The organism is Campylobacter gastrosuis (genome assembly GCF_030249845.1).
GTDB classification, from domain to species: Bacteria; Campylobacterota; Campylobacteria; order Campylobacterales; family Campylobacteraceae; genus Campylobacter_A; species Campylobacter_A gastrosuis.
On the sequence record NZ_JANURM010000009.1, the window covers coordinates 1 to 55,479 of the forward strand.

Sequence of the window (55,479 nt, forward strand, 5' to 3'; positions counted from 1 at the left end):
CTAGTGAGCCTTTACCGCAAGACCTTAAAGCTATTGTCCAAAATAATGTAAGTAGCGTAAATGTTGAAGTTAATCTCTCTGAGCTTGGCGGACTTGCTAAGACAGACCCACAACTAGCAAAAGAATATCTAGAAATTATCAGAGCAAACCAGGCTCATATCCAAAAAATGGATACCGAGCTGATTGCTATTGAGAAAAAAGAGCAAGAACGACGCTTCATTAGTGACCCAAAAGACAGGGCATACAACAACAGGGGGCAGATTTTTGGTTTTATTGTTATGATGTTTGCTTTATGTATTGTCGGTTTTTCTATTTACAGCCACGAAACAGGGTTTGCCATAACTTCGGTTGTAGGTGTGCTTTTGCTGTCGCTTTATCATATTAGTGGCAAAAAAGAACAAACAGCCATAACTTGGCAAAACGATAAAAAGTCAGACACTCCAAAAAATACAAAGAAATAATACATTGGCACGCTTTTGTGCCTTTAAACTCACAAGGATAAACTATGGATGAAAACAAGCGAAGCGACGGCGTAGCCGATGTTTCTAAGGGAAGCGAAGCGACCGAGCAAAATATCATTAAAAAAGTATGTAAAGAGTTAAATTTAACGTATAAGCAATTAGGCGAGGCGATAGGGTATAGTGAAGCGGCTATTAAGGCGGCGATTGCTAAAAATGAAATTAGCGAACCGATGAGGCGTGCTATTGAGCTTTATAAAGAAACGCTAAATTTAAAAGAACAAAATAAGGAGTTTGAGGTATTTAAAGCATTTTTTAAAAACATACTTAAAGATTGATAGGATATTAAATATCCTATTTTTTACTACAAAAATATACAAAACATTCTAAAACTATTGACAAAAGATTATTATTTAGCTATAATGCTTCTATCAAAAGGATATTTAATAACCTTTTGAAATAAATAAAAGGAGCAACGATGTTAATATTCTTGCAAGTATTAGCGTTAATTTTGCAAATCCTTTACTGGATTTTGCGAATTATCGGGTGGATTTAACCGCCCACCCCGAAAGGGGCGTTAATAAATATTGCATCGTTGCCTTTTGAAATTATATCACAAGGAGCTTATATGTCAGCAGATGTTTTAGACGTCTTAATGGTCGTAGCTTTTATCGCTACTTGCATTTGGATTTACCGCACAAAGGGGCAAAAATGAAGCCCCAAAGCCCACAAAAAGCAAAATTCGCAAAGTATTTAGAGCTTTATAAAATAAGCCCAACCGACAGCGATGAAGTAGCAAGTTATAAAGTGCTTGATTGTGCGTTTGATTTGTTTTGTGCGTTAGACGCATTAGCAAAAAATCATAATGCAATGAGAGCTAAAATTTTAAACATATTAAACCCAAAAGGAGAATAGATGAATTTAGAAGTTTTTAGAAACGATGACTTTGAGATTAGAGTTGCGGTTGATGAAAAAGGCGAACCGCTTTTTTGTTTAGCTGATATTTGTAAAGTTTTAGAACTTGCAAATCCAACTCACGCCGTAAATGCGATAAAATCGGAGTTTGAGCTACCTACGTTAAATGTAGGTAGCTTTGACACTGGGTATGGCGTTAAAGAATTTACAATGATTACCGAACCCCAACTTTACTTCGTGTTAATGCGTAGCGATAAACCAAACGCAAAAGCGTTTCGTAAATGGGTAAATTGTGAAGTCCTGCCAAGCATTAGAAAAACTGGAAGCTATCATCAAAAACCGCTTAATCAGCTAGATTTTTTGCAAATGCAGTTAAACGTAATAAGACAGCACGATGAAAGAATAACGGCTATCGAGCAAAAGAGCCAAAAAGACGAAAGACGATTTAGAAATTTAGAAAATACGGCAAAAAGGGACGAGGGATTAAAAGAATACACGACGGCAGTCGGCTTTGGTATCTTAAAAGGGATTAGCTTAGATAAAAAACAATGTCAAAGACTAGGCACTAAGGCTTCTAAGTTAAGCAAAGAAGCCGGAGTGCTGATAGTAACTATCCCCGACCAAAAACACGGCAAAGTCGGCACTTATAGACACGATATTTTAGAAAAAGCGTTTAATGAGCTAAATTTTTAACATAGAAACAGGAGCATAAAATGAAATACTACAAAAAGTTTAAGATACTGCAAGAGTTAGAAGCAAAGGCGGGTAACGGAGCTATTTTTATCATTAACAACCCATACAAAGATTACGGCGTTTCGTTTATAGAGGGCGGATTTAAACACGGGCGAGATTACAAGGCGACCCTAAGCGTATCAATAGACCAAGGCAGCGTAAAACCTTTCGCAGTAGTGCATTTTACAAATAAAGGCGTTAAAAAGCTACTTAAAAAAAGCATTAAAGCACGTGCGAGAATTGATGAAATTTGGAAAGAGCATATCATTAATGCAGACAATTACTAAAAATAAAGATGTAGCCTAACCGCCCTTTAAATTATACACAACTAACCTTACGGCGGAATTAATCCGCCACTTCTTACAAAAATAAATTTTTAAAAGGATAAACAATGCAAATCACACAAAGAGAAAACGAAGCAAGAGCGATTATTAGCTCAAAAATGCCACAAATTAACACAATAGTAGCAAATGACAAGGCAAAAGCCTCAACCTTTGCAAGTGCTATCGTAAATATGGCAAACGACTATAATTTAAAAAATTGCAAGGTTGAAAGTATCGTAAATACCGCAATGCAAATTGTCCAAATCGGACTAAATCCGAATAAACTTTTTGGACAAGCTTACGTCGTGCCTTATAAAGACGCCGCCCAGCTACAAATCGGCTATAAAGGCTTAATTGCCTTAGGTATGCGTAACGGGTGGCGATTTAGAGCCGTAGCCGTTTATAAGTGCGATACGTTTAATTTAGAGTTTAACGGACTTGATGATAAAATCCACTTCGTGCCAAATTATGATGAGCGAAACGATGACGACGGAGCGTGGGTTTATAATAATCTAGTAGGCGTTATTGTTTATGCAAAAGATAGCACAGATAGCGTATTTAGCGACTTTGTAAGCAAGAAAAAGTTAGAAAAACTTCGCACCGCAAGTCCAAATCAAAAAGCAGGCGTTTTAAGTGGCGTATGGGCTACTTGGAGCGAAGAGATGTATAAAGCAAAAGCCCTTAAATATGTAGCGACAAGGCTACCGATAAATGATAGATTAACCGAAGCTGTAAGTATGGAGGACGAGCCATTTAGGCAAAACACGCAAGAGCTACAAATAAAAGAGCAGCCAAAGGATTTAAACCAAATTTTAAAAGAGCAAAAGAGCCAAAAAGAGCCTGAATTTTTAGATTACGATACGACAACGGGCGAAGTTATGACGCCTAACCCTTATGATTTGCTCCAAGATGAGCTTATAAAGCGTGGAGTGAGTGAAAATAATGCCGAAAATATCGTAACAAGATACACAAAAGAGCAGGTAAATGCGTTTTTAAATGACCCAAACAGCATTGATAGCTTAATAGAGAGCTAAAATAAAAAAATAGACTTGAAATATTAAAAAAAAAGGAGCAAAAATGCTAGAAAAACAACAAGAGAAATTTACAAATTATTTAGAAGCTAGCGGGATAAAGCTAGATGGTAGTGATGAAGCAGTAGCGCAGAAGTTGCTTAGTTGTGCTTTTGAGCTGTTTTGCGTGCTAGAAGCAACATTAAGCAACCATACCGCAATGAGAATTAAAATTTTAGACGTGCTATACCCAAAACCGCAAGAAACACCAAAAAAAGCAAAGGAGTAACAATGTTTAATAAAATAATCTTAGTTGGCAACCTAACCAAAGATATACAAATCGGCTACTCACAGCAAGGGACGGCATATGCAAAGTCAAGTATAGCCGTAACAAAAAAATACAGGACACAAAAAGGCGAATTAGCGGAGGATACTTGTTTTATTGATTTAGTATTTTTTGGTAAAACCGCCGAAGTAGCAAATCAATATCTAAACAAAGGCTCAAAAATTTTAATTGAAGGACGGCTAAAATTTGATACTTGGATTGATGATTACGGCAAAACAAAGTCAAAGCATAGCGTAGCGGTTGAGAGTTTAGAAATGCTAGGCACACCGCAAAAGCAAGATACGCAAGGAGCTTTTAACCAGTATTCACAAAACAATCAAAACATTTTTAAAAGCGAACCGCCAAAAGTAGAGATACCAAAGGCAGAAATGCCAAAAGAAGCGGTAATATACGACGAAAACGGCGACGAGATACCATTTTAAAGGATAAAAATGTCAAGTCCAGACAAAGAAAAAAGCGACAACGCATTAAAAGGGTTTTTCGCATTTTGTGAAAAGATAGACGAACACAACGAAAAAATAAGGTTAGTAGAAAGTATCACAAGACGGCTTTTTAAGCTTGACATTTCAGAGCTTAATTATATTTTAGACGCCGTAAAAGCATTAATAAAGGATAAAAAATGATAAATGACCCTATCACATCAAAAGAGGCGTGCAAACTGCTAAGTTGTGCTTATATCACGCTTTGGCGGTATGTCAAGGACGGCAAATTTAAAAAATACGCCATTACTCCAAAAACTATCCGCTACTCACGAAGCGAAATTTTAGCGTTTATAAGCTCCACAGCGGTTTAAATGATTAAGCCGTCTAAAAAGTCCGCCCACCACTGCATAAGCTCACGCATTTGGCTTAAATTTGTAGCCCTATTGTAGGCGGCGCGGACTTTGTCTTTGTCTTTATGGGCTAAGCAACGCTCAATTATATCTATACTTTGTTTATGCTCATCTCTCTTTTCATTTGCAATGGTTGAAAACATAGCCCTAAATCCGTGCGATACTATCTCGTCTTTGCTATACCCAAGTCGCCTTAACGCCGTATTTAGCGTGTTTTCGCTCATCGCTCTATCTTTACTCAATGCACTACAAAACAGATAACCACTATCATTTAAGCTTACTTGTCTATACTCTTTTAACATTCTTACTACGCTATCAGATAGCGGCAGCACAAACGCCTCTTTCATTTTCATTTTTAAAGCTTTTACACTCCAAATTTTAGCTTCTAAGTCAAACTCATCCCAACTTGCGTGGCGTATATTAAAAGGACGCATTGCTGTATAAATCGCTAGTTTTAGGGCTATTTTTGTTTTTAACTCGCCGTTATACTCATTTATTGCTATTAGTAAATTTCTTATCTCATTTTCATCTGTTATAGTCGGATAGTTTTTTACTTTTGCACTTTTAAAGGCATATTTGAAATTTATATCAGCGATTATGTTGTGAGCGGTTAGTTGGTAGGTTAGGGCGTATTTGTAAATCTGATTTAGTAGCATAAACACCCGCTTAATCGTTTCAAAATTTCCATTTTTCTCAATGATTTTTAGCATATCAATGATTTGCGTTGCTTTTATCTCATTTATTGGATAATTGCCTAAGTATGGGCTAACGTGCTTTTTAAAGGTTATGATTTGCTTTTTATAATAGCTTTGAACAATTGTTGCAGATTTTATTTCTAGCCACTTTAAAGCTACTTCATCAAGCGTGTTTTTATGGTTATTTTTGCTAATGATAGGGTCGTTGCCGTCAATAATTTCAGCCATTAGCTCTTGACGCTTAACTCTTGCGTTTGCAAGGCTTAAATCAGGATAGTTGCCTAAGGCGATACGCCTTATTTTGTTTGTTACTGGGCTTTTATACTCAAACGCAAAAAATTTACGTCCGCTTGGCTCTATAAAAATAAATAAATTTTTGCCGTCAGATTTTTTATAAACCTTGTCTTTTGGTTTTAATGCTTTAATTGCTGTATCGCTAAGTGGTGCGTTTATCTTTGGCATATCTTACCTTTTTACGGATATTTTTTAACGGATATTTTCCAGTCCGCTAAAATATCCGATAAAACTTGTGAAAAATGTTGTTAAACACTGAAAATAATTGTAATAAAAAGAGATAAATAAAAGGTAACAGGATAGCCTTTTTACCGCATTTTTTGAAAGATTTTGAAGTAAATTGAAATGCTTTGAAAAGCTAGAAGTGGTGGGTTCACCAGGACTCGAACCTGGGACCATCCGGTTATGAGCCGGATGCTCTAACCAACTGAGCTATGAACCCACTTGTCAAAAGAAGTTGAGATTATACAAAAATAAAGCTTATTTGTAACTAAAATTTTTAAATCCAGTGCCGTTTTTGTCAAAATTCTGCGAAAAACTGCCGAAATTTTGAGCCTTGCCACCGTGCATATCTATCTTTTGCTCACTTGCTTTTGCAAATAAAAACAAAACAAAAATTAAAGCCAAAATTCTCACATAAACTCCTAAAAAAGCCCCAAAAAAGGGGCAAAATTACTTGTAATTTTTAATTGCGTCTTCTAAAATTTTAGCCGCTTTATCCGCATCGCCAAAATCCTTAACCTTAACCCATTTATTTGGCTCTAAAATTTTATATGTTTCAAAGAAATTTTTAATGCGATTTAGCGTAGCCTCTGGCAAATCTTTGTAGCTTTTGATATTTTCATATCTTGGGTCAATCTTGCTTACTGGCACGGCTAAAAGCTTCTCATCCATTCCAGCTTCATCTTCCATTACCAAAACGCCTATTAAACGGCAAGGGATCACGCTACCAGCTTGAAGCGGATACTCATTTAGCACCAAAATATCGGCTGGGTCGCCATCAGCTGCTAGAGTATTTGGCACGAAGCCGTAGTTTGCAGGGTAAAACATTGCCGAGTAAAGCACACGATCAACCACGACAGCACCGCTATCTTTATCAATCTCGTATTTTATGTTTGAGCCGTATGGAATTTCAATCACAGCGTTGATTTTATCGGGGTTTGAGCCTACTTTTATTTTTGAGATATTCATCTTTTCTCCTTGTAAAAATTAAAAGGCGATATTATAAAATTTTTGCTTTTAAGCTGATAAAATTTTACCGATTTTTAAACCAAAATTCAATAAAATTGCTGATTTTATAATGAGAAAGGAGAGTTGCGGTTTGAAAATTTCAAACGTAAGACGACTAAAAATCTATGAGAAGTCATTACTGCACTGATTTAACGACTGCTGATATCGGCAAAGAGGTGACGCTTTGTGGCTGGGTAAATACATATAGAGATCACGGCGGAGTCATATTTTTAGACCTTCGCGACCGCACAGGGCTTATGCAGATAGTTTGCGACCCAGCAGATAGCAAGGACTCGCACGAGATCGCATCGCACGTAAGAGATGAGTATGTTTTAAGAGTAAAGGGCAAGGTTAGAGCTAGGGGCGAAGGACTTGTAAATCCACGCCTAAAAACTGGGCAGATAGAGGTTGTAGCAGATAAGATAATCCTTGAAAATCCGAGCGAGGCGTTGCCATTTATGATAGGCGATGAGAGCGTAAATGAGGATATTCGCTTAAAATATCGCTTTTTGGATTTAAGAAACGAGCGTTTGCAAAATATCTTTAAAATGCGCTCACGTGCGGCAATTGCTGCTAGAAACAGCCTTGAAAAAATGGGCTTTATAGAGTTTGAAACGCCGATTTTAACACGTGCCACACCAGAGGGCGCTAGGGATTATTTAGTGCCAAGTCGCGTCTATCCGGGGCAGTTTTATGCGTTGCCGCAAAGCCCGCAGCTTTTTAAACAGCTTTTGATGTGTTCTGGATTTGATAGGTATTTTCAGATAGCAAAGTGTTTTAGAGATGAGGATTTAAGGGCGGACAGACAGCCAGAATTTACGCAAATTGACGTTGAGATGAGCTTTATTGAGCAAGAAGATATTTTAAATATGGCTGAAAATATGCTAAAAGATATTTTTAGTGCTTGTGGATACGAGATAAAAACGCCATTTCGCCGTATGAGCTACAAAGAGGCGACTGAAACTTACGGCTCTGATAAACCTGATTTAAGATATGATCTTAAAATGGTTGATGTGATTGATATTTTTGAGCGTTCTACAAATGAAATTTTCTCATCAATCGCAAAAGATCCAAAGAAAAACCGCATAAAAGCCCTAAAAGTGCCAAACGGCGATAATATTTTCTCTAAACGTGAGATGAATAGATTTGAGGAATTTGTGCGAAAATTCGGCGCGCAAGGGCTTGGATATTTTCAGATGAAAGAGGACGGCTTAAAAGGTCCGCTTTGTAAATTTTTCTCTGATGATGATCTTGCTTTAATTGTTTCAAGGTGCGATTTAAAGGTCGGCGACGTCGTGTTTTTCGGAGCGGGTCGCAAAAAAATCGTGCTTGATTATATGGGGCGATTTAGAATTTTCTTAGCCGAGCAAATGGGCATAATTGACCAAGAAAAAATGGAATTTTTATGGGTGCTTGATTTCCCTATGTTTGAGCAAAACGATGACGGCTCGTATTCGGCTATGCACCACCCATTTACGTTGCCAAAAAACATTGATGAGCCAGACTTAGAAGATATCCTTTCAGTCGCTCACGACGTGGTTTTAAACGGCTTTGAGCTTGGTGGCGGTAGCGTGAGAATTCACAAAAATGAGATTCAGCAAAAGGTCTTTAAGCTTCTTGGCATTGATGAGGCTGAGCAGAGAGAGAAATTTGGCTTCTTGCTTGACGCCCTTAGCTTTGGTGCGCCACCACATGGCGGTATAGCGATCGGTTTTGATCGCCTTATAATGTTAGCGACTAAGTCAAGCTCGATTCGCGATGTCATCGCATTTCCAAAGACCCAACGCGCTCAATGTCCGCTCACAAAAGCGCCTAGCGAAGCAAATAGCGAGCAGTTGCGTGAGCTTGGGTTAAGACTTAGAGAGAAAGAGCAGAAGTAAAAGCGTTTTCGTGAGTATTTTTGAAAAACTACGAAATTTTCAAATCCATCTCACGATACTAGACATAAAAATTTAAAAGACTTTAAAAAGTCAAAACATAGAAATTAAAGGCGAAGTATTTTTCGCTTAGACAGGGCAAAATTTATTTTTTAAGCGTAGGCTAGACAAGATAGTCTGTCTGGCTTGAAAATAAATTTTAACGCAGTATAAGTAGAAAAAGACAAGCCAAAACAACGTTTTAAGATATAAATTAAGGCACAATATCGCAAAATCAGACTAGGCGATTTTAAAATTTGCAAAGGAGTTACCACTTAGGTAATGACCGAGCTAATTTTAAAATCAACGAAGTATGATGAAGCGAGATGAAGCCAAGAAGGACAAATTATGAAAAAGTTATTTTTAATCATCGGTGCTCCGGGCTCCGGCAAAACCACCGACGCAGACCTAATTGCAAAAGCAGACAGCACTTTTGCGCACTTCTCAACTGGCGACCTACTTCGCGCAGAAGTGGCAAGTGGCAGCGAGCTAGGCAAACTAATTGATAGCTTCATCTCAAAGGGCAACTTAGTCCCGCTTGAAGTGGTCGTAAATGCGATAATCTCAGCAATCAAAGGTTCAGATAAAGCAAATATCGTAATAGACGGCTATCCAAGAAGCGTAGAGCAGATGAGCGAGCTTGATAAGGTGCTTTCATCACAAAGCGAGATCGTGCTAAAAGGCGTGATTGAAGTTGATGTAAGCGAAGCTGTAGCACGAGAAAGAGTGCTTGGCCGTGCGCGTGGGGCTGATGATAACAACGAGGTCTTTAACAACAGAATGAAGGTCTATTTAGAGCCGATTAACGCCATACGTGAGTTTTACAAAGGCAAAAATTTGCTTCACGTCATAAACGGCGAACGTGCGATTGAGCCGATTGTGACTGATATGAAAGAGTTGATAAAATCTCTTTTATAGATAGTTTTGCCCCTAAATTTGGGGCAAAATCGCTTTAAAACTAAATTAATTAAATTTTATGTAAAATCACGGCTTATCTTAAAATTTTGGCTATTTAATGACATTTTTTTCGGTTGAATTTCTACTTATTTTTCTTGCATTTTTTGCGATTTATTGGGCATTTAGCAAGCATTACAAGGCACAAAATACGCTCATTTTAATATTTAACTACGCCCTGATTTTCTCATTTAGCCCATATTTTATGCTCGTTATTTTTTTACACACCTTTTTTGTGAGCTATTTTGGGCTTTTTATCGCCTATAAAGGCAGTAAAAATGCCATTTTTTCAGGCGTATTTTTTAGTATTTTATATCTTTGTTTTTTTAAGTATTATGATGTTATTCACGCCGATTTTAGGGCGGTTTTACTCTTTTTTAAGTTTGATTTTATCGCAAACAACCTTGACATTGCTCTGCCAATTGGCATCTCATTTTACACATTTTCATCGGTTACCTATTTAGTTAGCATTTACAAAAAAGAGCAAGCTCCTAGCGATTTTTTAAGCCTTGCTTGTTATCTTTCGTTTTTTGCCACGCTCATTGCTGGTCCGATTGCAAAAAGCACATTTATGCTGCCACAATTTAACACAAAAAGAGAGTTTAAAAATGGCGATTTAATCGTGGTTTTGTTGCTTTTTGGCGTGGTTAAAAAGGTCTTAATTGCAAACTATTTAAGCGGTTTTGTAACTGAAATTTTTAACGACCCAAAAAGCTTTAATCCGCTTGAAATTTTAACGGCGATTTACTGCTATGGGGTGTGGCTTTACTGCGATTTTAGCGGTTATGTTGATATTGTTAGCGCTCTTGCCTTATCTATTGGCTTTGCTTTACCACTAAATTTTAATATGCCCTATGTTGCTTTAAATTTACGTGATTTTTGGAGGCGTTGGCACATTAGTCTTTCAAATTTTATAAGAGATTATATCTATATCCCGCTTGGTGGTAATAAAGTTACATTTTTTCACACTCAGGTTAATATTTTAATTGCATTTAGCCTATCTGGCATTTGGCACGGAGTTGGACTAAACTTCGTTATTTGGGGCTTATTGCACGGATTTGGTATAGTTTTTTTAAATTTAATGGCTCTTTTTAAGATAAATTTTTCAAAGCATTTGCCACTCGTTTCAATGCTACTAACTTACACATTTGTAAGTTTTTCGTGGGTTTATTTTGCAAAAAGCGACCTTAATGAAGCAAATTTAATCATAAAAAGCCTTTTTTATAATGAAAATTTTATCAATTTATCACAAATAGTAACACTTTTTGCCCTGTTTTTACTCTTTGTAATCTATCCATTTTTTAAAGACTTAAAAGAGATTTTGGTTCAGTTTTTAAAAGCCACTCCATTGCTTTTAAAACCTCTTCTTTTATCAATCATTTTTACCTTTATTTTTGCGGTTTGTAAAGATGGAATTCCAGATTTTATATATGCGAGTTTTTGATGATTAGGTTTTTGTTTGTTATCGTTTTTACCGCTATTTTAACGGCATTTTTTATGCAAGAGCCTTTAAAAATTTACCTAGAAACAAAGCACCATATTGAGCTTAATTTACCACAAAATATCATCTTTAAAAAGGGCAGTGAATTTTATGAATTTTTAAAGCAAATTTTTAAAAATCAAGCTAAAAATGAGCCTGAAATTTTTATAGATGAAAATTTAAGTATTGATAGAAATATTACGATTTTACTCACAAAAGAGCTAGATAGTAATTTAACTCAAACTCACTCAAAAATCACGCTAAAAAGTGGCGATGAGGTATTATTTATTGGCGATTCAATTATGCAAAGCATTGCTATGAACGCTAGAAAGATATTTGCTAGACGTGGTGTCAAGGTTATTGATATGAGTAAGCATAGCACTGGCTTGATTAACAAAAAATATTACGACTGGCAAATCGCAAGCGAACGGACCTTAAAAAACCATAAAAATATTAAATTAGTCGTGGCACTTTTTGGTGCAAATGACTCGTGGGGGCGGACAATAGCTGGTAAATACAGGGAGTTAAACAGCACCGAGTGGGGCGAGTTTTACGAAAAAAGGGTTGATGAGATTTTTCAGATTGCAAAGCAAAATGGCGTTTGGCTCATTTGGCTTGGAACGCCGTGTATGAAAAATGCCGAATTTAGTGCAAAAATGGTGCGTTTAAACGAAATTTTTAAAACCACAAGCCAAAGACACAATCAAAATTTCATAGATTTAACCGAAGTCGTGTGCCAAAACGGCTACATAACGCACATAAATAATGAAAAAAACGAGAGCGTGAGAGTTCGTGCAAATGACGGCATTCATTTAAGCATTGAGGGTGGTAGAGAGGCGGTAATTAGGATGATTGATGAAATTAAGTTTGAAAATAACGGCTCTTTTTAGCCTAAATTTACTCTTTTTTGGCTGTGGTGGTGTTACGAATTTACCCACTTTAAATCCAAAAACTGCCCAAAATGAGATAAAAATCACGCAAAAAAATCCAGTAGCACTTAGCGAAAAAGAGATAGAAAGCAGGGTGCTAAATTACGGCGAAAATTTAGCGGTTTTAAAGCAAAAACTGGCAAAAAATTCTGCCCTTAGCGTGAAATTTTTTGGCGATTCACATATTGCAAGCGATGATATTTCAGCGACTTTTGCTAAGACGCTCTTTAAAAATGGTGTAAATAGCGTTGGTTTTGCCTTGCCACTTTTACCAAAATACCATAACAACAGCATTTTAGGCTATAAACAAAACGGATTTGAGCTAATTAGCTCACAGACAAAAAATTATGATGATTTTGCACTTTGTGGGGTCGTAGCAAGTGCAAAAAGTGGAGCAAATTTAGAGCTTTTTTTAAAGCAAAATCTTAAAAATCCACTCGTTTTTGAGATGCTTTTTAAAAGCGATGAGCTTGGCAAAATCGCAAAAATCACGGACGCAAAAAACGCTCAATTTTTCATCACAAACAGCAAAAAAAATCTCTGGCAAAGGGCTAGATTTGAGCTTAGTTTGCCCTTAAAAATGAGCGTGTTTAAGGGCATAAAGCTTGGTTGGTATATGATTTATGATAAAACTAGCCCAAAATTTAGCGATATTTGTGGGATAAATGGCGCATTTTCAAGCCTTTATTTAAAGTGGAGTGAGGCTTCGTTTTCTCGTGATTTAGCGGGGTTTAGATACGATTTAATCGCCATTGCTTACGGCACAAATGACGCTTTTGATGATAATTTAAACGAGCAAAAATTTTATGAAAATCTAAAAAAATTAATCCAAAAAATTAGAGAAAATCAGTCAAGTGTTACGATTTTACTCATTTCTCCGCCCACAGCCGATAAGAAAAATTTTAAAAACGTGCAAAAAATGATAAAAAAACTAGCCATTGATGAAAAAACTCTATTTTACGACACCGAGCTTTTTATGAATTTAAACGGCAAAAAGGAGGGTTGGATAGAGCTTGGGCTGTCAAAAACGGACGTTCATCTAACTCGTGAGGGCTATAAAAAAGTTGGTTTTGACTTGGCAAATGAGCTAAAAAAACTGCTTTTAAACGTTAAATAAAATAAATTTTTGTAATATTTGGGTTTAAAATTTACAAAATAGCAAGAAAAATGGATTACAAAAACATAAAATTAGTCGGACTTACGGCAAAAATTTCGCCCGAACTTGGTAAAAATTTCACGATTTTAAGCGAAATTTTAAGCACTTATGGGGTTGAAATTTTAGCTGAAAACAGCGTGGCAAAGGCACTAAATTTAAAGGGTTATGAGCTAAAAGATTTAGCCTTAAAGTGTGATTTTATCATCTCTCTTGGTGGCGATGGGACAATGATTTCGGTTTGTAGAAAATGTGCGAAATTTAGTCCATTTGTGCTTGGCATTCACGCTGGAACGCTCGGATTTTTAACAGATATCACAATGAGCGAAGCACCTAAATTTTTTAGCGAGTTTTTTAGCGGTAGATACGAGGTTGAAGAGCCGTTTATGCTTGATGTGATTTTAAGCAAAAAAGACGGCGAAATAACGCACAAAATCGCCTTTAATGACGCTACGATTATGCGGTTTAAACCAGCCTCAATCGCCATTGTTGATGCGTTTTTAAACGGCAAATTTTTTAACTCATATTTTGGCGATGGCATTATCATCTCAACGCCAGTTGGCTCAACCGCCTACAATATGAGTGCTGGCGGGTCAATCATCTATCCATTAAGCGAAGTATTCGCTCTTACGCCCATTTGCTCGCACTCGCTCACACAACGCCCAGTTGTTTTACCAAGGGGTTTTATGGTTGAGTTTAGGGCGTATAAAGATGAAATTTTAGTCCTTGATGGACAAGACACATTTAAAATGAGTAGCTACGAGAGCGTTAAAATCGGACTTAGCACGACAAAGGCACGACTAATTCGCCACGTTGGGCGTGATTATTTTCAAATTTTAAAAGAAAAACTACGTTGGGGACAGCAATGATTGAGAGAATTTTAATAAAAAATCACCTAAGTTTTAACGAGGTTGAGCTAAATTTCAAAAGGGGACTTAGCGTTTTTACCGGCGTTAGCGGTGCTGGTAAGTCCGTATTAATGGGTGCGATTATGAGCGTTTTTGGGCTTAGCGAGAGCGAGGCTAGGCTCATTGAAGCAGATGTTGATTTTTGCTTTGATATGGCTGAGTTTGGCATAGAAAACGAGAGTCCAAACAGCTTTAAAATGCTAAAACAAAACAGCACTCGCTACTTTATAAATTCTCAATCAATCTCAAAAAAAAGCCTAAGTTTAATCGCAAATGAGCACATAAAATATCTATCTGCAAAGCAGGTAAATGAGTTTGAAAACGAGCGATTTTTAGCCGTTTTAGACACGCTTGTTAATGATGAAAGTCACGCTAAAAATTTAGAAAATTTAGCCAAAATTCACGAGAATTTTAAAGAGATAAAACGTGAGCTTGATAAGATAAACGATGATGAAAAACGCATTGAAGAGCTTAAAGAATTTGCAAAATTTGAGATAGAAAAAATCCGTTCTGTCGCCCCAAAAGTAGGGGAGTTTGATGAACTTATGGCTGTTAAAAAACGCCTTAGCAAAAAAGACAAGATTGAACAAGCTTGGGCTAGGGCAGAGCGAATTTTTGAGCTTGAAGGCAGTGTGGTTGAGGCACTTCATATCAGCGAGATTGACGCTTCGTTTTTTGAAGACGCCCTAAATTCGCTAAGAATTGCAAGGGAGAGCCTAAATATGGACGAGCTTGAAGATGTTGATATTGAGGGCGTTCTTGATAGAATTGAGGCGATAAATTCCATTTTAAAGCGTTATGGCAGCGAAGAAGAGGCGCTTTTGGTGCTTAAAAATAGGGAGATTGAGCTTGAAAGGTATGAAAATATCAGCTTTGAAAAGCACGAATTAGAGCGAAAATTTAAGGAGATTAGCAAAACTCAAAGCGAAATTTCTAGCCAAATCACGGCAAAAAGAGAGAGCGTTTTAGGCGAGTTTGAGCGGATAATAAATGGCTATTTAAACGAGCTTTATATGCAAAAAATAGCCCTAAAAATCACGCCAAAAAGCATTGATAAGAGTGGTGGCGATGAGGTTAGTTTAAGCATAAACAACACCGCTTTAAACAAGCTTAGCTCGGGCGAGATAAATCGTTTAAGGTTGGCATTAATCGCAAGCAGTAGTGAAATAATGCAAAGTGGCAATGGAGTGATAATTTTAGATGAAATAGATGCAAATTTAAGCGGTAAAGAGGCGATGAGTATAGCAAATGTGCTGGTAAAAATCGCAAAATTCTACCAAATTTTCGCCATTTCTCATCAGCCACAGCTTAGCTCAAAGGCAAATTCACACTTTTTGGTTGAAAAAAATGGCGAAATTTCAAGCGTTAGAGAGCTAAAAGATGACGAAAGAGCCGATGAACTAGCACGTATGATAAGTGGCGAGCATATCAGCCGTGAGGCTATGGAGTTTGCAAAAGAGCTTTTAAAGTCGTAAAAAATTTAAATTTTTCGTTTAAGTTTTATAATAATTTTTTTTGATAAAATTAGGGGATTTAATATTAAGGTATTTTTTAAAATGGATAAAATTTTATTAGTTGATGATAACAAAGCACTCTCAAAACTGCTCGCAAAAAAGATGAATAAAGAGCTACCAGATATGCAAGTAGATGTCGCCCACAGCTTTGAAGAGGCGAAAATTTTAATGGCAAAAAACAAAAAAGATTACTTTTTAGCCGTGCTTGATTTAAACCTGCCAGACGCACCAAATGGCGAAATTGTAGATTATGCCCTTGCTGGCGGACTTGGAGTGATTGTTTTAACTGGTAGTTTAGATAAAAAAACAAAGGAATTTTTCACACAAAAAGAGATTATTGATTACGTTTATAAAGGCAATGTTGATGATGTAAATTATATTTTTTCAACCATAAATCGTTTAAGTAAAAATAGAAAATTTAAAGTAATGGTAGTTGATGATTCTTCTCAGTTTAGGAGCTATTTAAAAAAAGTTATGAAAAATTTGCAATTTCAAGTTTTTACAGCAGCTCACGGCGAGGAGGCAATGAATTATTTTAATGACAATCCAGATATTAAACTTGTCTTGACTGATTATAATATGCCTGTTAAAAATGGGCTTGAAGTTTTAAGGGAAATACGAGCAGAACACGGGAAAAACGATGTTGGTGTGATAGTTATGACTTCGCCAAATGAAGATGTTGGGGCACCAATTTTTATAAAACAGGGAGCAAATGATTTTATTGCAAAGCCGTTTGAAAAAGAGGAGCTGATTTGTCGTGTAAATAATACTATTGATATTATTGAAAATATAGAACAGATTGCAAATTTTGCAAATCATGATTTTTTAACTGGCATATACAATAGGCGATTTTTTTATGAAAATGTAGCTGAATATTCGCAAAAAGCACACGAGTGCCAGGAGTCATTTGCTATTGCTATGATTGATATTGATCATTTTAAATCTATAAATGATACTTTTGGGCACGATGGTGGCGATAGAGTTTTAAAATCACTTGCATCACAATTTACAAATGCCACAAAGGGCAGTGATATTGTTGCACGTTTTGGTGGTGAAGAATTTTGCATACTTTTAAAAAATGTTAAAAAAGAAGATGCGATTAAATTTTTTGTAAAATTAAGAGCTGATATTGCTGCGTCACAGATTGAAATAAAGGGTAGTTTTTTGAAATTTACAATCTCAATCGGACTTGCATTTTCTAATGAAGATTATACGCTTGATGAGCTTTTGGAGTTAGCTGACAATGCTCTTTATGTAGCAAAGGAGAGTGGGCGAAATAGGGTTGAGGTAGCAAATTATGATTATTGATACACACTGCCATTTAGATGATAATCGTTACAATGATGATCTTGATAGCGTGATAAAAAACGCTAGAAATTCAGGCATAAATGGCTTTATCATACCCGGTGCTGACATTAAAGATATAGAAAAAATCGTAAAAATTAGCGAAATTTACGATGATGTTTTCTTTGCCATTGGCGTTCATCCTTACGACAAAGATGGCTTTGATGAAGCCACGCTTTTAGCTTACGCAAAGCACCAAAAGTGCGTAGCTGTGGGCGAGTGTGGGCTTGATTATTTTCGTTTACCAAAAGATGAAAACGAAAAAATCGCTGAAAAATCGGCACAAAAGCGTGTTTTTCTAGCTCAACTAGAAATGGCAGTTAAGCTAGACAAACCCGTTATTTTGCACATTCGTGATGCTAACGAGGATTGTTTTAAAATTCTAAGCGACTACGCACCAAAACTTAAAAGTGGTGCGGTAATGCACTGCTACAATGCATCGCCACTACTTTTGGAGCTTAGTAAGTTTGGGAATTTTTACTTTGGTATCGGCGGGGTTTTAACATTTACAAACGCTAAAAATTTAGTAGAAATTTTGCCAAAAATACCAAAAGATAGACTGGTTTTAGAAACAGACTCGCCCTATCTAACGCCCACGCCACACAGAGGCGAGAGAAACGAGCCAGCCTTTACAAGATTTGTTGCCAAAAAGATGGCTGAAATTTTAAACCTTAGCGATGCCCAAGTCGCAGAGCTTACCACTGACAACGCAAAGCGTTTGTTTAAGTGTTTTTAAACTTAAATAAGGAGAAAAATGAAAGCAGTTTTAAAGATACTTTTTTTAGCAGTTTTGCTAACTTTAAGCACCTTTGCTAACACTCATTTAAACATATTAAAAGACCTTGACATTGATAAAAGTTTTATGCAAACTTCTTACTATCAGCAAATTAAACAAGGCATAAATGAAAGGCAAATAGCCGACTTCACACGCACCCTAAAAAACGGCTATAAGCACATTTACTCTATTAAAGATACTATTAAAATTTCTGGACTGCCAGAGATATTTTTATATCTGCCAATGATTGAGTCTGGCTTTGCAAATCACGCAGTTTCAGGCGTAAAAGCCACTGGTGTTTGGCAATTTATGGATGTTACTGCTAAAAATTATGGGCTAAAAATAGATAAATACATAGATGAACGCCGTGATATCGTAAAATCAACAAAGGCTGCCACTTCGTATTTAAAGGGCTTAAAATCGCAATTTGGCAAGTGGTATTTAGCACTTATGGCGTATAACTGCGGCGAAGGTCGCCTAAATAAGGCAATCACACAAGCTGGCACCGATGATTTAGCCACTTTGCTTGACCCAACAAAGGGCTATCTGCCAAGCGAAACTAGAAATTTCATCATTAAAATTTTAAAAGCGTCAATGATATCAAAAGACCCAAATTTCGCACTCTCAAAGGACGCAACTCTGCTAAATCAGCCAGTTTTAGCCACCTCAAAAGTGAGTGTGCCGGGCGGGACTAGTTTAAAGCAAATCAGCGACAGCATAGGTGTTAGTGTCAAAAGACTAAAAGATGACAACACGCACCTAAAATTCGCCTTTACGCCACCAAATACAAAGAGCTACCACGTCTATATCCCGCAAAATAAAAAGGATATATTTGCTAAAAATTTCAAGCCAGTTGTGGCAAACAACCGCTTTTATTCATACACCGTTAAAAGTGGCGACACGCTCTTTGCTATTGCCAAAAAATCTGGCGTGAGTCACAAGGCGATTAAGGAGTATAACGAGCTAAAAAACAGCCTTGTATCGGTTGATCAAAAGCTAATAATCCCACGCTCAGATCAGAATAAATTTCAAAGTTATGTCGTTCAAAACGGCGACACGCTTGAAATTTTATCAAAGAAATTTAACGTAAAAGTCAAAGATATAAAAGACGCAAATTCACTAGCAAGTAACGACAACTTGCAGGTTGGAGTAAAGATTGTCATACCTTAAAATTGCCATTTTTACCTGTTTTATCCTGCTATTTTCTGGCTGTTTCTCATCGCCGTTTGCACCAAGCAGTCCGACTGACGCTAGGATAAATAACTCAAAATCAGTCCAAAAAGCTACGATGAGGCCTTATACAATAAACGGCAAGACTTACTATCCCACTGTTGTTAGCGTTGGCGATACGGCAAGTGGCATTGCTAGCTGGTATGGTCCAAATTTTCACGGCAAAAAGACTTCAAATGGCGAAATTTACAATATGCACAATATGACCGCCGCTCATAAAACATTGCCGATGAATACGATTGTTAAGGTTACAAATTTAAAAAACAGCCGCCAAGTGATTGTTAGGATTAACGACAGAGGCCCGTTTGTAGGCGATAGGGTGATTGACCTTTCAAAGGCGGCAGCGACACAAATTGATATGCTTTCAACCGGCACAGCACCAGTAAAAATGGAGGTTGTTGGCTTTGAAAATAACGCCGTTGCAAGTGCTGGTGGCTATAAAACGCAGGATTTTAAAACCGCAAAATCATCTCAAATTTATGAAAATCAAAGCGTTGTTGGCGGAGAATTTATGGTTCAAATCGGAGCGTTTAAAAACATTGAGGGTGCAAACAGATACAAAAACGAACACCAAAATGTAATGGGCTATAAATCGGTAGTTAAGACTTTTAGCATTGATGGCGACACCTTTCACAGGGTGTTTTTGACCGGTTTTAGAAGCGAAGAAGAGGCTAGGGACTTCGCTAAGAGCGGACATTTTAGCGGTGCTTACATTGTAAGGGGTTAGTTTGAAAACTGAAATTTTAAGCCTAAATAGAGATACAAAAGAGACAAAAATCTCTGCTCAAATTTTACTTTACGGCACTGGCAAGTGCGAAATTTCAACAGGTATTGGCTTTTTTAATCATATGCTTGAAGCGTTTGCTAAGCACTCTTTGATTGATTTAAAATTAGATTGCAGGGGCGATTTAGAGGTTGATTTTCATCATAGCGTTGAGGACGTTGGCATTGTTATTGGCCTGCTTTTAAAAGAGGCACTTTATCCGCTTAGCGGAGTTGAGCGTTTTGCAAATAGCGTTGTGGCAATGGACGAGGCTGCTGTTAGCTGCGTAATTGACCTTGGCAACCGGGCGTTTTTAGTCTATGAAAATTTTAATGAGAGTGGCAAGGTCGGCGAGTTTGATGTGGAGCTTGTTGAGGAGTTTTTTAGGGCAGTTTGCTTTAACGCAAATATCACACTTCATCTTAAAAAAGAGCGTGGCAAGAACGCTCATCACGTCATTGAAGCGACATTTAAGGCATTTGCAGTCGCATTAAGAAGGGCTTTGACGCAAAATAGCCGTATTGCCACGCCTAGCACGAAGGGTGTTTTATGATAGAGATTATCTTTTTAGATGTTGATGGGTGCTTAACTAATGGCAAAATAACTTACAATGAAAGTGGCGAGTTGTTTAAGGCATTTGATGTAAAGGATGGCTATGCGATTGAGAGCTGGTTAAAGCTTGGCAAAAAGGTGGCAATTATCACTGGCAGAAGCTCGCAAATCGTTGAAAAAAGGGCAGAAGATCTAAAAATCACGCACGTTTATCAGGGCGTGAGCGACAAGCTTGAAGTGGCAAAAGAAATTTTAAAATTTGAGGGTTTAGAGCTATCAAATGCCGCTGCTATCGGAGATGATTATAATGACTTTAAGCTTTTAAATGCCGTTGCTTGGAGCTTTAAGCCAAAAGATGCGATTAAGGCGCTTGAAGTTAAAACCAAGCTTAAACACAAAGGTGGCAAGGGTGCTGTGCGTGAGATGATAGAGCTTATCATCAAAGAGCAGAATCTATTTGATGAGTGGTCTAAGCGTTGGTTGTAAAAATTTTCTACTTTGTCATTGCTATTTTTAGCGTGGCAATGGTCTTTTTAGCCTCATCGGACCCATATTATTCAGAGCAGTTTAAAAGGGATTTGTCGGTTGCAAATATGCAGGTGAATCAGATTGTTGATTATGAGATAAACGCTACAAAAATTTCTGGCAAATACGAAGCTGACAGGCTAAACAGGTATGCTAATAAAGATGAGTTTTTAAATTTTAAAGCGAGTGTATTAAGGCAAAATTTAGAGCATAATTTAAGCTCACAAACTGCCATTTATCAGGGCGATGAGATGAAATTCTTAAAAGATGTAAGGTATGAAAATAACGAGAGCTTAAAATTTAGCTCGGATGAGTTAATTTACAATCAAAAGGCAAAAATCGCAAGGACAACTAGCGATTTTGTAGCGACTAAAAATCACGACAAGGTCATCGGCAAAAGCCTAGAATACGATATAAACAACAAACAAACAAAAGCACAAGGGGTAAAGGCGTGGGTAGAGCAAAAACGATAATTTTTCTTATTTTTACACTTTTAACGGCAAATGCCGAGCAGGTTGAGATTACGGCTGATAGCTTTTTTGCCGATGAGAACAAGCAGGTTACGGAATTTAACGGCAATGTGCATATAAAAAAGGGCAAAACAGATGAGTTAAGGGCTAGTAAAGTGGTCGTTTATTTTGATAAAAATAGACAGCCTTTAAAATATGTAGCGACAAATAATGCGAATTTTAGGCTATTTATGAAGAATAAAAACTACGAGGGCAGGGGTGAAGTTTTGACCTATGAGCCAGTAAAGGACTTTTATACAATCACTGGCAAAGGGCATTTAAAAGAGATACAAACGGATAAAAATATTTACGGCGAAAAGATTACGATTGACCAAAAAAACGGCGTTTATAACGTCCAAAGCACCTCAAATGAGCCGGTGAAATTTATCTTTAATGTTGAGGATAAACAGAAGTGATAAGAGCCATTTGGGCAAAATTTCTAACATCATCGCCAAGCATAAAAGAAGCACCTGAATTTTCATCAAGTGAGATTGTATTTTTAGGGCGTTCAAACGTCGGCAAATCAAGCATAATCAACGCCCTAACAAATCACGCAAATCTTGCAAAAAGCTCATCAACGCCGGGCAAAACAAGGCTTATAAATTTCTTTGAAGTTGGCTTAGCCGATGATGATGCTAACGAAAAATTTAGCGTTATTTTTGTTGATTTGCCCGGTTTTGGCTACGCAAAAGTGGCAAAATCAATGCACGAAGAGTGGCAAAAAAACCTTGATGAGTTTTTGAAATTTCGCACAAATATCAGGCTATTTTTGCACTTAATTGACGCTAGGCATTTTGATTTAGAGATTGACAAAAGGGTAAATGATTATATTAAAGGCTTTTTAAGTGGCGACCAGCGACTTTTAAATTTATACACAAAGTCAGACAAGCTAAATCAAAGCCAAAAAAGTGCGATTTTAAAGCACGACAAGAGCGGAATTTTAGTTTCAAGCCTTAATAAAAGTGGCATTGAAAAATCGCTACAAATTATCATAAACAACGCACTAGGCAGACAATGAAAATAGAGCTTAAAAAACCACGATTAAATGATATAATCGCTATGCAAAATTTAGTCAAAAACGAGGTGGCTAATGGCATAATCTTGCCACGAAGCAACGATGAGGTAAGCACAAATATCCGCTCATATACAATAGCACTTGATGGCGAAAATATCGCTGGATACGCAGCACTTCACATTCACACGCCAGAGCTTGCCGAGGTTAGAAGCCTAATTGTAGGGCAAAATTTGCGTGGTAGCGGTGTTGGCTCATTAATTGTAAAAGAGCTTTTAAAAGAGGCTAAATTTTATGAGTTAAAACAGGTCTTTACACTTACGTATCGTAAGAGTTTTTTTGAAAAACTTGGCTTTAAAGAGATACCAAAAACTGCCCTGCCAGCTCAGAAAATTTGGGCTGATTGTGCAAAATGCAAGCACTTCCCAGTATGCGACGAAATAGCTCTGATCTACGATATTTAGGTTATGGTTTTGGCGTTTTATCTCTGTTTGCTTATGAGATAGCCACCTCTATTTACCTATTTTTACCGCCATTAATTGGGCTATTTTTTACCTATATGATTATTGAATATGCCAAAAAACAGCAAAAAAGCTATATGGAATTTGGCTTTGGTTGGCATTTAAGCATTGCATTTTTGCTTTTTGCCGAGCAAATTCACGGCTTTTATATGTTTTCAAGCCTGATAGCCTTTATCATTTTCTTTTATTTTATGGTTGATTGGCTTTTTAGCACGATGAAGTATAGAAATTTTTTGTTAATTATCTTTGTTTTTAGCGGATATTTGGGCGTTTATCTGGTTAGCAACGCCATAAATTATCTGCAAAACAAGCCATTTTTATACATTGATGCTTGGTATGGATTTTACATTTTTATTGAGTCCGTTTTTGCCATAGTTTTGTTTAAGGAAAAAGTCGTATGAGAATGCGAATTGTCTTTGCTATCGTGATTGCGTTTTGGATTATGCTTCTTACTAGGATTTATTATTTGGCTGTAAATTCTAACGCATATTACGAAGAAATAGCCGAGCAAAACGTCATAAAAACGCAGTATATACCGCCTGTTCGTGGGTTGATTTTTGATGCAAACGACAAGCCACTTGCCGTAAATCGGCTCGGTTTTTCGGTTGCTATTGCACCACATTTGACAAAAAAGGCTGAAATTTTAGATGGCGAAATTGCAAATTTAGTGAGTTATTTTAGCGATTTAAACGCCACCAAAATCAAAAAAGAGTATATAAAAAACGACTCACCATATAATCAAGACTACATAAATGTCGTGGAATTTATTGATTATGATAAATTTATCCCGCATTTTGCAAAGCTATCCTTGCGTGAAAATATCAGCATAAACCCATCATCAAAACGCCACTACCCACACAACGATTTGGCTTCTCACATAATCGGCTATGTCGGCAAGGCAAATCAGCAAGATGTGCAAAACGACCAGATTGCAAAGCTGACAAATCATATCGGCAGAAGCGGTGTTGAGCGGTTTTATAACTCCGTTTTACAGGGCGTTGAAGGGGTAAAACGCACAAAGGTAAATGCCCTAAATGAGGAGCTAGAACAGCTAAGCTACACTCCGCCAAGCTCAAAAAATATCAAGCTAACGATTGATTTAGAGCTTCAAGAATTTATAACCAAAGTCTTTGGCAATGACGCTGGTAGCGTGATTGTAATGGATTTAAAGGACGGAGCGATTGTGGCAGCTGGGAGCTTTCCTGAGTATAATCTTAATCCATTTGTAACTGGCATTACACAAGATGAGTGGGATAAGCTCATAAAGGACGTTGATCATCCATTTACAAACAAGCTCGTAAATGGTCTTTATCCACCCGGCTCTGTCGTAAAAATGGGTATGGCACTTGCGTTTTTAGATAATGGTATGAGCAAAAATGACGGCTACACCTGCACTGGCACGTATGAGCTTGGAGGGCGAAAATTTCGCTGTTGGAATTCATACGGACACGGCTTTGTAAATTTAAATAGCGCAATTAGGGAGAGTTGTGATGATTATTTTTATAAAAGTAGCCAAAAAATCGGTATTGATGCGATCGTGCCGATACTTGAACGCTTTGGCTTTGGAGTAAAAACTGGCGTGGATTTACCAAATGAATTCTTAGGCACCGTGCCTAGTCGTGAGTGGAAAATGCGAAAATACGGCAAATCGTGGTTTCAGGGCGAAACGCTAATTACATCAATCGGGCAGGGCAATTTTTTAGTAACGCCTATGCAGGTTGCAAGGCACACGGCAATGCTTGCTACTGGGCTAAATATCACGCCACATTTTTTAAAGAGCATTGATGGAGTTGATGTGGATTTCACGCCAAAAGATGATATTTTTTCAAAATTTGAAAAGTCGCAGCTGCCATATATTCGCCACGCAATGTATGAGGTGGCAAATCACCCAAAAGGCACGGCTAGGCGGTATTTTACCGATACAAATGTAAGCGTGGCAGCTAAGACCGGCACGGCTCAGGTTGTTGGAATTTCGCAAACCGAAAAGAAGCGTATGCGTGAGGAGGATATGCTTTATTTGCAACGCTCACACGCTTGGCTGACCACCTATGCGCCCTTTGAGGATCCGCAGTTTGTCATTACAATGATAATTGAGCACGGCGGACACGGAGGCAGTGCGGCTGGCCCAAAGGTGTCGCAAATTTACAATAAACTTTTAGAAATGGGATATATCGTTAAAAAGTCAAAAAAGTAGATAGTTTTGGGGGTTGAGCCGTATAAAACGGCTCGTTTTTTACTCGACTTCAGCGTCTATGACATCATCATCTTTTTTCTTATTCTCATCTTTGTTTTCATCTTTTTTATACATCGCTTCGGCTAGTTTGTGACTTGCGGTGCTTAAATTTTTAACCTTCGCCTCAATCTGCTCTTTGCTTGCATTTTCATCTTTTAGCACCTCTTTTAGCTCATTTAACGCCGCTTCAATGTTTGCTCTATCTTCTGCTGGGACTTTCTCGCCTAGCTCGTCCATTGATTTTTGCGTTTGATGAACGAGTGCGTCAGCTTGGTTTCTAGCCTCTACTGCCTCTTTGCGTTTTTTATCATCTTCTTTATGAAGCTCAGCCTCTTTTACCATTTTATTTATCTCATCATCGCTTAGACCTGACGAGCCAGAGATCGTGATATTTTGGGCTTTGCCAGTCGCTTTATCTTTTGCTGAAACCGTTAAAATTCCGTTTGCGTCAATGTCAAATTCAACTTCAATTTGAGGCACACCACGAGGAGCAGCTGGAATTCCTTCAAGGTTAAATTGTCCTAGCGATTTATTATCCCTTGCAAATTCACGCTCTCCTTGAATTACGTGGATTGTAACGGCACTTTGGTTATCCTCAGCGGTTGAGAAAACCTGATTTTTCTTAACTGGTATCGTCGTGCCTTTTTCAATTATCTTTGTCATCACGCCACCAAGCGTTTCAATGCCAAGGCTAAGCGGTGTAACGTCAAGCAACAACACGTCTTTAACATCGCCTTTTATAACCGCGCCTTGTATCGCAGCACCGATTGCGACGACTTCATCTGGATTTACGCTCTTATTTAGCTCTTTGCCAAACGCCTTTTTAACTTCATCTTGCACGAGTGGCACACGAGTTGAGCCACCAACCATCACAACCTCTTTTATATCGCTCTTGCTTAGCCCTGCGTCTTTTACAACCTCGTTGATTTTTGAGATAGTTTGAGCCACAAGAGCTTCTATCATACCCTCAAATTTCGCCCTTGTTAGCGTTTTTACAAGGTGTTTTGGACCTGTTGCGTCAGCTGTGATAAACGGCAGGTTTATGTTGCTCTCTTGTGCAGAGCTTAGCTCTTTTTTGGCATTTTCTGCTGCCTCTTTTAGGCGCTGTGAAGCCATTACATCTTTTTTAAGATCTATGCCAGTTTCAGCTTTAAACTCACTTGCAAGCCAGTCAATGATTAGGTTATCAAAGTCATCGCCGCCTAAAAATGCGTTACCGCCGGTTGCTAAAACCTCTACCACGTTATCGCCAGTTTCAAGCACGGTTACGTCAAATGTGCCGCCGCCAAGGTCATAAACTAAAATTTTCTCAGCCTCTTTTTTATCAAGACCATACGCAAGTGCGGCTGCTGTTGGCTCGTTTATGATACGAAGCACGTTTAATCCAGCAATAGTTCCAGCCTCTTTTGTCGCCTTTCTTTGGCTGTCGTTAAAATACGCAGGCACCGTTATGACCGCATCTACAACTTTTTCGCCTAAAAACGCTTCGGCGTCCTCTTTTAGCTTCATTAGCACCTTTGCTGAAATTTCTTGTGGGGTATAAACCTTGCCTGAAATTTCAATCGCACACGCACCATTTCTATCAACAACGTGATATGGCAGACGCTCTTTTGCTTCTTTTGCTGCCTCTTCGTTGCTCATTAAACCCATTATTCTTTTGATAGAGTATATCGTTTTTTCTGGGTTTGTAACCGCTTGACGTTTTGCCACGTCGCCTACTAAAACATCGCCCTTGTCGGTAAATGCCACGACTGATGGAGTGGTGTTTTTACCCTCTTTGTTTGGTATAACCTTACTCTCGCCGCGCTCATAAACGCTCACGCAAGAGTTTGTTGTGCCTAAGTCAATTCCTATAACTTTTGCCATTTTTTATCCTTTTTATTGATTTTATTTTTCAAATTTTAATTTGCAATGCTAACCATAGCTGGGCGTAAAACCCTGCCGTTTATGGTGTAGCCTCTTTGCATTACCTGCACGATTTGCCCACTTTGATGAGCGTCGCTATCAACACGCATAACGGCGTTATGGACATTTGGGTCAAACTCGCCACTCGTGTCAATCTCGCTTATGCCGTGTTTTTCAAAGCATTTTTTAAACTCATTTAGCGTTAAATCAATGCCCTCTTTTAGCTTGGCTGAAAACTCATCATCTGCCTTAAAATTCGCACCCATTAGCATTGCGTCAATCACTGGGAGCAAATCACGCGCAAATTTCTCATTTGCGTAACTTGCAATGTCAGCCTTTTCTTTCTCAACCCGTTTTCTTAGGTTCTCAAAGTCCGCATTTGCTCTGTAATACTTATCTGTTAGCTCATTTACCTGTGCTTCTAGCTCTAAAATTTTCGTATTTTCGCCGTTTAGGGCGTCAAAATTTATGCTCTCACTTTGAGCCTCTTGGCACTCGCCTTGCTCTTGTGCTAAGTCTTTTTCTTCGCTCACGCTGCCTCCCTTATCTCATTTAAAAATTTCACATAATTTGCATAAATACTGCCACCACAAATCATCACGGCTTCGTTGCCAAGATAATTTGCCCTTAATTTTAGCCCCATAAAACCATCGTTAAATAGCGGATAAAAGGCTATGTTTTCACTCATAAGGCTCTCAAAGCTCGGCTCAAAAATCAGCTTTACACGCTCATCTGAAAGCATTTTAAAGGCTAAAATTTCATTCTCTTGAAACTGAATTTTTGTCCTTTTTAGCTCTCTGATTTTGTTTTTTAGCTCATTTAAACCGACCTGAGAAGCGACAATTTCAAGCTTATTTAAGCTAACGCCAAGCAAATTTGATAAAAATTTCTCAACCCTAGCGTCAAATTTTAAAACTATCTCATCTTTTGAAAATTTCAGCACCAAAAATCTATCACTTAGATTTAAAATTTCATCTAAATTTTGATCATTTGAGCCAAAAATCATACAATAAAGATCGTATTTATAACAGATATTTTTTAGCACTCTATCATTATTAATGCTAATAATTTCATCAAAATCAGCAAAAATTTCGCTCCAATAGTTTTGCATAGCTATCTGTGTCGGCACTCGCCCACCGCTTATGTGAAGCTGGGTGATTTGCCCCTCATCTGATAGCTTTTTAAAATAAACTCTAATCGTAGAAGCTGGCATAAACACGCTCATACGAGAGCCAAGCTCGTTTGAGCCGATAGGTAAATTCTCATCAATATATGCACTTATGATAGAGTTTAGTATCAGATCTCTTTTGCTTATTTTACTCATTTTTAGCACTCTTTAATTTAAATTGCTAGGTGGATTATACAATATTGAGCATAATAATGTCAAGAGTAAAAGCTAAAAAAATTTATTTATTTAAATTTAGTCAATTAAACTAAACTTTTTTAAGTAAAATTTTTTAACTAAAATTTTAAAATTGCGATAAAATTTATAAAATATACGTAAAAACGTATAAAATTATAAAATAAACGATACTTTATACTTAAATTTTCTAATTTAATAAGATTTTTTTATTTTTTTATGAGTTTTAATTGATATTTAAAATACTATTTTGTATAATTCGCCGATGATTGAAACAAACGATATTTTTAACCTACTGCATAACGCTGTTGAGTCTAAGAATTTAGGCAGAAAGATTTCGCTAAATGATATGGCAACTCATCTTGGCGTTTCTATGCGGACTTATCAGGACTGGAAGCTTGGCAATTCAAAGCCACAAGCGGCTGTTGCTGTGTGTAGATTGCTTTGTGAGCTTGATGATGATGAGGTTTTGTTTGTTTTAAAAAAGATGAAAAAGCTATTTGGAGCATAAAATTGGATTGTCTGACTAAAAAAGAGCGTATGGAGCTTGAAGCGGTTTTTGCGGTGATTTATAGAAAAAAAGAGAGTAAATTTTTACGTTTTTACAAGGAATTTTATGCACTAACGCTTTTAAATTTTAAGAGTATTCGCAAAAAAATACGGCAAAAACGCCGTTAAAATTTTTATCTTACATTATAAATATAAAAAGGTGCTAAAAATAATGCACTCTGTTTAAATAAAGCCCTTGCGGTGGGGCTGGTATGCGTGTTAATGTGGCTTTGTTTTCTAGCTGATTTTTGATTAACTCATCGCCATTTTTACGTCCGAGTGCCTTTAAAAGCACGGCAATCATCAGACGGACTTGCCCCCTTAAAAAGCCGTTTGCCTTAAAAACGATGATGGTTTTGTTTTTGTATTCGTAGCAAAATGCCTTGTAAATTTCACGCACTGGGCTTTTTGTGCTGCTACCAGTTTTCATAAACTGGCTAAAATCGTGTCGCCCAATGAATAATGATAGAAGTTCGTTTGCTTTTTTGGTGTCAAATTTTGGCAAAAATAGCTCATAATCTGCCCTAAAAACGCTAAATTTATCGTGGCTGATGACATAGCGATAGCTTCTAGCCACAGCGTCAAAGCGAGGCTGAAAATCATCGCCAACTCGCCTTATAAATTTCACATTTATGTGCGGTCTTGCGTGGCGATTTATCAGGCTTTTTAAACGCTCTAAGTCGCTAAAATGCTCGCCACACTCAACACTTGCGCTTTGGTTGTTTGCGTGAACATCCTTATCAGTTCTGCTGCTTGAAGTGATTTTGTTAAAAATTCCAACGTGAGTTAGGGCTTTTGCTAGGGCATCCTCCACGCCGTTTTGGTGTGGCTGGGTTTGTGAGCCTTGAAATTTTGAGCCATCATAGCTAAAAATGAGCTGGATTTTCATTAGTATTTGTTTAAAATTTTGGTTTTAAAATACAAAGCACTAACGCCAAAAAATGCTAAAAATACCGCTGGTATCGCTATTGTCGGTTTTGCCCCAAGTAGCATAATTAGCGAAAAATAGCCAAAAAGCACGCCAAATGTGCCGACATAGACAATGCCCTTGTCGTAGCGGTAGGTTACGATACCAAAGCTAAATGCAAATAGTGTTGAGGCTAGGGGAAATAGGGCGACTAGGGCGTATGTGCTTAGGTCTTTTTTGCGTTTTTGATTTGTTTTTGCCTCTTGCCAGTAGGCTAAAATTCCGTTTGTTTGGCTGATTGTGCCCTCTTGTTCGGTGCGAATTTTCATTGATGAAAAGCTACCTTTATGATAAACGTTATCTTTTAAATCGTAAAATTTGCCGTCATTTAAGGCAAGTTCAATGACGCCATTTTCGTTTGAAATTTTAGCCGTGTTTGCTAGGATTAGGCGATTTGTGTTTGAGTTATACATTGTGATATCTTTGTAGGTTGTGCCGTTTTTGTCAGAAATTTCGCCGTTGATATAGACCATCCAGTCAGAGAATTTCTGCCCAAATTCTCCGCCTTTTAAATTTAGTTTTGCTATCGTTTTTTTATAGTCAATGAAATTTGTATTTAGTTGGGCTGCCTTTGGGATAAGCACGATGGCTACGACTAAAAGTAGGGCTGAAAGTAGGGCTGATAAAGCTAAAAAAAAGCGTGAAATGTGCGTTGGTGAAAGCCCCAAAGTAAAAATCACAATGCTCTCATTCTCCTTTGAAAGGCGAAAAAAGCTCATTGTAAGTGCGACAAAAAATGCTATCGGCACGACAAAAAGCAAGACGCGAGGCAGCATAAAAAGATAGAGCTTTATTAGCTCAAAAAATGTGATCTCAATGTATGAGGTAACGCGAGCAATTTGTATAAAAAAAACGATAGACATTATTAAAAAAAGTGTGCTAAACAGCGATGCAAATGTCGTTAAAAAATTTAAAAGGATGTATCTATTTACTTTACTCATATAAAAAGCTCAAAATTTTTAAAATTTCTGTGCTAAAAATGTAGCTTACAAGCAGTCCAAGGCTTAAAAACGGCACGAAAGCTAGCTCATACCCACGCTTTGCGACCACGGCATAAACTGGCAGGGTAAGCACAGCACCAATGTAAATGGCAATCACGCCAAGCTTAAAGCCAAGCACACCGCCAATCACGGCAGCGATAAAGATGTCGGCACTACCCATAGCCTCTCGTTTTAAAAAGTGGCTAACCAAAAAGCGAAGTAGCCAAAAGGCAAGGGCGAATGTGGCAGCGGCTAGGGCGTTGTGATAAAATGGCTCGTCGTTTGATAAATTTAGCGATACTCCATAAATTAATGAAAAGCAAACGCTAGCGTTTAAAAGTGCGTCTGGGACGGCTTTGTAACGAAAATCAATCACGCTAAGTGCTAAAAGCATAATAAAACAAAGTCCAAGCGAAACGATAGCTACGTAATCGCCTAAGTTAAGGCTGAAATTTCGCTCATAAAAAAAGTAGCTAACAAGCATCAAAACACCGCTAAAAAGCTCAACTATCGGATAAACTGGGCTGATTTTTTGTCCGCAAAATGCGCATTTGCCACCTAAAAATAGCCACGAAAAAATGGGTATGTTGTGGTAAAATTTCAAAGGCGTGTTGCAACTTGGGCAGTGTGAGGCTGGGTAGTTTATGCTCTCGTTTCGTGGTAGGCGGTAGATTAGGACATTTGAAAACGAACCGACACAAACGCCAAAAACAGCCAAAATGACAACGATATAAATATCTAAAATATCCAAAATAATCCTTTAATTTAAAGCGTAAATTTGCCAAAAAATTGATTATAGACTAATTAAAGTAAAATTAAAAGTATATATTTTTTTGTTTTTTATGGGTTTTGAAATTTAAAAATATGCGATTTTTGTTTTTTGATTAATAAAATTTGTTTTGTAAAATGGATTGATAAAATATAAATTTTAAAACCAAATAGCCACACCCTAAAAAAGGATGTGGCTGGTGCGTTATTTTAACGCTACCATTTTTCTACGCATATAGGCTATGCGACTTTGAAGCGGTAGGTGTTTTGGGCAGTTGTCTTCGCAAGCAAGCAAACTCATACAACCAAACACGCCGTCATCATCGCCGATAAGCTCGTAAAAGTCCTCGTCCGTTCTCTTATCAAGCGCGTCAATCTTAAATCTAGCGACCCTGTTTAAGCCAACGGCGCCGATGAAGTCCTTACGCATTATCGCCGTGCCGCACGCAGCCACGCAGATACCGCACTCAATGCATCTATCAAGCTCAAATACCTCTTGGGCTACTTCTGGCTCTACTTTTTCTTCAAGCTTAGCGATTTCTGGTTCGTGGTCGGTGTGTATCCAGCTCTCTACGCGTTTGCTCATCGCATTCATCCAGTTACCAGTATCTACGCTTAAATCTTTTAAAAGCTTAAACACCGGCAAAGGCATAAGCTCAATTACGCCGCTCTCAAAATCCTTCGTAAGCGTCCTGCACGCTAGGGTTGGTTTGCCATTTACAAGCATACCGCAACTACCGCAAATTCCAGCTCTACAAACAAAGTCAAAGCTAAGATCTGGATCAAACTTCTCTCTAATTACGTTAAGCGCGATAAATAGCGTCATACCGGGCGTTTCTTCAAGCTCGTAAGTCGCAAAATGCGGTTTTGAAATTTTGCTTAACGGATTATATTTAAATGCTCTAATTGTTATCTTTCTACTCATATCCTATACCTGCTCTTTCGTTTGGTGCTTTGTATTTTGCTTGAAGCTCGTAAGGCATTAGCGCGTTTTGGATCTCATATCTGCCCTTGCCCTCAGCCTCCATTTTAGCTCTAATCTCATCAACTTGCGCTTGACGCACGGCTGAATCTGGGTGCTCAATTATGTTGCCTTTTACGCCATAGCCCCTAAATGCCGGCGGGATCTCCATTTTCATTATATCAAGCGGTTCGTAGGTGATCGTAGGCATAGTTTCGCCCTCTTTCCAGCTTGCAAGCGTGCGTTTTAGCCAGTTTAGGTCATCTCTTTTTACGTAGTCCTCTCGGTAGTGAGCGCCCCTGCTTTCTGTTCTAAGCAATGCGCCATAAGCGATACAAAGCGCTAGTTTTAGCATTTTTGGCACTCTGTAAGCCTCTTCAAGCTCTGGGTTGCCAAATAAATTTTTATTGCCGACTTTGACGTCAAGAGATTTTTTATAAAGCTCTTCAAGCTCATTTACAGCCTTTTGCAAGCCCTCGCCGTTTCTAAAAATAGCGACGTGCTCCCACATTACCTCTTTCATTGCGTTTTTGATCTCAAATACGTTGTTTTTGCCCTCTTTATCAAGTAGGCTTTGTAGGTAGTCTTGCTCTTTTTTGACAAAATTTTCAATGTTTGCGGTGTTAATAGTTATCTCATTATTTTGGCAATACTGCGCGAAATAATCGCCCACAATCATACCAGCGACGACCGTTTCAGAAACTGAGTTACCGCCAAGGCGATTAAAGCCGTGCATATCCCAGCACGCCGCCTCACCAGCCGAGAAAAGTCCTGTTAACGTCGGGCTTTCGCCAGTTGGTTTAGTTTTTATGCCACCCATTGAGTAGTGTTGCATTGGTAAGATCGGCGCCCAACCCTTTGGACCCTCATCTGCTGGGTCAATGCCGTTAAAAATTTGGCAAATTTCTTGCACGTCGCGTAAATTTTTCTCAATATGCTCACGACCTAAAATTGAAATATCAAGCCAAACGTGGTCGCCATAAGGGCTTTTTACGCCTTTGCCGTTTCTAATATGCTCCATTATTCTACGGCTTACGACATCGCGGCTAGCTAGCTCTTTTTTCTCCGGCTCATAATCAGGCATAAAGCGGTAGCCATCTACATCTCGTAAAATTCCGCCGTCCCCACGACAACCCTCGGTTAGCAAAATTCCGCTTGGCACGATTGGGGTTGGGTGAAATTGCACCGCCTCCATATTGCCAAGTTGCGCTACGCCAGTTTCAAGAGCTATGGCAGCGCCGATACCTTCGCAAACGACAGCGTTTGTAGTGTGTTTATAAACCTTGCCGTAACCGCCGGTTGCGATTAATGTGCCTTTTGAAACGTAGGCTTTAACCTCGCCAGTAACCAAATCGCGAACGATAGCGCCATAACAGCGGTTATTTTCGTGGATTAAAGCTATGGCTTCTTTTCTGTCGTGAATTTCAACGTTGTGCTTTAACGCTTCGTTTGCAACGGCAAAAAGCATCGTATGACCGGTGGCGTCGGCTGTGTAACAGGTTCTCCATTTTTTTGTGCCGCCAAAGTCGCGTGAGTGGATAAGTCCGTGAACCTCTTCTTTTTCAACGATAGTCGTCTTTTGAGCGTTGATAATCGCACTTCGCTCACCCTTTGTAATCCTGGTCCAAGGCACGCCCCAAGCGGCTAATTCACGAATTGCTTTTGGTGCCGTTTGGCAAAACATTCTAGCGACGTTTTGATCGCAACCCCAGTCGCTACCCTTTACGGTGTCGGCAAAATGCACGTCTTCATTGTCGCCCTCGCTCATTTTTGAGTTGCCAAGGCTTGCTTGCATACCGCCTTGTGCGGCTGCTGAGTGGCTTCTTTTTACTGGGATTAGGCTTAAAACGATGGTGCTTAGTCCCTTTTCTCCCGCTGCTATTGCGGCTCTAAGACCAGCTAGACCGCCGCCGATAACTAACGCATCACAATATACAATATTCATTACATACCTACCTTATCACTTTTAATTATCAAGCTTGCGTGTGTCTTTGGAGGCACTGGTTTGCCGTCGTTTGCTAGACCTAATTTTGCGTAAGCAAGTAGGGTTATAAGTCCAAGTGCTAACCAAAATGCCGTTAAAGCCCATTTGACTTTCGCTAATTTTTTTCTGCTCTCTTTTGCGTTTTCTCCCTCAAACCAGCCCCACTTTACGCAAAGTCTGTATAGACCGATACCGCCGTGAAGCTCAACGGCAAGAAGCAGGATAATGTAAAAAATCCACATATTTTGGCTAACGACCCTGTAAGCTACGTGGAGCGCAGAAATTTCATCAGCCTTAAAAATCATCATTATAAGGTGAGCTGAGCCAAAAAAGAACATAATAAAACCGGTGGTGGCTTGGATATACCACATAGTCGTATCGCCGTGTTTTATAAGCCCCATATGCGTTTTATACGCCTGCCATTGTCTAAAATTTATAGGTAGCTTTCTCATACCAAGTAGGGCGTGTATGAAAAATATCGCAAAAACTAGCGTAACGATGACTGACGTAACGATAGGTTTTGGCTCAAAAAACATACTGCCTTCTAAGAAATCAACCACTTGGTTAAAGAATTTGTCGCTAACTAAAATAGTAGAAACAAATATCATATGACACCACATAAAAAGCCCCAAAAATAGCCCTGTGGCACTCTGTAAATAGTCTAGTTTGGCTGGCAAACGACTCTTTTTGCCCTCAACCGACTTACCTAAAAAACCCTCAATAAGCTCACTCATAAGCTCTCCTCGTAAGAAATATCTTAACAAAAACTTAATAAAAAAAATTAAGTGTTTTGACTAAATTAGAATTATACATAAAAATTACTTTATTCAAATTTAAACTTCTTTTTTAGCTTTAAATAGGTAAAAATTCCAGCTAAAAGCATTGCTAATGATAAAATATGACCCATTGATAAATTTAAAAATACAAAGCCTAAATTGTAGTCTGGCTCCCTAAAATACTCGCATATAAATCTAGCTATGGCGTATAAAATTGCATAGATTGCTATGAGTTCGCCATCAAATTTCTTAAATTTTCTATAAAAAAATAAAATAATAAAAATAGTTAAGCCTTCAAGCACGGCTTCGTAAATTTGTGATGGGTGTCTTAGCACTCCGCCGACCTTTATCGCCCAAGCTACATCGGTGGCTCTGCCAAAAAGCTCTTGGTTTAAGAAGTTGCCAATTCGTCCAAAAAAGTAGCCAATTGGTATAGAAACTGCACACAAATCAAGCAAAAGCCATAAATTTTGCCTATATTTTTTGCAAAACCAAATCGTAGCGATTAAAAATCCAACCACCGCTCCGTGATAGCTCATACCGCGAATTCCTACAAATTCGCCGTTGTGAAATGGGTTAAAAATTTGCAACGGATTTGTTAAATAAAACCACGCTTCGCCAGAATAAACAATAACCCAGCCCAGCCTTGCACCCAAAATCACGCCTATTTCAACCCAAAAAAAGTAGCTTTCAAGCGTGGAGTCTAGTATATTTATTTTATCTTTTTTTACGAAGTATTTTGCCGCAAAAAGTGCCGTAAAAAGGGCAAGGATATACATTATGCCATACCAGTGAATTTTAAAGCCAAAGAGCGAAAAAGCCACTGGGTCAAAGTGTAAGTAAATTTCGTTCCATTTATCCATTGTTTATCTTTTTAAAAATTTGTTTATTTTACAATGAAAAGACTTAAAAACTAATGCAAAATTTATAAAAAAATTGTAAAATTAGGCACATTTTATGAAAGGACAGAAGATGCAAGTAAATATCATTTACTGCAACTCTTGAAACTATCGTCCAGTAGCCTCCCGTGTGGAGGATGAAATTTTAGCGAATTTTGGCGATAGCGTGAGTGTTGCAAAAGTCGTAGGCAGTGGTGGCGATTTCATCGTTCAAGTTGATAAGGATGTGATCTTTTCAAAAAACGATCTCATCGGCACAAATGAGCCACGCTTTCCAAAAAGTGGCGAGATAACCGAGCTTATTAAAGCTCATAAAGCCTAAAATAGCCCCAAATTTTGGGGCTACATAGCGTTTAAAGCTGTTTCTTTGTAAGGCTAGAAAAAACAGCACCAAAGGCGACATAATCTGCTTCATTTCGCTTGGTATTTAGCTGTTATAATTTTTGGCTACATAGCGTTTTTAAGATTTTTTATATTTTCTTTGATACTAAATGGCTCGTAAATCGCTCTAACAATGGCGATATAATCAACATTTAAAGCCGAAATTTCGCTGATATTTTGGGCGTTTATGCCACCGATTGCACAGATTGGGATTTTTAGGGTTTGCTTTGCTTTTTTTAGCGTTTCTAGGCTTGTTTTTGTCGTGTTTGGCTTTGTAAGGCTAGAAAAAACAGCACCAAAGGCGACATAATCTGCCCCATTTTGCTGGGCGTTTAGTGCTAAATCAAGGCTGTCATAACAGCTAACGCCAATAAAAGCATCATCTCCAAGCAGGGCTCTTGCTTCTTTTAAACTAGCGTCATCTTCACCGATATGAACGCACTTTGCTCCGATTTTATGTGCTAGATAAATATCATCATTTACGATAAATTTTGCGTTAAAAGCGTTGCAAATTTTTAAAAGCTCACTTGCGATTTGCTCGTTTTTTTCTGTCTTTTTGCTTCGGTATTGATAAAATTTCACACCACTTTCTAAAATTTGCCTAGCGTGTTCTAAAATAAGCTCATCAGGGCTTAAAATATCATCGCTTAGTGCGTAAATTTCGCTCATTTTAGACTCCGTGATTTAGTAATCTAGTGCCAAATTTTGTCGTGATTGCGTGTTTTATGGCGTTTGTGATAAATTTTCTTGCGTTATTAATCGCCATTGATTTATCGGGGTTAAGTGCTAGATTACAAGCGATAGCGGTGCTAAAACTGCACCCAGCTCCGTGCATAATCTCTGGCTTTAAAAGTGGCTGTGAGAATTTTAAAATTTTGCCACTTTTTGTATAAAGCGTGTCTTCGCAAATCTCATCAACCTTTGTTCTTTTAAGCAAAATATCGCAAACTGGTGTGTCAAAATCAAGCCCTAAAATTTCAGCTTCGGCGGTGTTTGGCGTGGCGATTGTGGCGTATTTTAAAAGCTCTTTTAAGCCAAAAAGTGCCTCTTCTTGCATAAGTTTAGCGCCGCTTTTTGCCACGCAAACTGGGTCAATGACAATCGGCGTGTCTTTGAAATTTTCTAAAAAATCGCTCACGCACGAAATTAGGCTCTCGTTAAAGAGCATACCGATTTTTATGGCGTGAATTTCAAGCTCATCGGTTATCATTTTTAGTTGATTTTTTAGCATATTTTCACTAACTGCTAAAACATCAATCACGCCGTTTGTATTTTGCGCCGTAATCGCACTAATCGCCGTAGCAGCGTAGCATTTGTGTGCTACGCAAGTCTTAATATCAGCCTGTATCCCAGCTCCGCCAACGCTATCGCTACCTGCAATGATGAGAATGTTTTTCATATTTTGCCTTTAATAGAAAATTTCTATTTTAGGTCGTATTTTTTTAGTAAATTCTCAAATGTCCCGTCGCTTTTTAACTCTTTTAATGCCACGTTTATCTTAGCGATTAGCTCGGTGTTTTTGCCCTTATCAAAGGCGATTGAAAAGCCCTCGCTGCCGTCTGGCTCAATGTAAAATGGCTCTAAATCATCGTTTTGTTTTAGGTATCCATAGCCAAGTGAGCTATCAACGATGACTAAATCAACCTTGTTTGCTTTTAGTGCTAAAATCGCCGTTAGTGGGCTATCTGAGGGCACTGCTTTTGCGCCTTCTATTTTATTTGCGGTCGCTTCTTGCACCGTGCCTAGCTGAACGCCAATTGCCTTGCCAGATAGCTTAGTTTCGTTTATATCGGTGCCTTTTTTGCGTATAAATAAATTTTCAGTCGCATAATAAGGGTCGGTAAAATCAACTGAGGCTCTTCGCTCGGCTGTCGCACTCATTGAGCTCATAATCGCATCAATTTTACCAGCTTTAAGTGCTGGGATAAGTCCGTCAAAGCTGATGTTATGAAGCGTTACATCAATGCCTATTTTTTTGCTAATGGCATTAAATAGCTCAACGTCAAAGCCAGTTATGTTGTTGCTCTTATCCATAAACTCAAACGGCGGATAATCGGCACTTAGCCCAAGTCTAATAACTTGCTTTTGTTCAGCCTTTGTTTCTGTTTTGGTTTGCGAATTTTCGCTACCGCAACCTACAAAAAACAACACAAAAGCAAAAAATGCTAGAAATTTTTTCATCTTTTCTCCTTAAAATTAGTGATTTAAAACCTTGCTTAAAAACTCTTTTAAACGTGCGTGAGTTGGATTTTCAAAGATATTTTTTGGCGTGTCATCAACGGCGATTACGCCATTATCCATAAAGAAAATTCTATTTGCGACATTTCGTGCAAAGCCCATTTCGTGGGTGACTACAAGCATTGTTAGCCCCTTGCTTGCGACATCTTTCATAATATCAAGCACCTCGCCTATCATCTCAGGATCAAGTGCCGAGGTCGGCTCATCAAAAAGTATCACATCTGGACTCATTGCTAACGCCCTAGCAATGGCTATTCTTTGCTTTTGACCGCCTGAGAGTTTGTGTGGATAGCTGTTTGCTTTATCGCTTAATCCGACGCTTTTAAGTAGCTCAAACGCCTTGCTTAACGCCTCATCTTTTGTGGCAATGCCCGTTTTTATCGGTGCTAGGGTTAAATTTTCAATAACGCTTTTGTTTGCAAAAAGGTTAAAGTGCTGAAAGACCATACATACCTTTTGGCGAATTTTGTTTATGTTTGCGTTTTTATCTAAGATATCTTTGCCATCAATTAAAATGTGTCCGCTAGTTGGCTCTTCAAGGCGGTTTATACAGCGTAAAAACGTGCTTTTACCACCACCACTTGGGCCAATGATAGCGATGACTTCGCCCTGTTTTATGCTGACATTAATATCTTTTAAAACGCGTAAATCGCCGTAGCTTTTGTTTAAATTTTTAATCTCAATCATTTTTATTTAATCTCTCTTCTAGTTTTCTAGCCAAAATGGAGAAAAATTTTATGCTTACATAATAGACAATGCCAGTAAAAATAATCGGTTTTGGATTGTAAAGAATCGCTTGAAAACTCTTGCTTCTCATCGTGATATCCATAACGCTAATGTAGCCAACGACAGATGTTTCTTTAAAAAGCGAGATAAACTCATTAGCAAGTGCTGGTAGGATATTTTTTGTCGCTTGTGGAAATACGATTTCACGCATTGAAATGTAGTAGTTTAGCCCCATTGCGCGTGCTGCTTCCATTTGACCTTTATCCACGCTATTTATACCGCCACGCACGATTTCAGCGACATAGGCTGAGCTATTTAGCCCAAGTGCGATGAGTGCTACATAAAAGTTATCACTCCACGTAGCAAAAATCACAACTGAAAAGATAAGAAGTTGCAAGATTATCGGTGTGCCACGCAAGATATCAATGTATTCATCAATTATAAAATTTAAAACTCTAATGTTTAAAAATTTTAAAAATGCCAAAACAAAACCAAGTGCGATACCTATAATAATACCACCAAAGGCAAGTCCTAGCGTGGTGGCGTAGCTGTGTAGGTAGGCTAGTCTTTGAGCGTCGTTTAGCTCGGTCGGATAGGTGTAATACACGCCAAGCGTTACAATAACGACAAAAAAGAGTATTTTAAAAAATTTTTCGTTAAACAACCAAATTCCTTTAAAAAGTGTAAATAGCTTAAAATGATACGAAAAATTTCTTATTTTTTTGCTTAAATTTCTAAAATTTTAAACAAAATTATAATATCATCAAAATTTCAATTAATAAAAAAGGGTTAAATAGTGGATTTTAGTTCGTATCTTGCGATTTGTATATATTTTGGTGTGCTTTTGGTTATTGGCTGGTTTTCTTACAATAAAAGTGCAAATATGAGCGAATATCTGCTTGATAATCGCCGACTTGGCCCATTTGCGACCGCGCTTAGTGCTGGGGCGTCTGATATGAGTGGCTGGATGCTTCTTGGGGTGCCGGGTGCTTTTTATGCCAGTGGTTTGGCAAACATTTGGATGCTTGTTGGGCTTACGATTGGGGCGTATTGTAACTACCTATTTTTAGCAAAAAGGCTAAGGGTTTATACCGAAGTAGCAAGCGATAGCATAACAATACCAGATTTTTTAGAAAACCGCTTTAAAGACAGGACAAAGGTTTTAAGGATAGTTTCTGGAATTTTCATTTTGGTCTTTTTTACGCTTTATGTTTCAAGCGGGATTATAGCTGGTGGCAAGACATTTGAGAGTTTTTTTAACCTACCATTTTATATCGGTGCGATTTTTACGCTTTTTATCGTGGTGTTTTATACGTTTTTTGGCGGATTTAAGGCGGTTTGGATTACCGATGTTTTTCAAGGTTCGCTTATGTTTGTGGTTTTAATAGCAATACCAGTTGTTGCGTATTTAAATTTAGATTTAGGCGAGGGCAAAAGTCTGTTTGGCGAGATTATAAATTTAGACAAAGAGCATTTAAATGTGTTTAGAGATCAGAGCTTTTGGGGCGTTTTGGGGCTTATTTCGTGGGGGCTTGGCTACTTTGGACAGCCTCACATTATCGTTCGTTTTATGGCGATACGAAGCTCGGCTGAGCTAAAACAAGCAAGGCGAATTGGCATTGGCTGGATGGTGCTTGGGCTTGTTGGGGCGATGATGAGCGGATTTATTGGGTTTGTGTATTTTTCGCAACAAAATTTAGCCCTAAAAGACGCTGAAATTGTCTTTTTAAAGCTTGGCGAGACGCTATTTCACCCGTTTTTTGTTGGTGTGATTCTCTCAGCCGTGCTTTCAGCCATTATGAGTACCGTTTCAAGTCAGCTCTTAGTCAGTGCTAGTTCAATCACAAAGGACTTTATTCTAGCCTTTTATAAACGTGAAATTTCAAACAAAACGCAAGTTGTCATTGGTCGCTATGCTGTCGTTGTTGTAGCGGTTGTTGCGACGTTTTTTGCCTTTACTTCAAAAGACACCGTTTTAGGCGTGGTCGGTAACGCTTGGGCTGGGTTTGGTGCTAGTTTTGGGCCAGTTTTGCTTTTTAGCCTTTATTATAAAAAGATGAGTGCTTTTGGGGCGTTAGCTGGTATGATTACTGGCGGAGTTAGCGTGATTTTATGGATAATTTTTGGCTTAAATGAGTATGTTTATGAGCTTTTGCCGGGCTTTATTGCTTCAAGTATCGTTATTTTTGCCGTTAGCACTTGGGGCGATACGATTGGCAAGATGACACACGAACCGCACCAAAAAACGATAAAAGATGAATTTGAAAAGATGAAAGAGAGACTTTGATGTCACAGATGATAAAATGCCCAAAATGTGGCGAAATTCTAGATATTTCAGATAGTTTAAAAAGCGAAATTGAGCGTGAGCTTTTGGCAAAATTTAACGCCTCAAAGGCGGAATTTGAAAAAGAGGCGGCACTAAAAAGGGCTGAGTATAAAAAGCACCTTGATGAGCTTGAAAATAAAAGAGTTGAGTTTGAAAACAGCGTTAAAACGGCAGTTAGTGAGCGTTTAAAAAACGAAAAAATTGAGCTTGAAAGCACTTTAAAACAAAAAATTCAGGCTGAAAATTTAGAGATTTTAAACGCTCTAAAAAACGAGCTAAACCAAAAGAGTAAAGAGATAACAGAGCTTAATTTAAAGGGCATTGAGCTTGAAAAAATTAGGCGTGAAAAAGATGAGCTTGAAGCGAATTTAAGGGCAAAAGCAGAGGCTGAGCTAAATGAGAAAATTTTGGCTGAAAGGGAGAAAATTTCAAAAGAGCTTCAAGCACAAAATGAGCTAAAATTTCGCCAAAAAGATGATGCCTTAGAAATGATGAAACGCCAGATTGACGAGCTAAAACGAAAGGCGGAGCAGGGCAGCGAGCAGCTTCAAGGCGAGGTGCAAGAGGTGGCTATTGAGGAGTGGCTAAGGCTAAAATTCCCACTTGATGAGGTGGTTGAGATTAAAAAGGGTCAAAGTGGTGCGGACTGCGTTCAAATCGTGCATACAAGAGAATTTACAAATTGTGGCAAAATTTATTACGAGAGCAAAAGGACAAAGGATTTTAAAGAGGAGTGGATAGCAAAATTTAAAAACGATATGCGTAGCCAAAATGCTGATATTGGCATTTTAGTAACGCAAACAATGCCAAAAGATATGGAGCGAGTGGGGCTAAGGGACGGGGTTTGGGTCTGTTCGTTTGAGGAGTTTAAGGGGCTTTGCTTTGTGCTTCGTGAGAGCCTTGTGCGACTTATGAGTGCAAAAATAATGAGTGAAAACAGATCAGATAAGATGAGTCTGCTCTACTCATATTTAACCGGCAATGAATTTAGACTAAGCATTGAGCTTATCGTGGGTAGTTTTATGCAGATGAAAAGCGATTTAGAGAGCGAAAAAAGGTCGTTTGAGCGAATTTGGAAAAAGCGTGAAAAGCAGATAGAACAGGTCTTAACAAACACTACAAATATGTATGGAGCTCTGCAAGGTATCGCTGGTAACGCAATCGCTGACGTTGAAATTTTATCTATTGAAAATTTAGCAGGAGATGAGAGTGATTCATAAAACAAACGCCGCTAGGGTGCTTGATAGGCTAAAAATCGCCTATGATTTGGTTGAGTATGAGGTAGATGAGAGCGACCTATCAGCCACTCACGTAGCACATAGTGCTGGGCTTGATATAAGATTTGTTTATAAGACGATAGTTTGCGTTTGTGTGCCACAAAAATACGTTGTAGGCGTGATTAGAGGCGATGCTGAGCTTGATTTAAAGGCGCTTGCTGGTGCTTGTGGGGCAAAGAGAGCTGAGCTTATAAATTTGCGTGATTTAGAGAAGCTAACTGGCTACATTAGGGGCGGTTGTTCGCCGATTGCGATGAAAAAGCAGTTTGAAACATTCATTGATGATGATGCGCAAAATTTAGATTACATTTTAGTCAGTGCTGGTGTTCGTGGCAAACAGCTAAAACTAGCCCCAAACGACCTTGTAAAAGCCATAAATGCGAGATTTGCTAAGATTATTAGGGGCTAAATTTTAGTCGCTATCTGAGGATTTTTTCTCGCAAGATAGTGCGTCCCCTTCTAACTCACAAGATTTTTTAAAAAAGTTTTTTGATTTTTTAGTTAATTGTTTTTTTTGAACTTTGTTGTTTGAAATTTTAGCCATTTTTGAATATGTAAATCCAAGCAACAAACACGCTTGTGCGTATTTGAGATTACAACTTTTTTCAATATCATCAAGCCCACTCTTATCAACTTCAAGATTAAAATTAAAATTTTGATTCAGATATTCAGGGTGTATAAATTTAATTTCGCCTAGCTCAAAGCACGCTTGTGCATTATCCTCAATACAACCATTAAAATCTTTTTGTTTTAAAAATTCTAGGACTTTTTGACACTCTTGCTCATTTTTTTCATTAAAACAAATTTTAAAAATATCATCTCTTTGAAAATCATTCGCAAAAGCAACACTAAACGCTATTAAAGCAACAATTAATTTTTTTATAATTTTTTGTATCCTTTTATATTTAAAGCCATAAAAATTAGTAAAATTTTGATATTAAAAACCTATCAAAGATAGCTTTGTGATAGCACGAGCTTTTTGCAAGTAGGTTTAATATCTCATCTTGTGCCTTATAAAGCCTTTTGTAGTGCTGTTTTAGCTCCATTTTTTATCCCTTAGCTCGTATGTGCTATCAATGTAGGCGTTAATTAATGCATCAACCCTTAAACGCATCTTTTCTTGGTTAAAATTAAAGCTTTTATTTTGCCACTCTTTTAAAAACAAGACTACATATTCATCTTTTAAAATAGACAAATCGTAGGTTAAATTTTTAGAATTTTCTAAAATGGCTGAGAAAATTTTTCTAGCAAAATCCCTGTTATCAATGTTTTCTAACAAATATTTAGCGGTGTAGTTTGTGTTGCCCCAGTAGCAGTTTTTAATGATACTATCAGCGACTTCTAAACTAAACTCATCAAAGCCATTTTGCACCTTTAAAGCTCTCCAAATAGTGCTTTTAGCCCAGCCAGACCCTCGTTTTTGCTCTCGCTTTGAGCTTTATTTATCTCATTTAGCTCTATTTCATAGCCTGTTAGCATACTTGCTAGGCGGATATTTATGCCGTTTTTACCGATTGCCTTGCTCTTTTGCTCGCTCATTAGGCTTACTATTGCCTTTTGTCCGTCAATGGCGACCGAGCTAATTATAGCCGGGCTCATCGCACGAGATATAAAAATGGCTGGCTCAGATGAATACTCAACAACGTCAATGTTTTCATCTTTTAGCTCTTTGCTAACAGCATTTATTCTCACGCCTTTTGTGCCAACCGTCGCGCCGATTGGGTCAATGTTTGGCGTGGTTGAAATTAGCGAAACTTTTGCTCTCTCGCCCGGAATTCTAGCACTATTTTGCACGATTATCGCTCCGTCTTTGATCTCTGGCACCTCTGATTTTAAGAGCGCTTCAAGGAATTTTGGCGAGGTGCGTGAAAGCTCCACTTTTATGCCTAAATTTTTATCAGCAAATACCTTTCTAATTACTGCCTTTACGACATCTCCAACGACAAATTTCTCGCCTTTTATGCGGTTTTTACGTGGCAAAATCGCCCTTAGCTCATCAATCTCAATAAATGTGTTTTCATTCTCATCAACTCTAACCACCGAGCCAAATACGATTTGCCCCTGCATATCGGTGTATTTGTGAAAAATTTGCTCCTCAACTAGCCTTTGGATATGGTATTCAAGCTCTTTATGAAGCGTCTGGGCTGCCGTTCTGCCAAGGTTATCAAGACTTAGCTCGTAGGTTAGCTCATCGCCAAGTTCTACTTGATTATCAATCTTTTTTGCCTCTTTTATGCTAATAAAATGCTCGTTATCCTCGCTTAAACGCTCATCGTTGTTTGCTACGATTAAAATTTTCTGATAAAGTTTTACATTTTTACTGCTGTCAATAACCACGTCGTATTCGTAATTTTGCCCATAAACGTGCTTTGCTGTGTTGATTATGGCTCGTTTTACACGCTCTTTTACTTCGTTTATATCAAGCCCTTTTTCGTTTGCTATTGATTCAATAATGTCTGATATTCTCTCCATTTTTGCTCCGATTTTAATAATTTTTGGGAATTTAGCTTTTGAAGTTTGGCGATTATACATAATAAAAACTTTAATGCACCTTTTATAATTTTAAGCCTATAATTACGCAAAATTTCAAAGGCAGGGGTATGAAAAACAATCTCGGACTTAAACTTTGGTCGCACAATCAAAACTACATTTTACCTGCTAAACAGCTTTACAGGGCTGGAATTTTTGGCTACATTGAGCTTTATGCCTTGCCAAATACAGCCCAGTTTTTGCCAATGTGGCAAGAGCTAAAAGATGAGCTAGAAATTCCATTTGCCATTCACGCACCGCACTTTTCGCATTCGCTTGATTTTTCAAATAAATCTAAGCGTGAGAGTAATGAAAAAATGGCAGATGAGGCATTTTTTTGGGCTAAAAGCTTAGACGCATTTTACACGCTTTTTCATCCGGGCATTGGCGGGAGCGTTGATGAGAGCATTTATCAAATCTCACGCCTTAGGCAAAAATATGATTTTATCATTGAAAACAAGCCATTTATCGTGCCTACAAAGGATAAAAAAGAGCTTTTTTGCGTCGGCTCAAAATTTAGCGATTTAGAAAAAATCACGGCTCAAACTGGCGTTAAAATATGCCTTGATATCGGACACGCAATTTGCAGTGCAAACTATCAGGGGCTTGAAATTTACGGCTATTTAGAGCTTTTAAACTCACTAAAACCAGCCGTTTATCATCTAAGTGATAACGATAGTACCAGCGTTTTTGATGCACACTTAAACTTTGGCGAGGGGAGTTTTGATTTTGAAAAAATCGCAAAAATTATTGATAAAACAAAGCCAATTGCCATTGAAACAAACAAAAATAGCAGTGAAAATTTAGATGATTTTGTGCAAGATAGCAATTTTTTAAAGGGAATTTTATGCAAGATGTAGCGGTTGTAATTGGGGCTAGTGTTGAGAGTATTTTTGCGATAAAGGTAGCACAAAATCGCGGCTTAAAAGTGGCAGCGTTTGACGGCGATAGCAAGGCAGCTGGACTAAAAATCGCCGATTTTGGCTTTGTTTGCGACATTAAAGACCCACAAAATATCATTGAAATTTTAAACCAAAACCGCCTAAAACCGCTATTTGTCCTGCCAGTGCCAATTGGCAGATTTTTAATCACAACGGGCACGATAAATGAGCATTTTAAGATTAAAAACACCGATGATTTTAATACGCTTAACCTTTGCACCGATAAACTCGCCTTTCACAACGCTCTAAATGGGGGGGGGTGCGAGGCGTTTTTAGGGACAAAATAGGCAAAATGAAGCAAAATTTGCGAAACATAAACTGCCAAATTATTAGCAAAAATTTCACGCCAAAAGAATTCCCACTCGTCATCAAACCACGATTTGGCAGTGGTAGCAGAGATGTCAGGGTGTGTTTTAATAAAGATGAATTTGATAAAATTTTAAGCGAGATTGATATTTTTAAAGAGGACTTTTTGGCTGAAAATTTGGTGCTTGGCACCGAAATCGGCGTTGATGGCGTCGTGTTAAATGGTATTTTTAAAAACATTTTAATGCGTGAGAAAATTCTAACCCCATATCCGTATCGCCAGTGCGTGGCAAATATCGCTGTGAGCGAGATTTTAGCCATTTCTTTACACATTCAAGAGGTGATAAATCGGCTTGGGATTAAAAATTCTCTAATAAATGCCGATGTGATTTTAAAAGATGATGGCTCGGTTTTTATCATTGAACTAGCCCCACGCCCAAGCGGACACTATTTAAGTAGCACCTTTGTCCCGCTAGTAACTGGGGTTAGCGTGGTTGATGAGTGGCTAAATTTTATGCAAAATTTGCCCTTTGATTTTACGCCAAAATTTTATAAACAAGCCATTATTAAGTATTTTGACTTTGATTTTAGCGTCAAGGCACCCGATTTTAACGCCTTAAAAAATGAGCTAAAAATCGCTAAATATGAGTTTAACAAACAGGCGATTTTTAATCAAGTAAAAGACGGCAAAAGCATTATGAATAGGGGCTTTGCGGTGCTTTTGGGGAGCGATAAAGATGAGTGCGTGAAAAACGCAAATGAGTTGATGAAAAATTTCAAAAAGGTATAAAAATGTTAAACAACGACTTTGGATTTTATAGTGAGCAGATTAAATTATGGGACAAACTTGCCGTTAGTGGCGACCTTATCTATCCGCACGAAGCGGTGGCTAGGTTTGCAGCTACGACTAAACCGCCCTGCGTGATTGACTTTGGCTGTGCGACTGGCAGGCACCTTTTAGCCTTTGCAAACAAAGGCTCAAAACGGCTAATTGGCATTGATATTAACACCTCTCCGCTTGCGCTAACTGCTCTAAAATTTGGCGTGATAGATGAGCTAAGCCAGTTTAAACAGGGTAAATATTTGCTAAATGATGGTCAATTAGAGCTTTACTCCAATGAGGGCAGAAATTTAGGCGAAATTTTAGGCAGCGTTCAGGCTGATGCCGTGCTTTGCTGGGGCGTTTTGCACCTTTATCATAAGGATTTGGCATTAAAATTATTAATTGATTTTAAATCACAGCTAAAAAGCGGTGGCGAGGTATTTATAAACCTTAGAAGCGACACTGACGGACTTAAAAATGAAGCCATAAAAATCGGCGAAAATATCTATAAAATCACGAGAAAAAGCCACGAAAATTTGACATATTCGTTTTACTCGCTTGATGATTTAAATGAGATTTTTAGCAAATCTGGGCTTAAAATTTTAAGCATTGATAAAGAGGAATTTACTCAAAATAATGGCAAAATTTTCAACTCATTTTGGATAGTAAGAGCTAAAAAGGATTAAAGATGAAACGACCATTTATAATCGCTGAAATGTCGGCAAATCACTGCGGAGATAAGAGCTTAGCCCTAAAAATCATAAAATCCGCAAAAGACGCTGGGGCTGACGCTGTAAAAATTCAAACCTACACCGCTGATACGATTACGCTAAATTCAAAAGATGAGATCTTTATGACCCAAGATGACGGACTTTGGGCTGGGCAGAGCCTTTATGAGCTTTACTCAAAGGCATACACGCCGTGGCAGTGGCAAAGAGAGCTTAGCGAGTATGCAAAGAGCGTTGGCATCGGCTTTTTCTCAACGCCGTTTGATTTTAGTGCGGTTGATTTTTTAGAGAGCATAGACGTGCCAATGTATAAAATTGCCTCGTTTGAAGCCATTGACTATCCGTTAATCTCTTATGCTGCTAAATTTAAAAAACCGATGATAATTTCGGCTGGAATTTCAAGCTTTGATGAAATTTTAGAGGCGATTGAGGCTTGTAAAAAGGTCGGTAACAACGACATTACGATACTAAAATGCACTTCAAGCTACCCAGCTAAGATTGAGCAGATGAATTTACTTACCATTAAAGATATGTTAGAAAAACTAACCCCACTTGGCGTAAAGGTCGGATTAAGCGATCACTCAATGAGCCTTGAAGTGCCAGTTGTAGCGACGGCACTTGGCGTTAGCGTGATAGAAAAGCACTTTACGATTGATAGGTCGCTTGGTGGCGAAGATAGCGGATTTTCGCTAAATTATGATGAATTTAAGGCAATGAGCTTGGCGGTAAAAAATGCAGCCCTAGCACTTGGCAAGGTTGATTACAGCATAAATCTTAAAAACCGCAAAAGTGCAAGGTCGCTTTTTGTGGCAAAAGATATGAAAAAGGGCGAAATTTTCACGCCAGAAAATTTGCGTTCAGTCCGCCCCTCAAATGGGCTTCACCCTCGCCATTACGATGAAATTTTAGGCAAAAGAGCAAAGCGAGATTTGGCTTTTGCAACGCCTTTAAAATTTGAAGATGTTGAGCTTTAATGCGTTTTTTATGATGATTTTGCTATATTCACAAGTTTATAAGCAAAAAGAAAGGATAGAAAATGGAGTTAAAACTTGCAAGAACTGAGCTAAATGCAAAGCCAAAAGCAATCAGCCTGGATAAAATAGAACAATCAGTAAGCAAAGAGGGACAGAAAATTTTTTACTTTGACAAAGAAAACAGCCACAAACAGCTAATCGCTTTGGTTGAGTTTTTTGAAGAAAAAGGGCTAAGCGTCTATCACAGAGTCGTAAAATACGGACTTGACGAGAACGACTATATGTATGAAGTGCATATTTTATAATGAGTAAAAAGCTTTTTATACAGACCTTAGGCTGCGCGATGAATGTGCGTGATAGTGAGCATATCATCGCCGAGCTAAAAGAGAAAGAAAATTACGAATTAACCGAAGATATCGGCGAAGCGGATTTGATTTTAATAAATACCTGCTCGGTTAGAGAAAAGCCAGTGCATAAGCTTTTTAGCGAGGTTGGGGCGTTTGAAAAGGCAAAAAAGGCTGGTGCGAAAATCGGCGTTTGCGGTTGCACGGCTTCGCATTTAGGCAGTGAAATTTTTAAAAAAGCACCTTATGTTGATTTTGTTTTGGGTGCTAGAAATATAAGCAAGATAACGACTGCTGTAAATACGCCAAAATTCGTAAGCACCGATATAAACTACGATGAGAGTGACTACGCTTTTGGGGATTTTCGCGGTTCACCATTTAAATCATACATAAATATCTCAATAGGTTGCGATAAAAAATGCACCTACTGCATAGTCCCTCACACAAGGGGCGATGAAATTTCAATCCCAATGAGCCTAATTTTAAGCGAAGCTAAAAAGGCAGCACAAAGCGGTGCAAAAGAGATATTTTTGCTAGGACAAAACGTAAATAACTACGGCAAACGCTTCTCAAACGCTCACGAAAAGGTTGATTTTAGCGACCTTTTGGTTAGACTTAGCGAGATTGACGGCGTTGAGCGTATTCGTTTTACAAGCCCTCATCCACTTCATATGGACGATAAATTTTTAGAAGTGTTTAGCAAAAATCCTAAAATTTGCAAGTCAATGCATATGCCACTTCAAAGCGGTAACACCAAGGTTTTGCGTGAGATGAAGCGTGGCTATACAAAGGAGTGGTTTTTAGACCGCGCCCTAAAACTTCGCTCGCTAGCTCCAAATGTAAGCATTTCAACTGATATAATCGTGGCATTTCCTGGTGAGAGCGACGCTGAGTTTGCTGATACAATGGACGTGATTGAAAAGGTTAGATTTGAGCAAATTTTTAGCTTTAAATACTCGCCACGTCCGCTCACAAAAGCAGCGGAATTTGGCAATCAAATCCCTGAAAATGTGGCTTCGGCTAGATTAACTCACTTGCAAAATCGCCACAATGAAATTTTAGATGAGATCGTAAAAGCGCAAAATGGCAAAATTTTTGATGTCTATTTTGAGGAGCTTCGTGCAAATGGTGGTGTGGCTGGGCGTAGTTTTAATAACTTTTTAGTGCAAGTGCAGGGCAGTGAGGAGCTACTTGGCAAGACGCTAAAAGTCAAGGTTGATAACCCAAAACGTATGGTGCTTTATGGGAATTTGGCGTGATATTAAACGCAAGATTTTTATAAATTTTAGCGTTTATGCGGTGCTTTTTTTAATCAAGCTAATCTTTTTAACCTGCAAAAAAACCTATCACGGAGAATTTAAGCAAAAACCAGCCGTTGTCGTATTTTGGCACGGCAGGCTTGCTTTTATGAGCTATGCGTATTTGAAATTTTGGAGCGAAAATAACCGAAGTGGCAAGGTGATCATAAGCGACCACAAAGACGGCGAGATAATCACTAGAATCATAAAATTTTTTGGTATTGGCACACTTAGGGGCAGTAGCTCAAAAGGCGGTGCAAAGGTGCTAATAAACGCTATTAAAGAGATAAAAAACGGCACAGACGTAATCATCACGCCAGATGGCCCAAGAGGCCCAAGACATAGCGTGGCAGACGGCGCTGTTGCGGTGGCACAAAAGACCGGTAGCGAAATTTACGCCCTAAACTACGAAGCAAGTAGCTTTTGGCAGCTTAAAAGCTGGGATAAGATGATAATCCCAAAACCATTTAGCACCATAAATTTCACGCTCTCATCGCCATTTAGCGTGGCAGGGCTTAGTTTAGATGAAGCAAAAGAGCTAATCCAGCTTAAACTTTGGGAGATAAGTGATAAAAGCGTGAGTGAGCAAAAGGCGGATTTTACCAGTAATTTAAAGGCGTGGTGGGCTAAAAACTTACACAAAAATCCACGAAATTTAGATGATTTTAAAGAGCTAATAGAAAAAAATGCTACTAAATAAGACACTCTCAGCCCTTTTAGGTATCGTTATCGTGCTAATTTGCTGGTTTTTTCTAAGCACGGATAGCTCGTATCAGCTAGCGTTTAAGGCAAAATTTTACTACCAAATGCAAGACTTTAAAAAAGCTTACGATTTTAGCCAAAAGGCATACGAGCTAGACAGATACAACCGCCTAGCGATGACGCTTCTTAGGCAGAGCAAAGATGCGTTAAGGATTAGCGAGTATTTGGGGCTTGGCGATGAGTATATGGCAAAAATCAGGGCTATGGCTAGTGCTTTTGTAAGCGGTGCTGACAGGGAGCGAATTCGCCTTATGTGCGAGATTATGATTGATGATTTTAGCCGTTTAAAGGAGGTTAAAGGCACAAATCTTTATAAGAAGGCAAGTGAAATGATGAGCGACTTTAAACGGCTAAAAGATGAGCTGTTTAGCGAGTAAATTAAATCAGAGTAGGATTTTAAAAATTTGATTGTTTAATGTTTTAAATTATAAATCAAAGTTAAATTTTAGTATAACTTTATAATACAAATCGTTTAAAATCCCAGCAAAATTTCAACCTACGACAAATCAAATAATAAACGCCTAAAAATGAGCTATTTAGTGCGTTTTTATTGTAAAATTATAAAGCGATTTAGCACATAAAAAATCACACAAAAAAACAAAATATAGTAAATTTTTAAGTCAAGCAAAAGCTTTGTTTAATCAAAATTTACACTAACACATATTTTTAAATCAAGGTAAAATAAAACTAAATTTTAATGTAATTCATTGACAAAAAACCTAATTAATAATAAGGTTTAAGCGACAAATAGCTTTAAATGCCTAAAAATGAGCTAAATTTTAAACAATGGCAAGTTGCTTTTGTTACCAAAATTAGCACCTTTGATAAAATGCTTTACGTTTTAAATTTTAAAGCAAAATCAAACCTTGTTTAACAAAATTTTAAATAAAATCAAGGCAAAACAAAGCCAAATTTCATCATCACGCCGTAACACAAAGCACTCATAATCCCAGCAAAAAATCCAGCCACGATATCATCGCCCATTACGCCAAGTCCGCCGCCGACATTTTTATCAATTCGTCCGATGATTGAGGGCTTTAAAATGTCAAAAATTCTAAAAAACACGAGGGAAAGTGCCATTTGCGTGAGCGTGGCACCGCTTAAAACAATGCTTAGCCAAACCCCAGCGACCTCATCAATAACAATGCTTTTATGATCGTGCGAATTTGTAGCCTTTTCGTATGAATTTATCGCGCTCACGCCAAGCAGAGTGATTAAAATCGTGGCTAAAAAAAGCGTGGTTGATGAGAAAAAAACCAGCACAAAATACGCCACAACAGCCCCAGCGATAGACCCAAAAGTGCCTGGTGCAAAGGGGATTAAACCAACATAAAAAAATGTAATAAACAGCCTAATCATCGCTATCTCACGTCAAAGATGAGGTCTGATAAAGTCTCATCAGCTCTTTGTAAAAGTCGCACTCATCGCGCTTTTCAAGCAACCCAGAGTTTGAAAACAGCTCATCACAAAGCCCCTGAATATCCTTAAATCTATTTGGATAAAGGCGTGATAAAATAATGGCTGAAATATCTGAGCGAACTAAAATCGTAGGTGGCATAATGCCGTTAAAAAGTAGTGATTTTATCGTGTCGGTCTTGTATTTTATGTGATGATGTGAGCCGTGCGGGCAGGTTTTAGTGCTGACAATCGTTTTACATTGATTGCAATAAACCAGCTCTGGCAGGACGATAATCTCCATTTTTAAATCATTTATGTATCTATCAAATATCGTGTGGGGCTGGTTTTGGTCAAAAAACATACCAATACCGCTGTGATTTTGTCCGATGACTAGCTTGTTTGCACCAAGATTGTAAGCGGCGATACATTCAAGGGTCGGATTTTTGTGTGAGCTAAAAATATTTGCACGAAATGGCATAATCACGACGCGGTTGTGTGGCAGGTAGTTTTGGATAAAATGCTCAACTGCCATTTTTCGTAGCTCAAAATTTATGTGATTATCGCCACTTGTTTGAAGTAAAAAAATGATAACCAAATCAGCCTTGTCAATTGCCATTCTAATAAGTCGCTCGTGAGCCCTATTTATCGGATCAGCAGTGAGCATTACGGCTGTGATTTTTTTGGCATTTTGCTCAATTTTTATGCGGTTTATGTCGCTTTTTACAGCCCTTACTTCATCGCTAAAAATTTCAAACTCCCCAGCCACGCAGTAACGCCCAAGCCCATTTTTACGCTCATTTGTGTTAAAAATATTTTTTTCATATTCATCTTTTGAGTTAAAAATTTCGCTTACATTTATAAAACCCACGACCTTATCATCAAGCAAAAGCTCTAAATTTTCGCCCAAATTTGGCAGATTTTCATCATCAAAATCGCACGAAAATATAAACGGATAAGGCATCGGCTCACCCATAAAATAACCGCCCTTTGTTAGCCTGATTTGGCTAGTATTCATTAGGCTGTTAAATTTTGAAAACACCTGATTTTTGATTAGTTCAAGCGTGTGAAATGTATCTAAATTTATAGAAATTTGGCTATTTTTTCTTTGCGATTTCATATTTTTTTCTCTTCTCCCAAAGTGATTTTCGTGAAATTCCTAGCTTTTTAGATAGCTCTGTGTCGGGGAATTTATCCTGATATGAGCTAATTACGTGCTTTATGTATTCATCAATTGTTACGATTTCATCTATTTTAAATTTACTCTCATTTACTCCAATCTCTAAGCTGTCAATCCCAAGCGATAAAAGTGGCTTTGTCGTTGATAAAATCGCCTTTTTTTTCTGGCAAATCAGTGCTACTTTTTCGCACTCGCTTTGGTTTAAAATTTGCAGATTTGAGATATAAACGTATTCGTTTTCACAGCATTTTAGCTCTTTTTCAACCTGTAAAAAATTCTGCGTTTGTATGTATTTTAGGGGCTTTTTGATGTTTTTAATCAGGTTAAAAACAAAGCTATCGGCGTATTCAATTCGGTTTGTTTTAATTAGCAGTGGGAATTTTAGCTTTTTATAATCAATATCTGGCGTTTTAAAATCATTTAACATATTTAAAGTGTAGTCTTGATAAGAATTTAGCGTATTTTCAAGCCTTTTGTATTCAACAAAGTGATTTATCTTTCGCACAAGCTCTTCAATCATAAATGGTTTTTGAATGTAATCACTAGCGCCAGCGGCTATCGGCTTTGAAACCGTGTCGTTGCTTATGTAGGTTATTAAAAGTATGATGATTGAGTTTTTAAACCGCTCAATGACTGGGTAAAAATCCTGCCCAGCAAGTGTGGTAGAAAGTAACACTATGTCAAATTTTTCATCTCTTAAAGCGTCCTTTACATTTCGTGCTATATCGCACTCGTAGCCGATATCAGCGAGTTTTGTGGCGATTGAGCCAGCTAAATAAATTTCATTATCTACGATTAATACTTTCATTTTTTATCCCAGTTAAAATATTTCAAATTTACACACGCCATTACAGCAATGCCCTCTTTTCGCCCGACAAATCCAAGCTTTTCGGTCGTGGTCGCTTTTACATTTATTTTACAAGGCATTACGCCTAAAATTTCAGCTATA

69 protein-coding genes and 1 tRNA gene (1 of these 70 only partly in view) are annotated in these 55,479 nt (G+C 38.0%); 44 read left to right on the forward strand and 26 right to left on the reverse strand.

The window, feature by feature from the left end; all coding sequences use genetic code 11:
• The 10 genes from NYG85_RS07360 to NYG85_RS07405 all read left to right on the forward strand — a co-directional run.
• Positions 1-461 (forward strand): hypothetical protein (locus tag NYG85_RS07360; RefSeq protein WP_284937841.1); only part of this gene is annotated, 461 nt, incomplete at its 5' end.
• Positions 462-505: 44 nt separating this feature from the next.
• A complete protein-coding gene (locus NYG85_RS07365; protein ID WP_284937842.1) occupies positions 506-796 on the forward strand; it encodes a transcriptional regulator in 291 nt (96 codons plus the stop codon).
• A 373-nt stretch (positions 797-1,169) separates the two neighbouring features.
• On the forward strand, positions 1,170-1,373 hold the full coding sequence (locus NYG85_RS07370; RefSeq protein ID WP_284937843.1) for a hypothetical protein: 204 nt from the start codon (positions 1,170-1,172) through the stop codon (positions 1,371-1,373).
• Positions 1,374-2,066 (forward strand): BRO-N domain-containing protein, encoded by a 693-nt coding sequence (locus NYG85_RS07375; RefSeq protein ID WP_284937844.1) that lies wholly within the window; start codon positions 1,374-1,376, stop codon positions 2,064-2,066.
• A 20-nt stretch (positions 2,067-2,086) separates the two neighbouring features.
• Positions 2,087-2,392, forward strand: coding sequence for a hypothetical protein (locus NYG85_RS07380; RefSeq protein ID WP_284937845.1), 306 nt, complete (start codon positions 2,087-2,089; stop codon positions 2,390-2,392).
• Between the two features lie 104 nt (positions 2,393-2,496).
• On the forward strand, positions 2,497-3,462 hold the full coding sequence (locus NYG85_RS07385; RefSeq protein ID WP_284937846.1) for a recombinase RecT: 966 nt from the start codon (positions 2,497-2,499) through the stop codon (positions 3,460-3,462).
• Positions 3,463-3,505: 43 nt separating this feature from the next.
• On the forward strand, positions 3,506-3,727 hold the full coding sequence (locus NYG85_RS07390; RefSeq protein WP_284937847.1) for a hypothetical protein: 222 nt from the start codon (positions 3,506-3,508) through the stop codon (positions 3,725-3,727).
• Positions 3,728-3,729: 2 nt separating this feature from the next.
• Positions 3,730-4,206, forward strand: a complete 477-nt coding sequence (gene ssb, locus NYG85_RS07395) for a single-stranded DNA-binding protein (RefSeq protein ID WP_284937848.1) — start codon at positions 3,730-3,732, stop codon at positions 4,204-4,206.
• A 9-nt stretch (positions 4,207-4,215) separates the two neighbouring features.
• Positions 4,216-4,407 (forward strand): hypothetical protein, encoded by a 192-nt coding sequence (locus tag NYG85_RS07400; RefSeq protein ID WP_284937849.1) that lies wholly within the window; start codon positions 4,216-4,218, stop codon positions 4,405-4,407.
• Positions 4,404-4,577, forward strand: coding sequence for a helix-turn-helix transcriptional regulator (locus tag NYG85_RS07405; protein ID WP_169763904.1), 174 nt, complete (start codon positions 4,404-4,406; stop codon positions 4,575-4,577). Before NYG85_RS07400 ends, NYG85_RS07405 begins: the two co-directional genes overlap by 4 nt.
• Here the strand turns inward: NYG85_RS07405 and NYG85_RS07410 are convergent.
• The 4 genes from NYG85_RS07410 to ppa form a co-directional block, all read right to left on the reverse strand.
• Positions 4,574-5,773, reverse strand: a complete 1,200-nt coding sequence (locus NYG85_RS07410) for a tyrosine-type recombinase/integrase (protein WP_284937850.1) — start codon at positions 5,771-5,773, stop codon at positions 4,574-4,576. The genes NYG85_RS07405 and NYG85_RS07410 overlap by 4 nt on opposite strands.
• Positions 5,774-5,970: 197 nt before the next feature.
• A tRNA-Ile gene (locus tag NYG85_RS07415) sits at positions 5,971-6,047 on the reverse strand.
• A 38-nt stretch (positions 6,048-6,085) separates the two neighbouring features.
• Positions 6,086-6,241, reverse strand: coding sequence for a hypothetical protein (locus NYG85_RS07420; protein WP_284937851.1), 156 nt, complete (start codon positions 6,239-6,241; stop codon positions 6,086-6,088).
• A 36-nt stretch (positions 6,242-6,277) separates the two neighbouring features.
• Positions 6,278-6,796, reverse strand: a complete 519-nt coding sequence (ppa, locus tag NYG85_RS07425; RefSeq protein WP_284937852.1) for an inorganic diphosphatase — start codon at positions 6,794-6,796, stop codon at positions 6,278-6,280.
• Between the two features lie 164 nt (positions 6,797-6,960).
• Here ppa and aspS point away from each other — a divergent pair, with 164 nt between their 5' ends.
• The 19 genes from aspS to mrdA all read left to right on the forward strand — a co-directional run bounded on the left by aspS (position 6,961) and on the right by mrdA (position 25,114).
• Entirely contained in the window at positions 6,961-8,715 is a 1,755-nt protein-coding gene (aspS, locus tag NYG85_RS07430) for an aspartate--tRNA ligase (RefSeq protein WP_284937853.1), read from the forward strand.
• Between the two features lie 384 nt (positions 8,716-9,099).
• Entirely contained in the window at positions 9,100-9,669 is a 570-nt protein-coding gene (locus NYG85_RS07435) for an adenylate kinase (RefSeq protein ID WP_284937854.1), read from the forward strand.
• Positions 9,670-9,766: 97 nt separating this feature from the next.
• Entirely contained in the window at positions 9,767-11,149 is a 1,383-nt protein-coding gene (locus NYG85_RS07440) for an MBOAT family O-acyltransferase (protein WP_284937855.1), read from the forward strand.
• Entirely contained in the window at positions 11,149-12,075 is a 927-nt protein-coding gene (locus NYG85_RS07445; RefSeq protein WP_284937856.1) for an SGNH/GDSL hydrolase family protein, read from the forward strand. Before NYG85_RS07440 ends, NYG85_RS07445 begins: the two co-directional genes overlap by 1 nt.
• Complete coding sequence (locus NYG85_RS07450) at positions 12,041-13,231, forward strand: GDSL-type esterase/lipase family protein (protein ID WP_284937857.1); 1,191 nt, start codon at positions 12,041-12,043, stop codon at positions 13,229-13,231. Before NYG85_RS07445 ends, NYG85_RS07450 begins: the two co-directional genes overlap by 35 nt.
• A gap of 38 nt (positions 13,232-13,269) precedes the next feature.
• Positions 13,270-14,136 (forward strand): NAD(+) kinase, encoded by an 867-nt coding sequence (locus NYG85_RS07455; protein WP_284937918.1) that lies wholly within the window; start codon positions 13,270-13,272, stop codon positions 14,134-14,136.
• Positions 14,133-15,650 (forward strand): AAA family ATPase, encoded by a 1,518-nt coding sequence (locus NYG85_RS07460; RefSeq protein ID WP_284937858.1) that lies wholly within the window; start codon positions 14,133-14,135, stop codon positions 15,648-15,650. The genes NYG85_RS07455 and NYG85_RS07460 overlap by 4 nt, the downstream gene beginning before the upstream one ends.
• An 81-nt stretch (positions 15,651-15,731) precedes the next feature.
• Complete coding sequence (locus NYG85_RS07465) at positions 15,732-16,997, forward strand: GGDEF domain-containing response regulator (protein WP_284937859.1); 1,266 nt, start codon at positions 15,732-15,734, stop codon at positions 16,995-16,997.
• On the forward strand, positions 16,987-17,769 hold the full coding sequence (locus tag NYG85_RS07470) for a TatD family hydrolase (protein ID WP_284937860.1): 783 nt from the start codon (positions 16,987-16,989) through the stop codon (positions 17,767-17,769). Before NYG85_RS07465 ends, NYG85_RS07470 begins: the two co-directional genes overlap by 11 nt.
• A gap of 18 nt (positions 17,770-17,787) precedes the next feature.
• Positions 17,788-18,978, forward strand: coding sequence for a lytic transglycosylase domain-containing protein (locus NYG85_RS07475; RefSeq protein ID WP_284937861.1), 1,191 nt, complete (start codon positions 17,788-17,790; stop codon positions 18,976-18,978).
• Positions 18,965-19,765 carry a septal ring lytic transglycosylase RlpA family protein gene (locus tag NYG85_RS07480; RefSeq protein ID WP_284937862.1) on the forward strand — a complete coding sequence of 267 codons (801 nt, stop codon included), beginning with the start codon at positions 18,965-18,967 and terminating at the stop codon, positions 19,763-19,765. Before NYG85_RS07475 ends, NYG85_RS07480 begins: the two co-directional genes overlap by 14 nt.
• A gap of 1 nt (position 19,766) precedes the next feature.
• Positions 19,767-20,354 carry an imidazoleglycerol-phosphate dehydratase HisB gene (hisB, locus tag NYG85_RS07485; RefSeq protein WP_432264850.1) on the forward strand — a complete coding sequence of 196 codons (588 nt, stop codon included), beginning with the start codon at positions 19,767-19,769 and terminating at the stop codon, positions 20,352-20,354.
• Positions 20,351-20,839: a KdsC family phosphatase gene (locus NYG85_RS07490; protein ID WP_284937863.1), complete on the forward strand. Its 489-nt coding sequence runs from the start codon at positions 20,351-20,353 to the stop codon at positions 20,837-20,839. The genes hisB and NYG85_RS07490 overlap by 4 nt, the downstream gene beginning before the upstream one ends.
• On the forward strand, positions 20,830-21,351 hold the full coding sequence (gene lptC, locus NYG85_RS07495) for an LPS export ABC transporter periplasmic protein LptC (protein WP_284937864.1): 522 nt from the start codon (positions 20,830-20,832) through the stop codon (positions 21,349-21,351). Before NYG85_RS07490 ends, lptC begins: the two co-directional genes overlap by 10 nt.
• Complete coding sequence (gene lptA, locus NYG85_RS07500) at positions 21,330-21,803, forward strand: lipopolysaccharide transport periplasmic protein LptA (RefSeq protein WP_284937865.1); 474 nt, start codon at positions 21,330-21,332, stop codon at positions 21,801-21,803. The genes lptC and lptA overlap by 22 nt, the downstream gene beginning before the upstream one ends.
• Positions 21,800-22,405 (forward strand): ribosome biogenesis GTP-binding protein YihA/YsxC, encoded by a 606-nt coding sequence (gene yihA, locus NYG85_RS07505; protein ID WP_432264851.1) that lies wholly within the window; start codon positions 21,800-21,802, stop codon positions 22,403-22,405. The genes lptA and yihA overlap by 4 nt, the downstream gene beginning before the upstream one ends.
• A complete protein-coding gene (locus NYG85_RS07510) occupies positions 22,402-22,863 on the forward strand; it encodes an N-acetyltransferase (protein ID WP_284937866.1) in 462 nt (153 codons plus the stop codon). Before yihA ends, NYG85_RS07510 begins: the two co-directional genes overlap by 4 nt.
• Positions 22,830-23,321 carry a hypothetical protein gene (locus tag NYG85_RS07515; RefSeq protein ID WP_284937867.1) on the forward strand — a complete coding sequence of 164 codons (492 nt, stop codon included), beginning with the start codon at positions 22,830-22,832 and terminating at the stop codon, positions 23,319-23,321. The genes NYG85_RS07510 and NYG85_RS07515 overlap by 34 nt, the downstream gene beginning before the upstream one ends.
• Positions 23,318-25,114 carry a penicillin-binding protein 2 gene (gene mrdA, locus NYG85_RS07520; protein ID WP_284937869.1) on the forward strand — a complete coding sequence of 599 codons (1,797 nt, stop codon included), beginning with the start codon at positions 23,318-23,320 and terminating at the stop codon, positions 25,112-25,114. The genes NYG85_RS07515 and mrdA overlap by 4 nt, the downstream gene beginning before the upstream one ends.
• 39 nt (positions 25,115-25,153) lie before the next feature.
• Here mrdA and dnaK read toward each other — a convergent pair whose 3' ends face one another.
• From dnaK to NYG85_RS07535, 3 genes are read right to left on the reverse strand one after another with little or no spacing between them, the layout of a single operon-like run.
• Positions 25,154-27,019 carry a molecular chaperone DnaK gene (gene dnaK / locus NYG85_RS07525; protein ID WP_284937870.1) on the reverse strand — a complete coding sequence of 622 codons (1,866 nt, stop codon included), beginning with the start codon at positions 27,017-27,019 and terminating at the stop codon, positions 25,154-25,156.
• A 35-nt stretch (positions 27,020-27,054) separates the two neighbouring features.
• Entirely contained in the window at positions 27,055-27,591 is a 537-nt protein-coding gene (gene grpE / locus NYG85_RS07530) for a nucleotide exchange factor GrpE (RefSeq protein WP_284937871.1), read from the reverse strand.
• Positions 27,588-28,382 (reverse strand): HrcA family transcriptional regulator, encoded by a 795-nt coding sequence (locus NYG85_RS07535; RefSeq protein WP_284937872.1) that lies wholly within the window; start codon positions 28,380-28,382, stop codon positions 27,588-27,590. The genes grpE and NYG85_RS07535 overlap by 4 nt, the downstream gene beginning before the upstream one ends.
• A gap of 301 nt (positions 28,383-28,683) precedes the next feature.
• Here NYG85_RS07535 and NYG85_RS07540 point away from each other — a divergent pair, with 301 nt between their 5' ends.
• The gene (locus tag NYG85_RS07540) at positions 28,684-28,929 is read left to right on the forward strand and encodes an XRE family transcriptional regulator (RefSeq protein ID WP_284937921.1); all 246 of its coding nucleotides are present in this window, start codon (positions 28,684-28,686) and stop codon (positions 28,927-28,929) included.
• 2 nt (positions 28,930-28,931) lie between these two features.
• Positions 28,932-29,096, forward strand: coding sequence for a hypothetical protein (locus tag NYG85_RS07545; RefSeq protein ID WP_284937873.1), 165 nt, complete (start codon positions 28,932-28,934; stop codon positions 29,094-29,096).
• Between the two features lie 34 nt (positions 29,097-29,130).
• Here the strand turns inward: NYG85_RS07545 and truA are convergent, their stop codons facing one another.
• The 7 genes from truA to lgt form a co-directional block, all read right to left on the reverse strand.
• Entirely contained in the window at positions 29,131-29,856 is a 726-nt protein-coding gene (gene truA / locus NYG85_RS07550) for a tRNA pseudouridine(38-40) synthase TruA (RefSeq protein ID WP_284937874.1), read from the reverse strand.
• On the reverse strand, positions 29,856-30,875 hold the full coding sequence (locus NYG85_RS07555) for an LptF/LptG family permease (protein WP_284937875.1): 1,020 nt from the start codon (positions 30,873-30,875) through the stop codon (positions 29,856-29,858). Before NYG85_RS07555 ends, truA begins: the two co-directional genes overlap by 1 nt.
• A complete protein-coding gene (locus NYG85_RS07560; protein ID WP_284937876.1) occupies positions 30,868-31,665 on the reverse strand; it encodes a prepilin peptidase in 798 nt (265 codons plus the stop codon). The genes NYG85_RS07555 and NYG85_RS07560 overlap by 8 nt, the downstream gene beginning before the upstream one ends.
• Before the next feature lie 222 nt (positions 31,666-31,887).
• Positions 31,888-32,607 (reverse strand): fumarate reductase iron-sulfur subunit, encoded by a 720-nt coding sequence (locus tag NYG85_RS07565; protein WP_284937877.1) that lies wholly within the window; start codon positions 32,605-32,607, stop codon positions 31,888-31,890.
• On the reverse strand, positions 32,600-34,588 hold the full coding sequence (locus NYG85_RS07570; RefSeq protein ID WP_284937878.1) for a fumarate reductase flavoprotein subunit: 1,989 nt from the start codon (positions 34,586-34,588) through the stop codon (positions 32,600-32,602). Before NYG85_RS07570 ends, NYG85_RS07565 begins: the two co-directional genes overlap by 8 nt.
• Positions 34,588-35,361 (reverse strand): fumarate reductase cytochrome b subunit, encoded by a 774-nt coding sequence (locus tag NYG85_RS07575; RefSeq protein ID WP_284937879.1) that lies wholly within the window; start codon positions 35,359-35,361, stop codon positions 34,588-34,590. Before NYG85_RS07575 ends, NYG85_RS07570 begins: the two co-directional genes overlap by 1 nt.
• An 89-nt stretch (positions 35,362-35,450) precedes the next feature.
• The gene (lgt, locus tag NYG85_RS07580; protein WP_284937880.1) at positions 35,451-36,266 is read right to left on the reverse strand and encodes a prolipoprotein diacylglyceryl transferase; all 816 of its coding nucleotides are present in this window, start codon (positions 36,264-36,266) and stop codon (positions 35,451-35,453) included.
• Between the two features lie 109 nt (positions 36,267-36,375).
• On the opposite strand from lgt, the gene NYG85_RS07585 reads away from it, so the two are divergent.
• Positions 36,376-36,624 (forward strand): SelT/SelW/SelH family (seleno)protein, encoded by a 249-nt coding sequence (locus tag NYG85_RS07585; RefSeq protein WP_284937881.1) that lies wholly within the window; start codon positions 36,376-36,378, stop codon positions 36,622-36,624.
• A 125-nt stretch (positions 36,625-36,749) separates the two neighbouring features.
• Here the strand turns inward: NYG85_RS07585 and thiE are convergent, their stop codons facing one another.
• Genes thiE through NYG85_RS07610 form a run of 5 tightly spaced genes read right to left on the reverse strand, consistent with a single transcriptional unit; the run spans position 36,750 to position 40,269 of the window.
• Positions 36,750-37,352 (reverse strand): thiamine phosphate synthase, encoded by a 603-nt coding sequence (gene thiE, locus NYG85_RS07590; RefSeq protein WP_284937882.1) that lies wholly within the window; start codon positions 37,350-37,352, stop codon positions 36,750-36,752.
• A gap of 1 nt (position 37,353) precedes the next feature.
• Positions 37,354-38,082, reverse strand: a complete 729-nt coding sequence (locus NYG85_RS07595) for a hydroxymethylpyrimidine/phosphomethylpyrimidine kinase (RefSeq protein ID WP_284937883.1) — start codon at positions 38,080-38,082, stop codon at positions 37,354-37,356.
• A 23-nt stretch (positions 38,083-38,105) separates the two neighbouring features.
• A complete protein-coding gene (locus tag NYG85_RS07600; protein WP_284937884.1) occupies positions 38,106-38,864 on the reverse strand; it encodes a transporter substrate-binding domain-containing protein in 759 nt (252 codons plus the stop codon).
• A gap of 15 nt (positions 38,865-38,879) precedes the next feature.
• Entirely contained in the window at positions 38,880-39,608 is a 729-nt protein-coding gene (locus NYG85_RS07605) for an amino acid ABC transporter ATP-binding protein (protein WP_284937885.1), read from the reverse strand.
• Positions 39,601-40,269 carry an amino acid ABC transporter permease gene (locus tag NYG85_RS07610; RefSeq protein ID WP_432264853.1) on the reverse strand — a complete coding sequence of 223 codons (669 nt, stop codon included), beginning with the start codon at positions 40,267-40,269 and terminating at the stop codon, positions 39,601-39,603. The genes NYG85_RS07605 and NYG85_RS07610 overlap by 8 nt, the downstream gene beginning before the upstream one ends.
• Before the next feature lie 174 nt (positions 40,270-40,443).
• Between NYG85_RS07610 and putP the strand changes: the two genes are divergently transcribed.
• Genes putP through ybaK form a run of 3 tightly spaced genes read left to right on the forward strand, consistent with a single transcriptional unit; the run spans position 40,444 to position 43,659 of the window.
• On the forward strand, positions 40,444-41,934 hold the full coding sequence (gene putP, locus NYG85_RS07615; protein WP_284937887.1) for a sodium/proline symporter PutP: 1,491 nt from the start codon (positions 40,444-40,446) through the stop codon (positions 41,932-41,934).
• Positions 41,931-43,193: a DUF2130 domain-containing protein gene (locus NYG85_RS07620; protein ID WP_432264852.1), complete on the forward strand. Its 1,263-nt coding sequence runs from the start codon at positions 41,931-41,933 to the stop codon at positions 43,191-43,193. The genes putP and NYG85_RS07620 overlap by 4 nt, the downstream gene beginning before the upstream one ends.
• Positions 43,183-43,659, forward strand: a complete 477-nt coding sequence (ybaK, locus tag NYG85_RS07625) for a Cys-tRNA(Pro) deacylase (protein ID WP_284937922.1) — start codon at positions 43,183-43,185, stop codon at positions 43,657-43,659. The genes NYG85_RS07620 and ybaK overlap by 11 nt, the downstream gene beginning before the upstream one ends.
• 511 nt (positions 43,660-44,170) lie before the next feature.
• Here ybaK and NYG85_RS07630 read toward each other — a convergent pair.
• Genes NYG85_RS07630 through nusA form a run of 3 tightly spaced genes read right to left on the reverse strand, consistent with a single transcriptional unit; the run spans position 44,171 to position 45,722 of the window.
• Positions 44,171-44,296, reverse strand: a complete 126-nt coding sequence (locus NYG85_RS07630) for a hypothetical protein (RefSeq protein ID WP_284937889.1) — start codon at positions 44,294-44,296, stop codon at positions 44,171-44,173.
• Positions 44,287-44,622 carry a hypothetical protein gene (locus tag NYG85_RS07635; RefSeq protein ID WP_284937890.1) on the reverse strand — a complete coding sequence of 112 codons (336 nt, stop codon included), beginning with the start codon at positions 44,620-44,622 and terminating at the stop codon, positions 44,287-44,289. The genes NYG85_RS07630 and NYG85_RS07635 overlap by 10 nt, the downstream gene beginning before the upstream one ends.
• Before the next feature lie 2 nt (positions 44,623-44,624).
• On the reverse strand, positions 44,625-45,722 hold the full coding sequence (nusA, locus tag NYG85_RS07640) for a transcription termination factor NusA (RefSeq protein ID WP_284937891.1): 1,098 nt from the start codon (positions 45,720-45,722) through the stop codon (positions 44,625-44,627).
• 128 nt (positions 45,723-45,850) lie between these two features.
• Between nusA and NYG85_RS07645 the strand changes: the two genes are divergently transcribed.
• From NYG85_RS07645 to NYG85_RS07685, 9 genes are all read left to right on the forward strand, one after another.
• Positions 45,851-46,639, forward strand: coding sequence for a TIM barrel protein (locus NYG85_RS07645; protein WP_284937892.1), 789 nt, complete (start codon positions 45,851-45,853; stop codon positions 46,637-46,639).
• Positions 46,627-47,007, forward strand: coding sequence for a hypothetical protein (locus NYG85_RS07650; protein ID WP_284937893.1), 381 nt, complete (start codon positions 46,627-46,629; stop codon positions 47,005-47,007). Before NYG85_RS07645 ends, NYG85_RS07650 begins: the two co-directional genes overlap by 13 nt.
• Before the next feature lie 5 nt (positions 47,008-47,012).
• Positions 47,013-47,816 carry an ATP-grasp domain-containing protein gene (locus NYG85_RS07655; RefSeq protein WP_284937894.1) on the forward strand — a complete coding sequence of 268 codons (804 nt, stop codon included), beginning with the start codon at positions 47,013-47,015 and terminating at the stop codon, positions 47,814-47,816.
• A gap of 2 nt (positions 47,817-47,818) precedes the next feature.
• Positions 47,819-48,535 carry a class I SAM-dependent methyltransferase gene (locus NYG85_RS07660; protein WP_284937895.1) on the forward strand — a complete coding sequence of 239 codons (717 nt, stop codon included), beginning with the start codon at positions 47,819-47,821 and terminating at the stop codon, positions 48,533-48,535.
• A 2-nt stretch (positions 48,536-48,537) separates the two neighbouring features.
• Entirely contained in the window at positions 48,538-49,551 is a 1,014-nt protein-coding gene (pseI, locus tag NYG85_RS07665; protein WP_284937896.1) for a pseudaminic acid synthase, read from the forward strand.
• A 62-nt stretch (positions 49,552-49,613) separates the two neighbouring features.
• The gene (locus NYG85_RS07670; protein WP_284937897.1) at positions 49,614-49,856 is read left to right on the forward strand and encodes an HP0268 family nuclease; all 243 of its coding nucleotides are present in this window, start codon (positions 49,614-49,616) and stop codon (positions 49,854-49,856) included.
• The gene (gene miaB, locus NYG85_RS07675; RefSeq protein ID WP_284937923.1) at positions 49,853-51,154 is read left to right on the forward strand and encodes a tRNA (N6-isopentenyl adenosine(37)-C2)-methylthiotransferase MiaB; all 1,302 of its coding nucleotides are present in this window, start codon (positions 49,853-49,855) and stop codon (positions 51,152-51,154) included. Before NYG85_RS07670 ends, miaB begins: the two co-directional genes overlap by 4 nt.
• Entirely contained in the window at positions 51,138-51,893 is a 756-nt protein-coding gene (locus NYG85_RS07680) for a lysophospholipid acyltransferase family protein (protein ID WP_284937898.1), read from the forward strand. Before miaB ends, NYG85_RS07680 begins: the two co-directional genes overlap by 17 nt.
• Entirely contained in the window at positions 51,880-52,332 is a 453-nt protein-coding gene (locus NYG85_RS07685; RefSeq protein WP_284937899.1) for a hypothetical protein, read from the forward strand. Before NYG85_RS07680 ends, NYG85_RS07685 begins: the two co-directional genes overlap by 14 nt.
• Before the next feature lie 514 nt (positions 52,333-52,846).
• Here the strand turns inward: NYG85_RS07685 and NYG85_RS07690 are convergent.
• The 4 genes in view from NYG85_RS07690 to NYG85_RS07705 are tightly spaced (at most 7 nt apart) and all read right to left on the reverse strand, a layout consistent with a single transcriptional unit that may run on beyond the window.
• The gene (locus NYG85_RS07690; protein WP_284937900.1) at positions 52,847-53,314 is read right to left on the reverse strand and encodes a phosphatidylglycerophosphatase A family protein; all 468 of its coding nucleotides are present in this window, start codon (positions 53,312-53,314) and stop codon (positions 52,847-52,849) included.
• Positions 53,315-53,321: 7 nt separating this feature from the next.
• Positions 53,322-54,470, reverse strand: a complete 1,149-nt coding sequence (locus NYG85_RS07695) for a sulfate adenylyltransferase (RefSeq protein WP_284937901.1) — start codon at positions 54,468-54,470, stop codon at positions 53,322-53,324.
• A complete protein-coding gene (locus tag NYG85_RS07700) occupies positions 54,448-55,338 on the reverse strand; it encodes a response regulator (protein ID WP_284937902.1) in 891 nt (296 codons plus the stop codon). The genes NYG85_RS07695 and NYG85_RS07700 overlap by 23 nt, the downstream gene beginning before the upstream one ends.
• Positions 55,335-55,479, reverse strand: partial view of a bifunctional 2-C-methyl-D-erythritol 4-phosphate cytidylyltransferase/2-C-methyl-D-erythritol 2,4-cyclodiphosphate synthase gene (locus NYG85_RS07705; protein ID WP_284937903.1) — the end only. Its footprint extends 971 nt past the window's final position; only the last 145 of its 1,116 coding nucleotides appear in the window; its start codon lies beyond the right edge, outside the window; its stop codon occupies positions 55,335-55,337. Before NYG85_RS07705 ends, NYG85_RS07700 begins: the two co-directional genes overlap by 4 nt.

Coding starts and splice junctions, on each gene's coding strand:
- NYG85_RS07365 (WP_284937842.1), top strand. CDS start 506: ATGGATGAAAACAAGCGAAGCGACGGCGTAGCCGATGTTTCTAAGGGA.
- NYG85_RS07370 (WP_284937843.1), top strand. CDS start 1,170: ATGAAGCCCCAAAGCCCACAAAAAGCAAAATTCGCAAAGTATTTAGAG.
- NYG85_RS07375 (WP_284937844.1), top strand. CDS start 1,374: ATGAATTTAGAAGTTTTTAGAAACGATGACTTTGAGATTAGAGTTGCG.
- NYG85_RS07380 (WP_284937845.1), top strand. CDS start 2,087: ATGAAATACTACAAAAAGTTTAAGATACTGCAAGAGTTAGAAGCAAAG.
- NYG85_RS07385 (WP_284937846.1), top strand. CDS start 2,497: ATGCAAATCACACAAAGAGAAAACGAAGCAAGAGCGATTATTAGCTCA.
- NYG85_RS07390 (WP_284937847.1), top strand. CDS start 3,506: ATGCTAGAAAAACAACAAGAGAAATTTACAAATTATTTAGAAGCTAGC.
- ssb (WP_284937848.1), top strand. CDS start 3,730: ATGTTTAATAAAATAATCTTAGTTGGCAACCTAACCAAAGATATACAA.
- NYG85_RS07400 (WP_284937849.1), top strand. CDS start 4,216: ATGTCAAGTCCAGACAAAGAAAAAAGCGACAACGCATTAAAAGGGTTT.
- NYG85_RS07405 (WP_169763904.1), top strand. CDS start 4,404: ATGATAAATGACCCTATCACATCAAAAGAGGCGTGCAAACTGCTAAGT.
- NYG85_RS07410 (WP_284937850.1), bottom strand. CDS start 5,773: ATGCCAAAGATAAACGCACCACTTAGCGATACAGCAATTAAAGCATTA.
- ppa (WP_284937852.1), bottom strand. CDS start 6,796: ATGAATATCTCAAAAATAAAAGTAGGCTCAAACCCCGATAAAATCAAC.
- aspS (WP_284937853.1), top strand. CDS start 6,961: ATGAGAAGTCATTACTGCACTGATTTAACGACTGCTGATATCGGCAAA.
- NYG85_RS07435 (WP_284937854.1), top strand. CDS start 9,100: ATGAAAAAGTTATTTTTAATCATCGGTGCTCCGGGCTCCGGCAAAACC.
- NYG85_RS07440 (WP_284937855.1), top strand. CDS start 9,767: ATGACATTTTTTTCGGTTGAATTTCTACTTATTTTTCTTGCATTTTTT.
- NYG85_RS07445 (WP_284937856.1), top strand. CDS start 11,149: ATGATTAGGTTTTTGTTTGTTATCGTTTTTACCGCTATTTTAACGGCA.
- NYG85_RS07450 (WP_284937857.1), top strand. CDS start 12,041: ATGAAATTAAGTTTGAAAATAACGGCTCTTTTTAGCCTAAATTTACTC.
- NYG85_RS07460 (WP_284937858.1), top strand. CDS start 14,133: ATGATTGAGAGAATTTTAATAAAAAATCACCTAAGTTTTAACGAGGTT.
- NYG85_RS07465 (WP_284937859.1), top strand. CDS start 15,732: ATGGATAAAATTTTATTAGTTGATGATAACAAAGCACTCTCAAAACTG.
- NYG85_RS07470 (WP_284937860.1), top strand. CDS start 16,987: ATGATTATTGATACACACTGCCATTTAGATGATAATCGTTACAATGAT.
- NYG85_RS07475 (WP_284937861.1), top strand. CDS start 17,788: ATGAAAGCAGTTTTAAAGATACTTTTTTTAGCAGTTTTGCTAACTTTA.
- NYG85_RS07490 (WP_284937863.1), top strand. CDS start 20,351: ATGATAGAGATTATCTTTTTAGATGTTGATGGGTGCTTAACTAATGGC.
- NYG85_RS07510 (WP_284937866.1), top strand. CDS start 22,402: ATGAAAATAGAGCTTAAAAAACCACGATTAAATGATATAATCGCTATG.
- NYG85_RS07515 (WP_284937867.1), top strand. CDS start 22,830: ATGCGACGAAATAGCTCTGATCTACGATATTTAGGTTATGGTTTTGGC.
- mrdA (WP_284937869.1), top strand. CDS start 23,318: ATGAGAATGCGAATTGTCTTTGCTATCGTGATTGCGTTTTGGATTATG.
- dnaK (WP_284937870.1), bottom strand. CDS start 27,019: ATGGCAAAAGTTATAGGAATTGACTTAGGCACAACAAACTCTTGCGTG.
- NYG85_RS07535 (WP_284937872.1), bottom strand. CDS start 28,382: ATGAGTAAAATAAGCAAAAGAGATCTGATACTAAACTCTATCATAAGT.
- NYG85_RS07540 (WP_284937921.1), top strand. CDS start 28,684: ATGATTGAAACAAACGATATTTTTAACCTACTGCATAACGCTGTTGAG.
- truA (WP_284937874.1), bottom strand. CDS start 29,856: ATGAAAATCCAGCTCATTTTTAGCTATGATGGCTCAAAATTTCAAGGC.
- NYG85_RS07555 (WP_284937875.1), bottom strand. CDS start 30,875: ATGAGTAAAGTAAATAGATACATCCTTTTAAATTTTTTAACGACATTT.
- NYG85_RS07565 (WP_284937877.1), bottom strand. CDS start 32,607: ATGAGTAGAAAGATAACAATTAGAGCATTTAAATATAATCCGTTAAGC.
- NYG85_RS07570 (WP_284937878.1), bottom strand. CDS start 34,588: ATGAATATTGTATATTGTGATGCGTTAGTTATCGGCGGCGGTCTAGCT.
- NYG85_RS07575 (WP_284937879.1), bottom strand. CDS start 35,361: ATGAGTGAGCTTATTGAGGGTTTTTTAGGTAAGTCGGTTGAGGGCAAA.
- lgt (WP_284937880.1), bottom strand. CDS start 36,266: ATGGATAAATGGAACGAAATTTACTTACACTTTGACCCAGTGGCTTTT.
- thiE (WP_284937882.1), bottom strand. CDS start 37,352: ATGAGCGAAATTTACGCACTAAGCGATGATATTTTAAGCCCTGATGAG.
- NYG85_RS07595 (WP_284937883.1), bottom strand. CDS start 38,082: ATGAAAAACATTCTCATCATTGCAGGTAGCGATAGCGTTGGCGGAGCT.
- NYG85_RS07600 (WP_284937884.1), bottom strand. CDS start 38,864: ATGAAAAAATTTCTAGCATTTTTTGCTTTTGTGTTGTTTTTTGTAGGT.
- NYG85_RS07605 (WP_284937885.1), bottom strand. CDS start 39,608: ATGATTGAGATTAAAAATTTAAACAAAAGCTACGGCGATTTACGCGTT.
- NYG85_RS07630 (WP_284937889.1), bottom strand. CDS start 44,296: ATGGAGCTAAAACAGCACTACAAAAGGCTTTATAAGGCACAAGATGAG.
- nusA (WP_284937891.1), bottom strand. CDS start 45,722: ATGGAGAGAATATCAGACATTATTGAATCAATAGCAAACGAAAAAGGG.
- NYG85_RS07645 (WP_284937892.1), top strand. CDS start 45,851: ATGAAAAACAATCTCGGACTTAAACTTTGGTCGCACAATCAAAACTAC.
- NYG85_RS07650 (WP_284937893.1), top strand. CDS start 46,627: ATGCAAGATGTAGCGGTTGTAATTGGGGCTAGTGTTGAGAGTATTTTT.
- NYG85_RS07655 (WP_284937894.1), top strand. CDS start 47,013: ATGAAGCAAAATTTGCGAAACATAAACTGCCAAATTATTAGCAAAAAT.
- NYG85_RS07660 (WP_284937895.1), top strand. CDS start 47,819: ATGTTAAACAACGACTTTGGATTTTATAGTGAGCAGATTAAATTATGG.
- pseI (WP_284937896.1), top strand. CDS start 48,538: ATGAAACGACCATTTATAATCGCTGAAATGTCGGCAAATCACTGCGGA.
- NYG85_RS07670 (WP_284937897.1), top strand. CDS start 49,614: ATGGAGTTAAAACTTGCAAGAACTGAGCTAAATGCAAAGCCAAAAGCA.
- NYG85_RS07680 (WP_284937898.1), top strand. CDS start 51,138: ATGGGAATTTGGCGTGATATTAAACGCAAGATTTTTATAAATTTTAGC.
- NYG85_RS07685 (WP_284937899.1), top strand. CDS start 51,880: ATGCTACTAAATAAGACACTCTCAGCCCTTTTAGGTATCGTTATCGTG.
- NYG85_RS07690 (WP_284937900.1), bottom strand. CDS start 53,314: ATGATTAGGCTGTTTATTACATTTTTTTATGTTGGTTTAATCCCCTTT.
- NYG85_RS07695 (WP_284937901.1), bottom strand. CDS start 54,470: ATGAAATCGCAAAGAAAAAATAGCCAAATTTCTATAAATTTAGATACA.
- NYG85_RS07700 (WP_284937902.1), bottom strand. CDS start 55,338: ATGAAAGTATTAATCGTAGATAATGAAATTTATTTAGCTGGCTCAATC.